The organism is Geomonas agri (genome assembly GCF_020179605.1).
In the GTDB taxonomy this organism is placed as follows: domain Bacteria; phylum Desulfobacterota; class Desulfuromonadia; order Geobacterales; family Geobacteraceae; genus Geomonas; species Geomonas agri.
Window position 1 is genome coordinate 1,035,920 of the sequence record NZ_JAINZO010000001.1, and the last position, 57,671, is coordinate 1,093,590.

Sequence of the window (57,671 nt, forward strand, 5' to 3'; positions counted from 1 at the left end):
AACCCTGACGGCGGCGTCGCGGCATTTGCGCCCGGGCTGCCGAAGACGAGGAAACCATGAACATTTTGCTGGTAGCCGGTGCCAGACCCAATTTTATGAAGATCGCTCCCATCTACCGTGCCTCGCTCGCCTGCCGGTCTGTGCGCTGCAGCATCGTACACACCGGCCAACACTACGACCAGGAGATGTCCGGCACCTTTTTCCAGGAGCTGGAGATCCCGCAACCCGGCTACTCGCTCAACGCTGGTTCCGGCAGCCATGCCGCCCAGACCGCCACCGTAATGGTCGCCTTCGAAGAAGTCTGCCTGAAGGAGCGCCCCGACCTGGTCCTCGTGGTCGGCGACGTCAACTCGACTTTGGCCTGTTCCATCGTCGCCAAGAAGTGCGGCATCGAGGTGGCCCACGTGGAGGCAGGGCTGCGCAGCTTCGATCTCGCCATGCCCGAGGAGATCAACCGGATGGTGACCGACGCCATCTCGGACCACTTCTTCGTTACCGAGGAGAGCGCGGTCGACAACCTGCTCCGGGAGGGGAAGCCCGCGGAAAGGATCCACGCGGTGGGGCACGTGATGGTCGACAACCTGCTGCACCAGGTCGACTGCCTAGCGCGCCAGGACCAGTCTCAGCTAAGCGGCTACCCCCTTAAGGAAAAGGCGCGTCCCTACCTGTTTCTCACCCTGCACCGTCCCTCCAACGTTGACTGCCGCGAGACCTTCTCGGGGATCGCCCAGGCCCTGAACCAACTCTCCCTGAGCCGGACCATCTTCTTCCCGGTGCATCCGCGCACCGCCAAGATGATGCGGGAGCACGGTGTTCACCTTTCCGACAAGGTGGTCCTCCTGCCGCCGCTAGGGTACCGCGAGGCGCTGTTCCTCTGGAAAGATGCCGAGGCGGTGTTGACCGACAGCGGTGGCCTCCAGGAAGAAACCACCGCCCTGGGCGTTCCCTGCGTCACCATCAGGGAGAACACAGAGCGTCCCATCACGGTCGAGATCGGCAGCAACGTGCTGGCAGGGACCTCTCTGGAGGGGATATTGGCCGGCCTGGAACAGAGTCTCGCCAAGAAGAACACGGCACGAATCCCGCCGCTTTGGGACGGGCGGGCTTCAGAGCGGATCTGGAAAGTGCTGACCCAACGGGAGGAAACGTGATCATCCCTTGACATGCAATTATAGCGTCTATAGTATATGCGAAAGTTTGTATATAAAGAATAAGGAGAGCTGCGATGCCAATTTTCGAGTACGTTTGCAAAGAGTGCGGTACCCGTTTCGAGAAGTTGCACAAAGGGAGTACGACGGATGAGTGCAACTGCCCGGCCTGCGGTTCCGCCGCGGTGAACAAGGCTATGTCCACGTTCGCGGCGGGGAGCGCATCGGAAACGAAGTGCCACAGCGGCGGCTGAAGGTTCTAACCGGTCGCCCAGTTGGGCGCAGCATGAACATCGAGAAGAGGGAGCCCAGGCGGCTCCCTTTTTTTGTCCGTTTCCCCGCGCTAGAAACAGATCGCGCGGAGTCATGCTGTAAACGAAGGAATTAGCTTGACATGCGAAAAGTCGAATGTGTATTGTGCCGTTGCGATGCTTATCGCGGTGGGCCGCGCCCGGCGCGGAGACGATTGGGGAGGAGCATGTGGCCACGTTGAAACTGCCGGGATACGGCACCCTGGTTCCGATCGCCGTGCTCCTTGGCTGCGCCCCTTTCGTCCCGGAACCGCACCTGGTGGAGAAGATGAGGATGCTCCTGTCGGGCACCCTGGTGCGCCCTTTGGATATTTTCGACCTGTTCTGGCACGCCTGGCCCATCGTGCTGTTGGCCTGGCGGGTGATGACGGATTTTCGTGAAAGGGGGCGCGCCCGCATCGGGTCGTGATGCGGAATGAGGCCCTAGCCGCCGTGCTGCTATGCCGGACCTGCAGCCGATAGTTGGAGGAGTAGATGAAAAAGAAGATAGTGGTGATAGGCGCTAATGCCGCCGGTGCAAAGGCGGCAGCCAAGGCGCGGCGCATCGATCCCCGGGCCGACATCGTCGTGCTCGATCGCGGCAACTTCATATCGTACGGCGCCTGCGGCATCCCGTACTTTCTTTCCGACACTGTCAAGGAACTCAAGGAGTTGATGAGTACCCCGGTCGGGGTGGTGCGCGATCAGAACTTCTTCAGCAAGGTCAAGGGTGTTGCGGTGCGCACTAATTCCGAGGTGACCGGCATCGACCGGCAACGCAAGGTGATCCGCCTGCGCGAGGGGGAGGGCGCCGAGACCGAGCTTCCCTACGACAAGCTGGTGCTTGCCACCGGCAGTTCTCCCGTGGTTCCTCCCATCGACAATGTCTCCTTGGACAACGTCTTTACCGTCAAGTCCATCGAGGATGCCGAACTGCTGAAGGAAAGGGCCGTTCCCGGCGCCACCGCCTGCATCATCGGCGCGGGGCTGATCGGCCTGGAAACCGCGGAAGCGCTGCAGGGCAAGGGGATGCGGGTGACCCTGGTCGAGATGCGGGACCAACTCCTGCCCGGTGTGCTCGACCCCGAGGTTGCGGCGGTGGTGGAGAAGCAGGTGAAGCTGCAGGGCGTTACCGTGTTTACCGGCTGTGCTGTTACCGGTCTGGCCGGCGACGGTCAGGTACGGCAGGTGATCGCCGGGGGGCAGGAGATAGCTGCCGACCTGGTAGTGCTCGCACCCGGGGTGAAGCCGAACGTGGCCCTGGCCCGGGAGGCCGGGCTTGCCATCGGCGTAACCGGCGCCATCGCCGTTGACGAGCGGCAGGCGACGAGCGACCCCGACATCTACGCCTGCGGCGACTGCTGCGAAGCGACCCACCTGGTCACCGGCAACAAGGTGTTCGTCCCGTTGGGGAGCACCGCCAATAAGCAGGGGCGGGTTGCCGGGATCAACGCGGCCGGCGGGGCGGCAACTTTTGCCGGCGTCATCGGCACCAGCATCCTCAAGGTGTTCAACGTCAACGCCGGGAAGACGGGTCTCACCGAGAACGAGGCCCGCGCACAAGGCTTCGACGTGGAGACGGTGCTCTCACCGGCGCCGGACCGTGCCCATTTTTACCCGGGTGCCAAGCCGATCCTGCTCAAGTTGGTTGCCGAGCGCGGCACCGGTCGGTTCCTCGGGCTGCAGGCGGCGGGGGAGGGGGCCGTGGACAAGCGGCTCGATGCGGCCGCGGCTGCGATCACCTTCCGGGCTAGCGTGGAACAGCTGTCCCAACTGGACCTGGCCTACGCTCCCCCGTACAGCGCGGCTATGGACAACCTCATCGTCGCCGCCGACATCATGAAGAACAAGCTTGCCGGCCACGCCCGCGGCATTTCGGCGCGGGAGGTGAAAAGGAAGCTGGATGAGGGTGACGACTTCATCCTGCTGGATGTCCGCTCCCCCGCCGAGCATGGCGAAATCGGCATCGCCGGGGCGAAGCTGATCCCGCTGGGAGCTCTGCGCGAGCGGTTGGAAGAACTCCCCAGGGACAAGGAGATCGTCGCCTTCTGCAAGATCAGCCTCAGGGGGTACGAGGCCCAGAAGATCCTCGATGCTGCCGGCTTTGCCAACGTGAAGTTCATGGACGGCGGCATCATGGCCTGGCCATACCGCTTCCGGGACCAATGATCGACTAGCCCTGCCACCGTGACCACAACGGGGACCGCCTGACCGCGGTCCCTTTTCTTTTTGCTGCCGCTCCGGAAAGGCCGCATCTTTTTCGGTTTCCGGCCAGATCTCCATTTACTCCCCCTCTCCCTCCGAGAGAGGGTCGGGGTGAGAGCGGGGGTGAGGCTGTTGCGGAATATTCTTCAGACACAGCGAATATTCTCCACCGTCTGTGCCCGCTCGGGGAGTTCTCCCGGCGGAGAACATCGCGAAACCAGCCGGTTAGCTTGGAACGTCGCAACGGGCACGCAACTTGATACTGGCTCCTTGTTTTCAGCAGCGCATCTTCTTCGATCGGTACCACGAGTGACACGCTACCTTCTCTTCATCTTGGCCATCCTGCTCTGCGGCGCACCGCTTCCAGTACTGGCCGCAGGTCCCCTCCCGGTCGACGGCGTGGTGACCTCGGGTATCGGTTGGCGGCTCGATCCCTTCGGGAGCGGCAAGCTCGCCTTTCACCGCGGCGTCGACATCGCCGTCCCGACCGGCACTCCGGTACGGGCCACGCGGCCAGGGAAGGTGACTTTCGCCGGCGACCGCCGCGGCTACGGCGCGACGGTGATCGTGGAACACGACAACGGGGACCGCACCCTGTATGGGCACAACTCCCGGGTGAACGTACATTCTGGAGAACTGGTCGAGGCGGGGGCGGTGCTGGCCTTCTCCGGCAACAGCGGCAGGTCTACCGGGCCGCACGTCCACTACGAGCAGATCCCCGGCGGCCGGCCGGTGGCGGTGGAGAGCGGGGATGTACCCGAGGTCGCGGCGGCCGAGCAGTCACAGCCTCACGGCATGAGCGCGGAGACGCGCCGGATGCTGGAACAGAGGCTCGACGAGTCTTTGGGATCCCTGCTGCAAAACATCAGGTCCACTATAAACGGCAGCTAAACGGTGTTATTGGCACACCCCTGTTAAACCTCCTCCGGGGTGTGCCTTTTTTTCGCCTGGCTGCACAGCATACAAGAAAGGCCCGCTCCCTCTTTGGGGGCGGGCCTTTTCTTTCAAGACCAGCGATTGCGCTTAACCTTTTCGCGCTGCAGCTTATCGGCGGGGAGGGGCCGTGGCCGCTCCGCCGGATGGCCGATGCCGATGATGCACTCCACCTTGACCTGTTCCGGGAGCCCCAGCAGTTCCTGCACGTGCCGCTCGGCGCTCTTCTGCGCGTCGTGTTTGCGCTCGCGGATCTGCGCCCAGCAGCTCCCCAGCCCCAGCGAGAGCGCCGTGCACTGGATCAGGATGGCGGCGATGGAGCAGTCTTCGACCCAGACGTCGGACTTGGTGCTGTCGGCACAGACGGCGATTGCAAGCGGGGCACGCGCCACGAACTCGGAACCGTGCTGCTTGGCCGCCGCCAGTTGCTGGAGCAGTGCGGGGTCGTCCACGACGATGAATTCCCACGGGTTGAGGCTGCGCGAGGCGGGTGCTCTCAGGGCTGCTTCGATCAGTGTCTCGACGGCCTCGGCGGATACCGGCTCATCGGTGAATTTTCGTATGCTCCGGCGTTTGCGTAATAGTTCTATCATGGCTTTCCCTTCTGAGTGAGGTGGTCGGTTTGGTTGTAACAGAAGGGCAAATCTACTCTAAATCCCTTTCCCAGTCAAACCCGCCCTGGTGACTGCTGCACACCGCCTGATACCTCATCTTTACCTGTTTTTAATCGTTTTTACCGTTTTGACTGATTGACAGCACGAAAGGAGGGGAATATAAAGGAATGAACGGTCATTCCGCAAAAGGGGAAGAAGATGGAAAAAGCAGAAAAGTGTGACAAGTCGGACAAGTGTGCCGAAAAGCGTGAAGCTATCATCCAGGCTGCCTTGGAGTTGGTGGCCGAGCAGGGCTTCCACGGCGCCCCGATGGCGATGATTGCCGAGAAGGCAGGCGTTGGCGCCGGGACCATCTACCGCTACTTCGAGAACAAGGACGACCTGATCCGCTGGATCTATAAGAACGTGGAAGAGAGGTTCGTCGAGGTGATGATGCAGGGGTACCCCGAGCAGGGACCGGTGCGCGAGCGCCTGGTGCACATCGGGACAGCGCTGGTGCGCCACCTGATCAGCGAGCCGCTGCAGCTACGTTTCGTCGAGCAGTTCCACAACTCCCCCTACGGCGTGGATCACCGGCGCGAGAAGATATTCGGCCAGGGAAGAAAGGACGTCATCAGCGAACTATTCCACGAGGCGGTGGAGCAGCAGATCTTTAAGCCGCTGGAGCTGGCCATCCTGTTCTCGCTCTTTTTCGGTCCTTTGGTCGATATCTGTCGCGACCACATCCTGGGCTTCATCAAGCTCGATGATGCGCTGATCGAGCAGGTGGTTGGCGCCTGCTGGGACGCGCTGCGTCGCTAGTGTTGACTGATTGTTCATTCCTTATGTAGCGAGAGGTTTTTCCGATGCTCATGAAACTTTGTCTGATCCTGTGCGCCCTGACCTGGGGCGGCATCGTCTTACTAGTTACCTTTAAACGCAAATAACCGGGCGGGCAGCGAAGCGCCGCTTGCATTCTTTTTAACGGCAGCAACCAACCAAACGAGGTGTTTTCATGCAGATCAAGTACCGGGCACATTTGTTATCCGTCGTTGTAGTTCTGAGCGGCTCCCTGCTTCTCGCCGGGTGCGGCAAGAAACAGCAGCAGGCCGGCCCGCCCATGGGGCCTCCCGAGGTGGGCGTCATCGAGGTTAAGCCGCAGCGCGTTGCCCTGACCACCGAGCTCCCGGGACGCACGTCTCCCTTCCTGATTGCCGAGGTCCGTCCCCAGGTGAGCGGCATCATCCTGAAGCGGGTCTTCACCGAGGGAAGCGACGTCAAGGCAGGCCAGGTGCTGTACCAGATCGACCCCGCGACCTACCAGGCCGCCTACGCTAGTGCCAAGGCCAGCGAGGCGCGTGCCGAAGCCAACGTTCTTCCCGCCAAGCTGAAGGAGGAGCGCTTCCGCGAACTGGTCAAGATCAACGCGGTCAGCAAGCAGGACTACGACGCCGCCTACGCCGCGCTGAAGCAGGCCGAGGCCGACGTCGCTTCCGCGAAGGCCGCCGTCGAGACGGCGCGGATCAACCTGGCTTACACCAAGGTAGTCGCCCCCATCTCCGGTCGCATCGGACGCTCCACCGTCACCGACGGCGCGCTGGTAACGGCGAGCCAGGCCACCGCCCTGGCGACCATTCAGCAGCTCTCCACCATGTATGTCGACGTGACCCAGTCCAGCTCCGACATGCTGAAGCTGAACCGTAGCCTCGCCACCGGTCTCTTGAAGCGGGACCAGGCCGGCCAGGCCCGCGTCAAGCTTCTGCTCGAGGACGGCACCCCGTACCCGGTGACCGGCTCGCTCAAGTTCTCCGACGTGACCGTGGACCAGAGCACTGGCTCCATCATCGTGCGCGCCGTGTTCCCGAACCCGAAGCAGACCCTGCTCCCCGGCATGTTTGTGCGCGCCGTCCTTGAGGAGGGGATCAACGAGGCGGCGATCCTGATCCCGCAGCGTGGCGTGACCCGCAACGCGGCAGGCCAGGCCATCGTCATGGTGGCTGGCCCCGATAGCAAGGTCGAGCCGAGGCCGATCCAGGTTGCGCGCACCGTGGGTGATGCCTGGCTGGTCAGCTCCGGTTTGAAGCCGGGGGAGAAGGTGATCCTGGAGGGGCTGCAGAAGGCGCGTCCCGGCACCCAGGTGAAGGTGGTGCCGTTCCAGTCCCCCGAAGGTCAGGGCGGCCCCGGCGGTGCACCCGGCCAGGGGGGGCAGGGCGCGGCAGGGCAGGGCGGCCAAGGTGCCCCTGGCGCCAAACCGGCAGCACCGGGCGCCCCGGCAGCACCCGCAGCCCCGGCACAACCCCAGAAGAAGTAATCGGCGAACCTCCACAGGCGCACACAGCAGACGGCACGTAGAACGTAGAACGTCGCCTTTAGATTTAAGGAGCTTATTCCATGTCCAGGTTTTTCATAAACAGACCCATTTTCGCCTGGGTCATCGCCATCGGGGTCATGCTGGCCGGCCTCTTGGCCATGAAGTCGCTGCCGGTCTCCCAGTACCCGCCCATCGCTCCGCCGCAGATCTCGATCAACGCGATGTACCCCGGCGCCTCCGCGCAGACGGTGCAGGACACGGTCACCCAGGTGATCGAGCAGAAGATGAACGGTATCGACAACCTGCTCTACATGTCCTCCACCAGCGATTCCGCCGGCGCGGTCTCCATCAACCTGACCTTCAGGGCCGGGACCGACCCGAACATCGCCCAGGTCCAGGTGCAGAACAAGCTGCAGCTTGCCACGCCGCTTCTGCCGCAGGTGGTTCAGAAGCAGGGCATCCAGGTGGTCAAGTCCACCCGTAACTTCCTGATGATCGTCGGCATCGTCTCCGAGGACGGCAGCCTGAACCGCTACCAGCTGACCGACTACATGGTGTCCAACGTCCAGGACATCGTGAGCCGCATCGAGGGCGTGGGCGAGGTGACCGTGTTCGGTTCCCAGAACGCGATGCGCATCTGGATGAACCCCGACAAGCTGAACAACTACAAGCTGACCCCCAACGACGTCACCAACGCGCTGCAGGCGCAGAACGCGCAGGTTTCCGCCGGCCAGTTCGGCGGCATGCCGGCCATGCAGGGGCAGCAGCTGAACGCCACCATCACGGCCCGCACCCTCTTGCAGACCCCCGAGCAGTTCCAGGAGATCGTGCTGCGCACGAACCCCGACGGCTCCACGGTGAAGCTCAGGGACGTCGCCAAGATCGACATCGGCACCGAGAACTACGACACTCTCGCCCGCTACAAGGGGAAACCGGTTGCCGCCATGGCGCTCAGGCTCGCCGCGGGCGCCAACGCGCTCGACACCGCCGACCGCGTCAAGACCAAGATGATCGAGCTGGAGAAGTTCTTCCCGGCCGGCGCCAAGGTCGTCTACCCGTATGACACCACCCCGTTCGTCAAGATCTCGATGGAAGAGGTGGTCAAGACCCTGATGGAGGCGGTCTGCCTGGTCTTCATCATCATGTTCCTGTTCCTGCAGAACATCCGCGCCACCCTGATCCCGACCATCGCGGTCCCGGTCGTTCTTTTGGGTACCCTGGGCGTGCTCTTCGCGGCGGGCTTCTCCATCAATACCCTGACCATGTTCGCACTGGTCATCGTCATCGGCCTGCTGGTCGACGATGCCATCGTTGTCGTTGAGAACGTTGAAAGGATCATGACCGAGGAGGGGCTCTCGCCACACGACGCGACGGTGAAGTCCATGGGGCAGATCACCTCGGCCCTGTGGGGTATCGCCACCGTGCTTTCGGCCGTCTTCATTCCGATGGCGTTTTTCGGCGGCTCCACCGGCGTCATCTACCGCCAGTTCTCGATAACCATCGTTTCCGCCATGATCCTGTCGGTCATGACCGCACAGATCCTTACCCCGGCGCTCTGCGCCACGCTCCTCAAACCAGTGGTGAAGGGCCATGAGGCCTGCGAGTCCGGGTGGTACTGCGGCTTTTTCCGCTGGTTCAACAGGATGTTCGACAAGGCGCGTCACAAGTACGAGTCCATCGTCGGCAACTCCTTCGGCAAACCGCTGCGCTACCTCGTCTTCTACGGCTGCCTGGTTGGCGCGATGGTCTTCTTCTTCCTGCGCCTCCCCACCGCGTTCCTCCCCGACGAGGACCAGGGCTTCATCGTCTGCCAGATCCAGCTTCCGGCCGGCGCAACCCAGGAGCGCACCATCAAGATGCTCGAGAAGGTCGAGAAGCACTTCCTGGAGAACGAGAAGAAATCGGTCGACTCGCTCATAACCGTGGCGGGCTTCAGCTTCGCCGGCCGCGGCCAGAACATGGGCCTCGCTTTCGTGAAACTGAAAGACTGGAAGCTGCGTCCCACCCCGGACCTCAAGGCTCCGGCGGTCGCCGGCCGTGCCATGGGCGCTTTCTCCAAGTTCCGTGACGGCATGGCCTTCGCCTTCTCGCCCCCGGCGGTGGTTGAGCTCGGCCAGGCCAACGGCTTTGACTTCCAGCTGCAGGACCGCGGCGGCCTCGGCCACCAGGCGCTCATGGACGCCAGGAACCAGCTCCTGGGCATGGCCATGCAGAACAAGAAGCTCATGGCGGTGCGCCCCAACGGACAGGACGACACCCCGCAGTTCAAGCTGAATATCGACGATGTGCGCGCCGGTGCACTCGGCGTGTCGCTCGCCGACATCAACAACACCCTGGGCACCGCCTGGGGCTCATCCTACGTAAACGACTTCCTGCAAAACGGCAGGGTCAAGAAGGTGTACCTGCAGGCCGATGCGACCTACCGCATGGTTCCGGAAGACATCAACAAGTGGTACGTGAGAAACGACAAGGGCGAGATGGTTCCCTTCTCCGCCTTCGCCACCGCCAAGTGGGAGCACGCCTCCCCGCGCCTGGAGCGCTACAACGGCATCCCGAGCGTAGAGATCATGGGCAACGCAGCCAAGGGGATTTCCACCGGCGAGGCGATGGCCGAGATGGAGGCCATGGCCGCCAAGCTGCCGCCGGGGATCGCCTACGAGTGGACTGGTCTCTCCTACGAGGAGAAGAATGCCGGCAAGCAGGCCCCGGCCCTCTACGCCATCTCGCTGCTGGTCGTCTTCCTTGCCGTCGCGGCCCTGTACGAGAGCTGGAGCATCCCGTTCGTCAACCTGCTCATGCTGCCGCTGGGCCTGGTCGGTGCGGTCACCGCGGTAACGCTCAGGGTGCTCCCCAACGACATCTACCTGCAGATCGGTCTTCTGACCACGGTGGGCTTGTCGACTAAGAACGCGATCCTGATCATCCAGTTCATCAAGGACCAACTGCATCAAGGGCACGAACTGGTCGAGGCGACGCTCACCGCCGTCAAGATCAGGCTCCGTCCGGTTATCATGACCTCGCTGGCCTTTTTCTTCGGCACCCTGCCGCTCGCTCTCACCAAGGGGGCGGGTGCGGGCGCCCAGAACGCCATCGGCACCGCGGTGACCGGCGGCCTGTTGTCGGCCACCTTCATCGACCTTATCTTCATCCCGTTCTTCTTCGTCATGGTGACGAAGATGTTCTCCAAGAAGCACGGATCGGCCAAGAAAGCCGCTGCCGCTGCGGAGGTGCACTAGCATGACACGCACGATAGCCAGACCGCTCGCCCTGGCCGCCTTCCTGTTCCTGGGAGGGTGCGCCTCGATGGCACCCAAATACACCCAGCCGGCGCCCCCGGTCCCCACTTCCTGGCCTGCTGGCCCCGCCTATAAGGCCGAACCGGCGGCACAGAAGCCGCTGGCTGAGATCCCCTGGCAGGAGTTCTTCGTCGAGCCGCAGATGCAGAAGCTGATCACGCTCGCCCTGGACAACAACCGCGACCTCAAGGTGGCGGTATTGAACATGGACCGCTACCGTGCCATGTACCAGATCAGGCGCGCCGACCTCCTTCCCACGGTCACCGGCGACGGCGGATTTTCCGTAAAGAAAACTGCTGATGACCTGGCTCAGAACGGCAACGGCGGTGTCGGACACTCCTACAACGTCTCGGTCGGCATCAGTTCCTACGAGCTCGACCTGTTCGGCAGGATCAGGAGCCTGAAAGACCAGGCCCTAGAGCAGTACCTGGCCACCGAGCAGGCAAGGCGCAGCGTGCAGATCACCCTGGTCTCCCAGGTAGCCAACGCGTACCTGACCCTGGGGTCCGACCTGGAGCGCCTGCAACTTGCCAAGGACACCCTGGCCAACCAGCAGGAGTCCTACCGGCTCAGTAAGAGCCGTTTCGAGGCGGGCGTTTCTTCCGCACTGGACCTGCAACAGGCGCAGACCAGCGTCGACTCCGCCCGGGTGGACATCGCCCGCTATACCACTTTGGTGGCCCAGGATCTGAACGCCCTGGTCCTGGTGGTCGGTTCCGACGTCCCGCAGGATCTCCTGCCCAAGTCGCTGACCGAGGCTCTGACCGCGGTCAAGGACGTGGCGCCGGGGCTTCCCTCGGACGTGCTCCTCTCCCGTCCGGACATCCTGCAGGCCGAGTACAACCTGAAAGGGGCCAATGCCAATATCGGTGCGGCGCGCGCCGCCTTCTTCCCGCGCATTGCCCTGACCACCAGCGTGGGCTTTGGCAGTGACCAGCTTTCCGGTCTGTTCAAGGGAGGCAACCTGGCCTGGAGCTTCGCGCCCAGCATCTCGGTGCCGATTTTCGAGGGGGGGCGCAACAAGGCCAACCTCGACGTGGCCCAGGTGGACCGCGACATAGCCGTGGCGCAGTATGAGAAAGCGATCCAGATCGCGTTCCGCGAGGTGGCGGACGCGCTGGCCCAGCGCGGCACCATCGACGAGCAGGTTGCGGCGCAGCAGTCCCTTACCGGCGCCACCGCCGAGACCTTCCGTCTCTCCCAGGCCCGCTACCAGACCGGTGTCGACAGCTACCTCAACGTTCTGGACGCGCAGCGTTCGCTTTACGCGGCCCAGCAGAACCTGATCAGCACCCGCCTCGCCCGACTGAACAACATGGTCACCCTGTACAAGGTACTGGGAGGCGGCAGCAAGTAAGGCAGAACACAGCCCCGGGCCGGTACCGGCCCGGGGCAGCAGTACCGCGCAGGGGGGCGAACCGTGTCGAACTCCCTGTGGCTGAAAGGAGCCTCGTTGTCCAGAACACGCATAACTCTCTATTGCATAATTGCCCTGGTCGGTTTACTCACAGCGTACTACCTTCTGGCACCGGAGCCTCATCCTGACTGGCCGATAAATCTGGTCCACTTTCTTTTCAAACACTAGATTGGGTTTATAGTTTTCTATGAGTACTTCTTGGGCCCTAGAGTCTGTGAGGTGCTCGCTGGAGCTTGTGAAGAATTCCTTGTGACTGAGGAGCGTATTCATGGCACAGAAGTCGGAAGACGACGACCCCCTGGAATCCCAGCCCTCCTGTCGGCCGGGGGGCTCTACGCGGCCGGTTCCCCTGGTGCCGGAAGCGCCGTTAATCACCCGTTCCCGTTTTTCTCCACTGCTTTTGTTCTGGCTGGCCCTTGTCCTGTGCGGCTGCTCGCTGCAACCTGCCTACCAGCGCCCAGCGCTGCCAGTCCCGCAGCACTATCCTGAAGCGGGGAGCGGCAACGGGACAGCCACATCCCTTCCCGGCTGGACCGCCTTCTTTGCTGATCACGAACTAAAGAACCTGATCTCGCAAGCCCTGGAACACAACCGGGACCTTGCCGTTGCCCGCCGCAAGATCGAAGAGGCTCGCGCCATCTACGGTATCCGCAGCGCCGACCTCCTCCCGGGCATCTCTGCCGGCGCCCAGGCGGAGCGTTCCCGCACCCCCGCTGATCTCTCCGTTACCGGGCACCCTATGACGGCCAATGTTTTTGACGCCGGCCTTTTCCTTGCCAGCTGGGAACTCGACTTCTGGGGGAGGGTCAGGAGCCTCAAAGACGCGGCTCTCGAGTCGTATCTCGCCAGCGTGGAGGCCAGGCGGGCGGTCCAGGTGAGCCTGGTGGCGCAGCTCGCCCAGGGCTATCTTGTGGAGCGGGAACTCTGCGAACGGGTCTCCCTGGCCCAGGCCACCATCACAAGCCGCGACGAATCCTTCCGCATAGCCAGGCGCCGCTTCGAGGTCGGCTCCGCGTCGAAACTGGACGCGGTGCAGGCGGAGACTCTGCTGAACCAGGCCAAGGCAGACCTTTCCGCGTTGATGCGGTTGCGCGCACTCAACCTGAACGCGCTGGCCCTCCTCGTGGGGGGGGACGTTACCCTCGTGCCGCTCTCCTTGAGCGCGGTAGAGCCGGACTTTTTAGCGCCGGTTCACCCCGGGCTCCCCTCCGAACTGCTCCTGAACCGTCCTGATGTGATGGCAGCCGAACACGACCTGAAGGCCGCCAACGCCGCCATAGGTGCGGCACGCGCCGCCTTTTTCCCCGCCATCGCCCTGACCGGCAGTTTCGGCACGGCAAGCAGCGAGCTTTCCGGGCTCTTTGCTGACGGAAGCGGCGCCTGGAGTTTTGTCCCGGCCATATCCCTTCCCGTCTTCCAGGGGGGGCGCAACGTGGCGAACCTGGAACTTGCCAGGGCCAGGGAGCGGGAGACAGTTGCCGGGTACGAGCGCGTGGTGCAGCGGGCTTTCCGCGAGGTGGCGGACGCGCTGGCGCAACGGCGCTGGTTGGCAGAGCAGGTGGAGGCGCAGCGAGCTACGCTCGCTGCGCAGACCGAGCGCACCCGGTTGGCCAGGCTCCGTTACGACACCGGGGCCGCCACCTACCTCGAGGTGCTCGATGCGGAAAGGGACCGGTTTGTCGCCCAGCAGGCACTGGTGCAGACCAGGCGAGCCCTGCTCTCGGCCGGGGTCGAGCTTTACGCAGCGCTGGGAGGAGGGGCTGCTGCGGACGGCGTATCTGAAGAAGGTGCAACCGGTTCGGGGGACGGGGGACTACGGAAAGGGGAGGCCAAGCCATGAAAGGCCTTGGTAACAGGAGGATCCTCATCGCGGCAGTGGTGGTGCTGTTGCTGCTCGCCCTGATCCTGTGGCAGCGGTTCGGTGGTCGTAACGCCGACGAGGGGATCGTCAGCGGCAACGGGCGTATCGAAGCGGTAGAGATCGACGTCGGTCCCAAAAGCCCTGGGCGCGTGCAGGAGATCTTGGTCCGCGAAGGGGATTACGTCAGAAGCGGCGAGACCGTGGCGCTCATGGACACCGAGGTACTCAAGGCGCAGCACCGGGAGGCCCAGGCCCAGCTCTTCAAGGCACAGAACGCGGTGCTTACCTCGAAGAGCGAGATGACCCAGCGCGCCAGCGAGAGGGTTGCTACCCAAGCGGTCGTGGCGCAGCGGGAGGCGGAACTGGCGCTGGCCGGTAAGAGGGTGACTCGCTCCTCCACGCTTGCAGCCGAAGGGGCCACCTCTCAGCAGGAGGCCGATGACGATCTCGCACGCCTGGCGAGTGCCAGGGCGTCGACGGCAGCGGCGCGCGCCCAGGAGGCTGCCGCCGAGGCGGCCGTGGCAACTGCGCGACAGAAAGTGCTGGGTGAGGTCTCCAACGTGGCGGCGGTGGGCGCCACCGTGCAGCGCATTGAGGCCGATCTGAAAGATGCCGCGCTCAAGTCGCCGCGCGACGGTCGGGTGCAGTACCGCGTGGCCCAGCCCGGGGAGGTGGTGGCTGCGGGTGGGCGAGTGCTGAGCCTGGTGGATTTGAGCGACGTCTACATGACCTTCTTCCTGCCGACGGCTGCGGCGGGGAGGGTGGCTCTTGGCACCGAGGTCCGCCTCGTGCTCGACGCCGCGCCCCGGTACGTCATTCCTGCACGTGTCTCCTTCATCTCCGACGTGGCCCAGTTCACCCCCAAAACGGTGGAAACCGCGAGCGAGCGGGAGAAGCTCATGTTCAGGGTGAGGGCCCAGCTCCCGGTGGAGCTCCTTAAAAAACACATTGCCCAGGTGAAGACCGGCCTGCCCGGCATGGCTTACGTTCGGCTGGACGAGAAACGCCCCTGGCCGGCCCACCTGCAGAAGGTGGTCCGGTGACCCCGCATGCTCCAGGAGATGGGTGCGGGACAAGCGGCTGCGCCGCTTGGTTGGACCGGGTAACGCTGCGCTACGGCAGGACTGTCGCCCTCGATGACGTCAGCCTTGCCCTGCCGGCAGGAGGTATGGTTGGGGCCATCGGTCCGGACGGGGTCGGCAAGTCCACCCTCTTTTCGCTGGTGGCCGGTTCGCGGCGGCTACAGGAAGGAAGGGTGGAGGTCCTCGGTGGCAGCATGTCCGACCCCGCCCATAGAAGACAGGTCTGCCCGCGTATCGCGTACATGCCCCAAGGGCTGGGGCGCAACCTCTACCCGACCCTGTCGGTCTTCGAGAACGTGGATTTCTTTGCCCGGCTCTTCGGCCACGGCCGCGCCGAGCGAGAACGCCGCATCGCTGAGCTGTTGGCCGCCACGGGCCTCGCCCCCTTTGCCGGCAGGCCTGCTGGCAAGCTCTCCGGGGGGATGAAGCAAAAGCTCGGGCTATGCTGCGCGCTGATTCACGACCCCGATCTGCTCATTCTGGATGAACCGACCACGGGCGTCGACCCTCTGTCGCGGCGCCAGTTTTGGGAACTGATCGGGCGCATCCGCAGCCGGCAAAGCGGCATGACGGTCCTGGTCGCCACCGCCTACATGGAGGAGGCTGCCCGGTTCGACTGGCTGGTGGCGCTGAACGCCGGGAAGGTGCTAGCGACCGGCACGCCCGGGCAGTTGCTGGAGCAGACCTTCAGCCGCACCCTGGAGGAGGCCTTCATCGCGCTCCTCCCTCCGGCGCAGCGCGCTGGGTACCGTCCGGTCGTCATTCCGGAAAGGGAAGGGGAACTCGCTGCCGAAACGGCCATAGAGGCGTCCGGCCTCACCATGCGCTTTGGGGATTTCACCGCGGTCGACCGGGTAAGCTTCCGAATCGGGAAGGGGGAGATCTTCGGATTCCTCGGCTCCAACGGCTGCGGCAAGACCACCACCATGAAGATGCTTACCGGGCTTCTGCCCGCCAGCGAAGGGGAGGCAAGCCTGTTCGGGCGCCCGGTCGACCCCGGCGACCTCGACACGCGGCGTCGGGTCGGCTACATGACCCAGTCCTTTTCCCTCTACACCGAACTTACCGTATGCCAGAACCTCGTGCTCCACGCACGCCTTTTCAGACTCCCTGAGTCGGCGATCGCTCCCCGCGTCGCCGAGATGGCGCGGCGTTTCGGGCTGGAGGAGGTAATGGATGTCCTGCCCGATGCGCTTCCGCTTGGCGTGCGCCAGCGGCTTTCCCTTGCCGTCGCCATGATCCACGGACCTGAACTGCTCATCCTCGACGAACCGACCTCCGGGGTGGACCCGGTGGCGCGGGACGGCTTTTGGCAGATCATGGTCGACCTGGCCCGCCGCGACCAAGTCACCATCTTCATTTCCACCCACTTCATGAACGAAGCGGAACGCTGCGACCGGATATCCCTCATGCACGCTGGTCGTGTGCTGGTGAGCGACGCCCCGGCACGGCTGGTACGGGAGAGAGGAGCCGCAACCCTGGAAGAGGCCTTCATCGGCTACTTGGAGGATGCCTGCGCGGAGCCCGCCGCGCAGGAGGGCGCCTTTGCCGCAGAAGGACCGCAAGAGACCTTTGCCGCGGGTAATTGCAGTGATGTCGGAACTGCGGCGGAGCGCAGCTTCAGCCTGCGCCGCCTTTTCAGTTATGCTCACCGCGAAGCGCTGGAACTTGCCCGCGACCCGGTCCGCCTCTGTCTTGCGCTGCTGGGCTGCGTCATCCTGATGTTCGTGATGGGTTACGGCATCACCATGGACGTCGAGGACCTGACCTTCGCCGTTTTGGATCGCGACCAGAGCGTCCTGAGCCGCGATTACACACTCAACCTGGCCGGCTCGCGCTATTTCAAGGAGCGTCCCCCGCTTGCCGACTATGCGGAGTTGGACCGCCGTATGCGCGCGAACGACATCTCTCTGGCCATCGAGATACCAGCCGGGTTCGGCCGCGATCTCGAGCACGGCAGGCCCGTCTCGGTCGGGGCCTGGATCGACGGCGCCATGCCCTCCCGCGCCGAGACCGTGCGCGGCTACGTCCAGGGGATGCACGCCCAGTGGCTCACCACCCTGGCACGGCAGCGCATGACTGCTCCGCCGGCGCTTGCAGCAGCCAGCATCCAGACCCGCTATCGCTACAATCCTGACGTAAAGAGCCTCCCCGCCATGGTCCCCGCCGTCATCCCGCTGCTACTCATGATGATCCCTGCCATCGTCACCGCCCTCTCTGTGGTGCGCGAGAAGGAACTCGGCTCTATCGTCAACCTCTACGTTACCCCAGTGACCAGGATCGAGTTTCTGCTTGGCAAGCAGCTCCCTTACCTGGTCCTCTCCATGGTGAGCTTTCTGCTTCTTACCCTCCAAGCGGTCTTCATCTTCCGGGTCCCCCTCAAGGGGAGCCTCGCCGCCCTCTGTCTTGGCGGCTTTCTGTACGTGGGTGCCGCTACCGGACTCGGCCTGGTCATCTCCACCTTCATGAAGAGCCAGATTGCCGCCCTTTTCGGCACGGCACTTTTGACCATCCTTCCCGCCGTCGAGTTTTGCGGCATGCTGGAGCCGGTCCGCTCGCTGGAAGGGGTAGGTGCCATAATCGGTCGAATCTATCCGACTACCTATTTTCTGCTGATCGCCCGGGGAACCTTCGGGAAGTGGCTCGGGTTCGAAGAACTGAAACTGTTCTTTCTTCCCCTTGCCCTGGCGGCCCCGCTGCTCCTTTTGCTGGGGGCGGCCATGCTTAAGAAGCAGGAATCCTGACCATGCGCGCCGCCAATATCGTCCACCTTGGTGTCAAGGAACTCTTCAGCCTGCTGCGGGACCCGGTCATGCTGATCCTGATCTGCTACGCCTTTTCGCTCGCCATTTATGCCGCTGCGACCGCCATGCCGGAGACGCTGCACAAGGCCCCCATCGCCATCGTGGACGAGGATCGCTCCCAGCTTTCCACCCGGATCGCCGATGCCTTCTATCCGCCTCAGTTCTCGCCGCCGTCGCGCATCACCCGTGAAGAGATGGACGCCAGGATGGATGCGGGGCTCGACACTTTTGCCCTTTCCATTCCCCCCGACTTCCAGCGTGACCTCTTGGCCGGACGCAGAGCCGAAATCCAGCTGAATATCGACGCCACCAGGATGAGCCAGGCCTTCACCGGCAACGGCCACATCCAGACCATCGTTTCCAACGAGATCGCCGGTTTCCTGCAGCGCTACCGCCCCGATGCGGGGCAGCAGGTCGATTTGGCCTTGAGGGCGCGCTTCAACCCGGAGTTGAACAAGTCCTGGTTCGGGGCCGTCATGAAGATCATCGACAACATCACCCTGCTTTCCATCATCCTGACCGGTGCGGCCCTCATCCGTGAACGGGAGCATGGCACAGTCGAGCATCTCCTGGTCATGCCCATCACCCCTTTTGAAATCATGATGGCCAAGGTCTGGGCCATGGCCCTGGTGGTGCTCTGCGCAACCACGGCCTCGCTCTACCTGGTGGTCGAGGGGGCGCTTCGGGTTCCGATCGAGGGCTCGGTGCCGCTGTTCCTCGCGGGGACCGCGCTGCACCTCTTCGCGACCACTTCCCTCGGTATCTTCCTTGGCACGGTGGCGCGCAGCATGCCCCAGTTCGGCCTTTTGACCATGCTGGTCCTGCTTCCCCTGCAAATTCTTTCCGGCGGCACCACGCCGCGCGAGAGCATGCCGGCGCCGGTGCGCGGCGTCATGCTCGCCGCCCCGAATACCCATTTCGTCATGCTCGCCCAAGCTATCTTGTACCGCGGCGCCGGGTTCGACGTGGTGTGGCCCCAGTTCGCAGCGCTCTTCCTGATAGGGAGCGTCCTCTTCGCCATCTCTCTTTCCCGCTTCCGCAAGACCATCGCGACCATGACCTGACGCGTGTGCATGTCGCAAAATTTGGTATAAATAAAGCTCGTTGCCAGAAATCCGGTTATCTGGAGGAGTATATGCACTTTCCCCGACAGGTCGCGCGCCTTGTCGTGCTGACCGCCGCCCTTCTGTTCCCGTCCTCTCACGTCCTTTGCGCCACAGTAGTACCCTTGTCCATCTCCTCCGGTACCACCACCAGCTCCTATTACGCCGCTGCCAGTGCCGTGGCCAAGATCTTCAACAAGAAGAGCGCGGTCTACGGGGTCAGGCTGGCAACTGTTGCCTCGGCCGGGTCGGTAGCCAACATCGACGCCGTCGCGGAGGGGAAGGCGGCCTTCGGCATCGCCGAGACGGAACTCTTAAAGAGGGCGATGCAGGGGGTACGTCCCTGGGAAGGTATGGCGAGGGGGGGGCTGCGGGCGGTGCTCGGGCTCTACCCGGCAACGGTCACCATCGTGGCGGCCGTGGACAGCGGCATCAAGCGCGTTGCTGACCTGAAGGGGAAAAGGCTCAATATCGGCGCTCCCGGCTCAATCGACAACACCTACGCCAGTGCGCTGCTGCAGATGTCGGGACTCAACCCCGGTGAAGTGATCAGCTCCCAGCACTCCACGGCGATCGCCCCGGAACTGCTGCAAAAAGGCGATATCGATGCCTACCTCTGCATTGTCGGCCATCCGAACCTGACGGTGCTGGAGGCAAGCGCCGGCAACCGCAAGGTACTCCTTGTCCCGCTGGACGAAACCCTGATCAAACAGGTGACCGCCAACAACCCGCTGCTCGCGCCGGTGGTCATCCCCATGCGCTTCTACCCCAACGTGCAGGCCACCGGCACCGTGCAGAGCCTGGGCGTCCGAACCGTCTTGTTCACCTCTGCCGACCAGTCCGACGAGTCGGTATATAACGTGGTGCGCGAGATCCTCGGCAACCTCGACCTGTTCCGGCGTCAGCACCCCATTCTCCAGGATCTGACCCCGGAGCAGGCAGCCCGGGTTACCGTCATCCCCCTGCACCCCGGGGCAGCACGTTATTTCAAAGAGTCCGGCCTGATTCCCTAGCACCGGCTCTGGGAGGTATCCATGAAACGTTTACTGGCATTGACCCTGCTGATTGTTTCCCTCATTGCCGCCCGGCCTGCCACCGCGGCGCCCCCGCAATCATATTTCTACCCGTTCGTGAACCCGTACGAGGCGACGGTGATGGAACTCCCTAAGGAGTTCGAGGTCCGGCTGCCGGACCAGGTCCCGGTGTACGAGTTCGTAGTCCGTCCCTTCCCGAATCGGGATATACCCGAAGTGTTCTGGTACGAGAAAGGGCTCGCCTGCTCGCTGGTGTACCAGGAGCGCAAGGCCCCGCTGGTCTTCCTGATCGCCGGTTCCGGCTCCCGATTTGACGTCCCCCGCATGCTCAAGCTGCAAAAGGTGCTGTACCAGACCGGTTTCCACGTTGTTTCCATCACCTCGCCCACCCACATGGACTTCGTGGTCAACGCGGCCAGCGGGCTTCCCGGCATTGCCACCGATGACGCCAAGGACCTGTACCGGGTGATGGACCTGGCCTACCAGAAGGTGCGCGATCGCATCCAGGTCTCCCAGTTCCTGCTTGCCGGCTACAGTCTTGGCGGCTTCAATGCCGCTTTCGTTGCCAAACTCGACGATAAGGAGCACCACTTCAACTTCAAACGCGTGCTCCTGGTCAACCCGCCGGTCTGCCTGTACGACTCGGTTTCGGCGCTGGACCGGCTGCTGGTACAAAACGTCCCGGGAGGGATGGACAACTTCGACACCTGGTTCCGCGGCGTCTTCAGCGAGACCATGCACTTGGCTGAATCGTGGGGGCCGGGCGGGTTGAGCGGCGAGTCGATGTACCGCACCTACAAACGGATGCAGCCCAGCGAAAGCAACCTGGCGGCCTTGATCGGCCTTACCGCGCGCATGAACGCGGCCGACATGATTTTCACTGCGGACGTAATGAACGGGGGCGGCTACATCGTGCCCAAAAACGTCCGTCTCACCTCGACCACCTCGCTTACCCGCTACGCAACTGTTGCCTACAAGACCAGCTTCGTGGATTATTTCGATCAGTGGCTGTTCCCGCATTACCAGAAGACGGAGCCTGGCCTGACCCGCGAGCAACTGCTGCGGCGGGAAACCCTGCGCTCGCTCGAGGGATACCTGAAAGGATCCGGCAAGTTCGGGCTCATCCACAACGAGGACGACATCATCCTGGTTTCCGGTGACATCGAGTACCTGGAACGTGTTTTCGGCGACCGGGCCTGGATCTTCCCCAGCGGCGGTCACATGGGCAACATGTTTCACCCCGACGTCGTCTCCGCCATCACCGGCTTTCTGAAAGGGAAGGAGGAGTGATCATGAAAAACTACAGCTATCACAAGCCTTGCTCGATGGCTCATACAACAGCGAAGCGGACCCCCGGTTTACTCGCCAAGAGAAGCCTCCTGGCGCCGCTGCTGGTTGTGCTGCTGCTCTCCGCCTGCAGCACCGCGCCCATAGTGACCGGTCCGGTTGAGCCGCCGCTTCGGCGCTACGAGGACCTGGTGAAGCCCGGGCAGCCCAACATGCTGGACGTGAAGGATTCCGTGGAGGGGTTCAACCGCGGCAGCTACCGGTTCAACTATTACTTCGACGAGTACTTCTATCGCCCCATCGTGCGCGGCTACGAGTTCATCACGCCCAATTACGTTGAGGACCGCGTTTCCGACGCCATCGACAACCTGGGTGAAATTACGAACTTGACTAATAATCTCATGCAGTTCAACCTAAAGGCCGCCGGAATCACGGTGAGCCGCTTTGTGGTCAACTCGACCATCGGCGTGGGAGGTCTGTGGGACCAGGCCAAGAAGATGGGGCTCAAACGCCAGACCGAAGATTTCGGTCTCACTTTGGGACATTACGGAGCCGGCAGCGGCAGCTATCTGATGCTCCCCGTGATGGGGGCCTCCAACGTGCGGGACACGACCGGGCTAGTCGCCGATCTGGCCACCTCCAACTATCTGGGGCCGGTCGCCTGGATCAACGACAGCACCTTTACCTATGCCTATTCCGGCATCTATGCCGTGGACAGGAGGCATCGCACCCCCTTCAGGTACCGCCAGACCGGCTCGCCGTTCGAATACGAGCTGATTAGGAGTCTGTACACTATGAAGCGCGATTTCGATATCAGTCAGACCAACGAGAAGAAGTAAATCCGGAGGCGGCAGTTGCTGAGGTTCCTACAGTCCATCTTCCGGCGCGGCACCAAGGGAGGCGCCGTGCCGGCCTCCCTGGTCAACAAGGCCATCGAGCGCGCCGTTGACGGCACCGATCCCTGGATCCGGGCCGTTTTCGCCTACAAGAAAAAACTCCGTCCCGCCGTTATGCACGCCATCGACCACGTCGTCACGCTTGTGGACGGCACTGGGCCGGTCCTGCCACTCGATCTGCAAAGCTACGACACCAATCCCAACCTGCGCACCTACTTCGTCACCGCCTCAGAAATGGCCGACTTCCTGGAGCGTGAGCCCAACCTGGTGCAGATGCGCGGCCAGAGCGCATCGCTGCAGCACGGCGCGACCGCACTTTTACTCATGGAAAAGCGGGAGCGGCTCACGCTGGGGGCATCGCTCTCGGGCGACGTGGTGCTGCGCGATGTACCTCAGGTAACGGTGAGCTTCGAGGCGCACCGGCTCATGGACCTGAACGACAGCGAGGAGGAAACCCGCTACCAGTTGAAGCGCCGGGCCTATGATCACCTGCTGCGTATCGCCCTGGGGCGGATCACCGAGATGAAGACCAAGCGGGGTACCCTGGAAAAGCACCGTACCCTTCTCAGTTCCAAGCTCTCCCTGTTGCAGCGCGGTGGCTTTGGCTTTGATCCTCGTTCGGGGGGGGAGACCGATGTAGCCGGGCTGGAGAAAAGGCTGGCCGATATCGAGGCGCAGTTGCTGGCAATGGGGAAGGACGACAAGATGCTGGAGGTTTACCTGGGGGTGGTGGCCGACGTCCTAGGGCGTGCCGAGGAGTACCTGTGGGTGGGTACCGAGACCCTGGTCGTGGACCGGATGGGGATCAAGCGCAAGGAAGCCGGGGCGGATGCCCGCGAAGTGACCTTTGACGTCTTGTGCGACGCCGAGGGAAGAAAGCTGGTCGCCTCCCTGGTGAACATACCGGCCTAAGGGCTTGGCTCCGCCAGGACAGGTCCCCAAAAACGGAAGGGGGCTGACTTCGCCAAGTGCCAGTCCTCTTTAAAGCCAACGATGGCAAACCAAGTCCCCCCGCGGTACCGCCGCAGGGGGCTCTTTTTTATGCCCGCTCTTGTTCCGGATCGAACACCACGCAGCGCAGCCCTAACCCTTCCAAAGCTGGCCCGCAGCAACCGTTGCAGGAAATGCAGACGGCCATGCCGTGGTCGCCCTCGTGCCATCTCTTGACCAGGTCCGGTTCGCCGATCACGGGGGCGGCTTAGCGCCGAATTGGGCCTCTTCCTGTCGCACCAACGTTGCCGAGCGCACGAAGCGGTCCTTCAGCAGCAGTTTGCCTATTTAAAAAGTTGTGCCATCCCTTGCTCCTTGCTCCTGTACTGGTCCTCAGGACGGAAAGCAGCTTCAACTCTGGCCTCTCTAACAGGACTTCTTGCCGAATAAGCCACTGGTGTCGTCGAATATTCTCTAATCCCAGTCTGCAGCTCTGCTGTTATCTTCAAATTTCAGTATGTTACAGGTTGGCATGGGCGATGCTATTAGTTAGGCATAAGCGCGCTGGAGCGCGAAAAAAACTCGATCAAGGAGGATGTAACAATGAAAAAACAACTTTTGGTCCTTATGGCGGTATCCCTTTTCGCGGCGGCAACACCGGTACTGGCTGAGGAGACCGCCAACCACGGCACCATGCACAAAGGCGGCGATGCGCAGTGCGAGAAAGAGTGCGCGATGCTTCTGAAGGATTGCAATAACCAGGTCGACAGCATCCAGGACAGGATCAGGAAACTGCAGGTCGCCATTAATGAGAAGGGCGCGAGCACCTACACTGTAGCAGAGCTGAAGATCCTCAAGAAGAAACTTCAGGAGGCAAACGACACGCTGCGCGTGTTGAACAAGCACTAGTCGCAGCGACAACACCCGGTCATCGGCTTGGTGCGATGGCGACAAGGAAAGGGCCCGCCCCCTAGGTGGCGGGCCCTTCTTTGTTTCAGGCGCGAGCGTTCCGCGATACTCGGATCACTTGATGGTGAAACCGCCGTCCTGGTTGGGAGCGATGGTGGCGTCCAGGTACTGGACCTGGTACCCCTTCTCCTTGAGGATGGTGTAGGCCATTTCGGCTCGGGTGCCGGTGTTGCAGTGCAGCACGACCTTCTTGTCCCTCGATATTTCTGCCAGGCGGTCGGCGATCTCGTCGGCCGGGATGTTGACTGCACCCTTTATCATCCCCGTTTTGGCAGCTTCGTCGGCGCCGCGCACGTCCAGCAGTTGCACCCCGGCCGGAATGCTGCGGGCGAAGGCCTGGAACTCATTGACCGGTATGGTGCCCGGCTTAAGTTTGGGAACGTAGACGACCTGGGTGGCCGGTTTCCCGGTGGCGGCCTGATAACCCGCACCTTTCCAGGCGTCGTACCCGCCCGTGAGGACGCGTGGCCCTGGGTAGCCGGCCTTGATCAACTTGGCCGCGACACGTTCGGCGGCGCCGTCGCCTGAGGCATCGTAAATCACGACCGGAGGCTTGAACTCACGTTTAGGGAAGTTGACCAGGACCTGGTCCAGGTCCCGTTCCGGCACATTGGTGGCTCCCGGGATGAAACCTTGTCCGGTTTGTGACTCCGGGCGCACATCGAGGAGCACGAGCGAGAGCCCTTTGTCCAGCCACCCCTCTTTGAGGGACTGCGCGCTCAGCACCGTGAAGTTGCGGTTGTTCCATTCGGGAATGCCGTCGTGGAAGATTTTTACGTTGGTATAACCGAGTTTTTCCGCCTCACGGGCGGAAGAGGGGCTGAGCGCTCACGTGACGCCGGCACAGAAGTAGACCAGCAGTTCCCCCTTGTCCTTGGGGAGCTTGTCCAGGTTCTTCTGGAAAGCGGGGTAGGGGATATTGATGGCGGTCGGGATTGTTCCCTCCTGGAACTTGGGCCCCGGCCGCGCGTCCACCAGGGTGTATTTCTCCTTCCCTGAGATCAGCTTTTCCATCTGCTCGACCTTGAGCTGTTTTTCAACAGGCACTTTCATGGCCGGCTTGATGGATATCTCGCTGATTTTCTTAATGCCGTTACTCCCCTCCACGTAGGCGACGCGCACCTCGTGTCCTTTCTTTATGGCCCGAAGCGACTTGTCCAGGTTTCCGGGGACGGCTGGGTTCACGATGCTAAGGGTGTCCTTGTCGAAGGCCACCACCTCGGCGCCGTCGTCGAACTTCAGTTGGATGGTCTGCGATTTCATGGCCACGTTGTCAAAAAAGGCGCGGAGTTGCCCTGGGGCAGGCTTGTGGCAGACCGCGCAGGACTTCACTTCCTTTACTTTTACCTTGGCCGGCGTTGCCTGGTCAGCTGCGAAGACCCCTGGAGTAGTGATAAGAGCGGTCGCTGACAGGATGGAAAGAGTACTGCACATTCCTCGAAGATACATCTCTTCTCCTCCTTTTAACTGAACTTAGATGCCTTTTGAACCGTATCGGCATTACTGTGCTGAGTTATAGCAGTTTGTTTACATCAAAGCAGTTGACACCTGACCACAGAAAACGTGAAGAGAGAGAAGGAAACCCTCTCATACCGACGTTTTCATACAGCCCACGGGCTATCTGCCAATGCTCTTATCCTTCTTGTCTTCTGACGCCATTGGGGTTATCTTCACTATTCCCCGGCGCGCCTGGCAGCCGGTTTCACCCCGCGCCCCCCTGGCACTGAGGCCAGCCGAAACAACCATAAAGGAAGGGCTCTTTTGTCCGCAACGAACCACGTTCCGCGCCTGCTGAAACTGGCAGGCCCCATGATACTTTCCACCTCCGCCATCACCCTGATGCAGATCGTGGACGCCATCGTCCTTTCCCGGCATTCGAGCGCCGCGGTGGCGGCCATCGGACCGGCCGGCCTGGCGGTAATCCTGTTCCAGGGCTTTCTCTTCGGCACCGCCGGCTACGCAGGGACCTTTGTGGCCCACAACCATGGGCGCGGCGACATCGCCGGAGTGCGCAAATCGGCCTGGCTCGGCATCCACACTGCGCTCGCCTCCGGCGTCCTGGCGCTGGCCGTTGCCTGGCCGATCGGCCAACTCTTTCGTTTGGCGGGGCATACTCCTGACGTCGCGGGCGACGAGATCAGCTACTTCACCATCTGCATGGCGGGTTCGTTGTTTCCCGTGCTCGGGTCCGCTCTGGCGGGCTGGCTTTCCGGCATCGGGCGCCCTGCCATCGTCACCGCGGTGACCTTCTGTTCCTTCGTCATCAACGCACTACTCGCCTGGGGGCTGGTGCTGGGGGAGTGGGGCATGCCGCGACTCGGGATAACCGGTGCCGCGCTGGCCACCGTCTCGGCCCAGGCCGTGGCCGCGTTACTCTACGCTGCCATCTTCGTCGTCGGCCATGGCTGCTCCGCCCGTAATGCCCGCCGCCCAGACCGCGTCGAACTCTTCCGTTTCCTGAAACTCGCCATGCCCATGGGACTGCGCATCAGCGGCGAGCTCCTGGCCTGGACCCTGTTCCTGGTTGTGCTCGGCCGGCTGGGAACCGCCGAACTGGCGGCCTCCAGCATCGCGTTCCGGATCAACGGTATGGCCTTCTTCCCCGCGCTCGGCCTCGGGCAGGCGGCGGGCATCCTTGTGGGACACGCTCGCGGGGCAGGGGAGGACGACGAGGTCCCGGCCATCGCCTCCCAGTCGCTGCTGGTGTGCGAAGTCTGGATGCTGGTGATGGCGGTTCTCTTCGCCACGTGCTCCGCTCCACTCATCTCCGTCTTCGCCGGTCATGGCCGGGAGTCTGTCCAGATCATCGAAACCGGTTCCGTCATCATGAAGTTCGTGGCCTTTTACTGCCTCTTCGATGCCGCCAACGTCATGACCGGCTGCGTGCTCTCCTCCGCCGGCGATACCAATTGGGTCGCCCGTACCTTCGTCTATTCCTCCGCTGGCTTCCTGCTTTGCCTGTGGCTGATTGACAGCTTCATGCCCAGCCTTATCGCCGAGTGGACCCTCGGCACTTGTTTCGTCCTGTTCACCGCCGTTGTCTGGTCGCTGCGCTTTCATTCTGGCGCCTGGAGAACGATCCGGGTGTTGCACGACTCACACTAAGGCTGCCCGGTGCCGTCAGACTATTCCCTACCTGGCTGCTGTAGAATCTCTCCTGTCCTTACTCCAATCGCCCTCTATCCCCGCTTTTTTGTTCCAGTACTGCGCCACCATTGACAGCGTGATGCGGTTCTTTGTTTCGTGTATTCAGTAATTTGCACTGTGTGACCTTTTCCTGTTGTCATAGGAGTGAACAAGGCAACACATAAACCTACTTATTGTGTGTGCAATTAATATAAATTTTGTTGACTGTTTTGGTTATATAAGATACAACCTCACACAAGCATGGATCTGGGGTTTTATACTTTTCCCCGATCCCAGCACTGAATCGCATCTGGAAAGGAAGCCGCAATGAACGCTGTGCCTGAAATTCCCGCCGACGCAACCGCCCAGGATATCTTGCGCCTCGGCCTTGAAGCCGCCCAAGGACCGGTGAAGCTCGCCTGCTCCTTCTCGCTGGAGGATGTCGCCATTATCGAACTGGCCAAGGAGGCCGGCCTGGAGATCGGCGTTTTCGCCCTCGATACCGGCCGGCTCAACGAGGAAACCTACGAGGTCGCCGACGCCATCACCGAGCGATACCGGATCCAGATTGACTGGTTTTTCCCCAAGCATGAAGCTGTAGAGAAGCTGGAGCGCGAGAAGGGGCTTTTCTCCTTCAGGGAGTCCCTGGAAAACCGCCACGAGTGCTGCCACATCCGTAAGGTGGAACCGCTGGGGCGCGCGCTGCAGGGCCTGGCCGGCTGGATCACCGGCATGCGCCGCGACCACAACGTCACCCGCACCGACCTGAAGGCCATCGAACTGGACCAGTTGAACGGCGGCATCCTCAAACTCAACCCACTGCTGGACTGGAGCGAGGCCCAGCTCCTGGAGTTCGTCAAGGAGCGCCGCCTGCCGCAGAACCGCCTCCTGAAGCAAGGCTACCGCTCCATCGGCTGCGCCCCTTGTACTAGGGCGGTTCAGCCCGGCGAGGACGCCCGCGCTGGCCGTTGGTGGTGGGAGAACCCTGAGCACAAGGAGTGTGGCCTGCACCGCAGGTAACAGGGTAGGGGACGACGCGCCCGGCGCTGATAAGCTCCGGCACACGAAGATCGATACGGGATAACGCCATGAAGAAAAATCTGACCCATCTGCAGCAACTCGAAGCCGAAAGCATCCACATCATCCGCGAGGTGGTGGCCGAGTTCGACAACCCGGTGATGCTCTACTCCATCGGCAAGGATTCCGCGGTGATGCTGCACTTGGCCCGCAAGGCCTTTTACCCGGCACCGCCGCCTTTCCCGCTGTTGCACGTCGACACCACCTGGAAATTCCGCGACATGATCGAGTTCCGCGGCCGCATGGCAAAGGAGTCCGGCATGGAACTGCTGGTGCATGTGAACGAGGACGGGGTGAAAAAGGGGGTCTCTCCCTTCACCCACGGCTCCGCGCTCTACACCGACGTGATGAAGACTGAGGGGCTTAAGCAGGCTCTCGACAAGTATAAGTTCGACGCGGCCTTTGGCGGTGCACGCCGCGACGAGGAGAAGTCCCGCGCCAAGGAGCGCATCTTCTCCTTCAGGAGCGCCAATCACCGCTGGGACCCGAAGAACCAGCGCCCCGAACTCTGGAGTTTGTACAATACCCGCGTCAAGCCGGGCGAGAGCATCCGCGTCTTCCCGCTCTCCAACTGGACCGAACTGGACATCTGGCAGTACATCCACCTGGAAGAGATACCCATAGTGCCGCTTTACTATGCGGCGGAGCGTCCCGTGGTTGAGCGTGACGGCATGCTGATCATGGTCGACGACGACCGGCTGGAATTGCAACCGGGCGAGAAGGTCGAGTACAAGTCGGTCCGCTTCCGCACTTTGGGCTGCTATCCGCTCACCGGCGCGGTCGAGTCAGAGGCCGACACGCTCCCCGAGATCATCCAGGAAATGCTGCTTACCCGCACCTCCGAGCGCCAGGGGCGCCTGATCGACCACGACCAGGCCGGTTCGATGGAGAAGAAGAAACAGGAAGGATACTTCTAATGGCACATCAATCAGAACTGATCGAGAAAGATATCCTTGCCTACCTGAAGAGCCAGGAGGAGAAGTCGTTGCTTCGCTTCATCACCTGCGGCAGCGTGGATGACGGCAAGAGCACCCTGATCGGGCGCCTGTTGTGGGATTCCAAGATGGTCTTCGAGGACCAGTTGGCTGCGCTCGAGGCGGACAGCAAGAAAGTGGGGACCCAGGGGGGCGCCATCGACTATGCGCTCCTTCTAGACGGGCTGCAGGCCGAGCGTGAGCAGGGCATCACCATCGACGTCGCCTACCGCTTCTTCTCCACCGCCCGCAGGAAGTTCATCGTGGCCGACACCCCGGGACACGAGCAGTACACCCGCAACATGGTGACCGGCGCCTCGACGGCCAAGGTGGCCGTGATCCTGGTCGACGCGCGCAAGGGGCTCTTGACCCAGACCCGCCGGCACAGCTTCCTGGTTTCCCTGGTTGGCATCAAGCACGTCGTCCTGGCCATCAACAAGATGGACCTGATCGACTACGACGAGGAGAAGTTCCGCGCCATCGAGGCGGACTACCGCGAGTTCGCCGCGCCGCTAGGGTTCACCAGCATCACCGCGCTCCCGATTTCCGCGCTGAACGGCGACAACATCATCGACAAGAGCGGCGAGACCCCGTGGTACCAAGGACCGACCTTGATGCACTTCCTGGAGACGGTGCAGGTCGAGGACGACCGCGACGAGCAGCCGTTCCGCCTCCCGGTGCAGTGGGTGAACCGTCCCAACCTCGACTTCCGCGGTTTCTGCGGCACCGTCGCCTCCGGCACCGTCCGTCCCGGCGACGAGATCCGGGTCGCCTCCTCGGGCCAGACCAGCAAGGTCGCCCGCATCGTCACCTTCAACGGCGACCTGGATGAGGCGGTGGCGGGGCAGGCGGTGACGCTCACCCTGGAGGACGAGATCGACATCAGCCGCGGGGACATGCTGACCCGTCCCGAGGCGCCGCCGCTCTACACCAGGCATCCTGAGGCACACTTGGTCTGGATGCACGACGAGCCGCTGCAGCCTGGCCAGCTTTACCTGGTGAAGACGGCAACCGGCGTGACGCCGGGCCGGGTGACCGCAGTGCAATACGCGGTGGACGTGAACACGTTGGAGCAGAAGCTGGTGAGCACCCTGGGGCTGAACGAGATCGGCCTGGCGCGCATCGAGCTGGACCGCCCGGTGTCCTTCGACCCGTACGGCACCAACCGTGACACCGGCAGTTTCATCCTCATCGACCGTTTCACCAACGCGACCGTGGCGGCGGGGATGGTGCTGAACGCTCCCGACGAGTCGCAGCGGGCGCACCTCTCGGCGGGCGAGAGTAACCCATGGGCTCCGCGGCATATCACCCTCGACGCGGTGGCCGCGACCAACCTGAACCTGGTCGATTTGACCGAAGAGAAGGGGCTTTTTATCCTCGATCTCGCCCAGAGCATCCATGATTATCTGGGCAAGGGAAACCGCATCCTGATCAGGCTGCGCGATCTGTCACAACTGGAGCCGGTGGCGCAGCTGGCCTACGACCATGAGCTTGCCTTTGAATTTGACCGAAGCGGTGACGGTGTGAGCATCCTGCTCTTCAAGCGCGGAACGACGCCGGCAAAAGGGTACGGTGACGACGGCACCGGCATCTAGCCAGAACAAACCAAAGGCCAAGGGGCGGCTGCTCCTTGGCCTTTTTTGTTGTAGCAAGTGAACCCTTCCGAGACCGACCAGGTGCTAAAGCTTGGTGAGATAGGCGTCCCTGGTCAGCCAGAGCTCTTCCATCCGGTACATGTGCCAGTGATCGTGCATGAGGATGTGCCTAGTGAGGATGTAAAGCGAGTACGCCTCGTATTCCGGGTGCGTCCCGGTCCTGCACCACGTTGTTTCGTCCAGTCCTTTCAGCAGTTCCAACTGCTTCACCCTGCAGGTGGTGAACTGGTCCAGAGCCGTCGTTATTTCCAACCGCGACGGAGTGTCAGGTTCCTCTTCCCCTTGTCCTGGAAGGTATGGGATGAATTGGGGATGCTCCTCCTTCAAAAAACGGTCGATCCTCTGTAGCAGCATGGGCTGTACCTCGGCGAGGTGGTTGACGTGCTCGGCTATGGTCCAGAAGCCGTCACCCCTCCGTAGATCCAGTTTCTGCTCCGGAATGGTTGCCACGAACTGCGACAGGATGCTGGGCGTCCTTTTGAGGCCGTCGAGCAGATCGGGGATGTCGCGCATTGCTTCTCCTTTCACGCCGTGTCTTACGCCTACTGCTGGCGCATGTGTTTACTTCATTGAGTTTCCCTTTAAACGGTACTAGATACTGCCGCAATGAGCAACTTTGTTATGCAAGTGCCCACCGGGTCTGTGTTGGCTGCCATCAGCCCGAGGCCCGCACGATGGAAGGTCCCGTCCCCTGCGAAGGGTGCCACCAGACCCTCTGAATCAGGCGTAAACCAAAAAGGATCGAATTGATCTTTTTATGTTGACTTGTACCGCCGCTGCGGTGTATGAGTAGATAACTTCTATTTCGGGAAAGGAGATCAGGCTATGTGGACCTCTAAGTTTGCTATTCGCCCTGTATCGCACTGCAAAGAAGGTTGCAGAATTTAGCCCGTCTCTAGCGAGGCGGGCGTCCCTTACCCAAAGAGCTCCGGCAGCGATGCCGGGGCTCTTTGTATTCGTGGTCCAGGTCATGCGATCCCGATCGCCAATAACGCGGCCAAAGTTACGCAGCTTACTGCGACCCAGAGCGTCACACCTTGCAGCATGGGACGCAATCCCACCCTCCTGAACACTTCCCGGCTTAGTCCCAGCCCCACCAAGAACAAAGAAATCTTGAGACAATGTGTGGCTAACGCCGCGACGTGGTCCCACTGTGGCCCGTATGCCGGTAGAGCGGTCCTGATAGTTGCCGCAAGAAGAAACCCGATGATGAACAGGGGGATGCTGATCCTCTCCCTCGATCCCCTCAACAGCGCAAAGCCAAGCACGACCGGCGTGATCCAGATGGCTCGGGCCAATTTGACGGTGGTGCCGACCTTCAGTGCCTGAACCCCATAGGCGGAAGCGGCACCGACGACGCTACTGGTATCGTGGATGGCGAGGCCGGCCCAGGTTCCGAAGACGCCCTGCGGGAGCCCGAGCAGGTGTCCGATGAGAGGGAAAACCAGCAACGCGATGGCATTGAGGGTGAAGACAGTGCCGAGCGCGACTGCCGTCTCGTCGTCTTTGGCATCAATCACCGGTGCCATCGCTGCTATGGCGCTGCCGCCGCAGATGGCGGTTCCGGCGGAAATGAGTATCGAGGTGTTACTGCCGGTGCCAAAGAGTTTCCCCAGCAGGTAGCCCACGGCGAGCGTACAGCTGATCCCGACGATGGTGTAGAGCAGGTTTGCCCTCCCTGTCTGCAGTACTTCACCTATCTCCAGTCCGAAGCCCAGCCCCACTACGGAAAGCTGCAGGGTGATCTTGCTCAACCGCGCCGTGCGCGTCAGCCATGGATTCCCGAACACCAGGGCATACGCTATCCCTAATGCGAGTGCGACTCCTGTGCCGCTCCCTGGTGCGGCGGCTGCTATCAGCATCAATCCCAAGACGACGATCCGAACTTCTACCCTCTGCATTGTCCCCTCCAATATGTGGAAATCATGGTTGGATCATATCGCTATTGCTATATAAATAAAAATGAGTAATATAATTTTTTTGGATCAAAATTATTTATGAAGTGGTGCGGTCATGGCTATTACGCTGAGGCAGTTGGAGATCTTCGAGAAAGTTGCGATGTGCGGGCAGGTGACGCAAGCGAGCAATCAACTGCTCTTGACGCAGTCTGCGGTCAGCATGGCGCTCGCGGAACTGGAGCGGTTGTCGGGGGCGCCGCTCTTCGAGCGTTCCGGGCGGCGGCTCTATTTAAACGATCGCGGTCGGCAGTTGCTCCCCGAGGCCCGGGAGGTGCTGGCAAGGGTGCACAGGATAGAGAGGTTCCTGGAGGAATCGATCGGGACCCCGACGGGAACGCTGGTAGTCGGTGCGAGCACTACCATCGGCAATTACCTCCTTCCTGCAATGGTCGGCGAGTTCTCGCGTCTCTACCCTGGCGCCAAGGCTCTTTTGCAGGTGGGCAACGCGCTCCAGGTAGAGCAGGGGGTCGAGGCGGGCGAGCTGGATCTCGGGTTAATCGAAGGGCTGCAGCACCTCCCGTCCCTCGAGGCCTCCCCTTGGCGGCGGGATGAATTGGTGTTGATCGTGGGGAAGGATCACCCTTGGGCATCGCTGGGGCGAGCGACGCCGGACATGCTGAAGGATGCGGCCTGGATCATGAGGGAAACGGGATCCGGCACCCGGGAGATTTTTGAAGCCGCCATGGAGAGGGCAGGGGTGAGCTACGCGGTGGCTCTTGAACTGGGGCACACGGAGGCGATCAAGAAGGCGGTGGAAGCTGGGTTAGGGGTAGGGTGCATCTCGCGCATGGCCGTGCAACGTGAGCTCGACCAGGGATGGCTGTACGAGGTGGCCAATCCGGTCGACCTGCAGCGAACCCTGTTGATCGTAACCAGGAAAAACGACTATCGCAGCGCCTTGTTCAAGGCTTTCCTGGATCTGCTGGAAAACAATAAAGAGCTTTAGACTAAGGATAGGGGTGAGCCGCCGCTCCTCGCCCTGGGACTTTCAGGGTAGGGAGAAATAGAAGGTGGCGCCCTTGCCCGGCTCTCCTTCGGCCCACACCTCGCCTCCGTGCCGCTTGATGATTCTCTCCACCGTTGCCAGCCCGATACCGAACCCGCCGCTTCGTTGCGACCCCGGCAGACGCCGGAACGGGACGAATATCTCCTTGGTCTGCGCCGCGTCGAAGCCGATACCGTTATCCCTGACGTAGAACGCCGGCACGCCTTCACGGATGGTACTTCCGAACTCGATGACAGTCTCCTTCCGTCCCGCCGTGTACTTCCACGCATTGCCGAGCAGGTTGGCGAGGACCACCCTGAGCAACTGGCTGTCCCCCTGTGCCGACAGGCCTGGCGCTATGGTGAAGGTCGCCAGTCGCTGCGGCTCGGACCGCGCCAGTTCGGCCGCGATCTCCTCTGCTCCGAGGCTCAGGTCCACCGTTTCCTGCTTCGGTTCCGCGTGCGCCATCTCCGCGAATTCGAGCAGGGCGTTGACCAGCTTGTTCATCTTCACGGTGCCCTCGTAGGCTTTCTGGAGGAAATCGCGGCAGTCGTCGCCGAGCATGTTGCCGCACGTCATGCTGACAGCCTGGCAGTAGCCGCTGATCAGGTTCAAGGGTTGACGCAGGTCATGGGCCACCGTGTAGTTGAAGGCGGTCAGGTCGCGGTTGGCGCTCTCCAACTCATCCGCCCGTGACGACAGGGCCCGGTTCAGGTCCGCGATCTTCTGCTCCAGGACTTTTCTCTCAGTGATATCGTCGATGATAGCGACCATGAAAGTGTCCTTGCCGTTTCGGTCCTGTACCATGGAGACCGTTAGGGAGGCCCAGACGACGGTGTTGTCGTGGACGTAGCGTTTTTCCAGCGAATAGCTGCGCTGTTTTCCTTCCAGCAGAAGTTCATGGTGGCTGCGGCACACCGGCAGGTCCTCGGGATGGGTGAAGTCGTAGATGGTGGCGGGTACGCTGCCGCTGTTGCACCCCGCGATGTCGCAGTACTTGTCGTTGATGCGCAGGAAGGTACCATCCATGGCAACGTGCCCGACCCCGACGGCGGCCTGGTCGAAGGTAGCCTGGAGTCGCTGCTCGCTTTTGCGCAGCAGCTCGTTCTGCTCGGTAAAGCGGTGCTTCAGCTCCCTTACCTTGACGATCCCGGTCACGGCGGTATGCAGCTTGGATAAATTGACCGGTTTGAAAATGTAGTTGCTGAAACCGAGCTCGATGGCGCGTACCAGGAAACTGGTGTCGCTGTAGGCGCTGACTGCTATCAGGTCGACTTCCTGGTCTATTTCCCGGATGTGGCCCGCCATGGTGAGACCGTCCATCGCCGGCAACCTGATGTCGGTGATCACGATCTGCGGCCGGTGTTCCTTAAACAGAGTCAACCCCTGTGCTCCATCACTTGCTATCAGAATGTTGATGTGGGGATGATCCTCGATAAGGAGGTTGCCGATCAGCTCCCGTGTCTCGGCCTCGTCTTCCACGTATAGGATGCTCGTTACCCGCTCTCTAGCTGTAGGCATGTCATACCTCGATGATGAATTCGGCGCCGCTGTCGGTGTTCTGTGCGGTCAGTTTGCCGCCCATGCTCTTCTCAATGATCGCCTTGGACATGAACAGGCCGATCCCTGTTCCCTTGCCGGGCTCCTTGGTGGTGAAATAGGGGTCGAAGATCTTGTCGATGACTCCGGCCGGAATGCCTCCCGCGTTGTCCGAAACCGTAACCACGCTTTTGTCGTCGTGCTTGCTTATCCTGATGACCACCTTAGGATTGGCGACAGAATGTTCACGCAGCGCGTCACGTGCATTGACCAGGATGTTGATCACCACCTGCGCGTACTCGTTGCGGTAACCATCAGCCATGACGGCTTCCTCGGGACGGTGCACCTCCACAGCGATCCCCTGCAGTGTTTCCCTCACCATCGACAGCGCGTTGTTGATCACCTCGCCGACGTCGAATGGCAGTTTGGTCTTGTCCGGGTTCAGGTACGCAGAAAAGTCCTCGATCGTCTTGGACATGTGTTCGATGAGCTCCGTGCCACGGCCCACGCTTTTGCGCACGATCTCCACGGACAGGGTGCCACGTTGGTAGCTCCTTGCCAGGTTCTGCAGTATCAGCCCGAGCACGTTCAGGGGCTGGCGCCACTGGTGCGAGATGTTGACCAGCATTTCCCCCATCGCCGCCAGCCGATTTTGCTGCATGAGCATCTGATCCCTGACTCTCAGTTCCTCGACCGCCCGTAGCCGCTCCTCAGTTTGGCTTTTCAGTTCCTGCAGGGCATGCCTTAGTTCCTCGGTTCGTTCCCGCACCCGCACTTCGAGGCTGTTTCTGGCCTTACGCACCTCCTCCTCGGCCTTCTTGCGTTCGGTGATGTCAAGGGCGAAACCGACCCCTTCCTCGGGTGCTTCAGGCAGGGTGGCGGCGCCTATGATGATGGGAACCCTGGTGCCGTCGCTGCGCAGGAACTCCTTCTCGTATGGCGTGTCGAGGCCGGTGGCACGCAGTTCGTCAAGGGCGTACTGGTCCAGAGCATCGAACTCGGGTGGGGTAAGCTCGCTCCACTTTATCGTCCCCGCTTCCAGTTCGGCCCGGCTCCGCCCCAGCATGTTGAGAAAGGCGTCGTTGGCGTCGAGGATGTCCCCGTGCATGTTCCAGTAGATGAGGCCGATCATGCCGGAGTCGAAGATCCTTCGCAGCCGCGCTTCGGCCTTCTTGGGATCGGTGATGTCGAGGGTGGTGCCGATCACCCGGGTCGGCCTCCCTGCTGCATCGAAAAACACCTGTCCCCTCGCCATAAGCCAGCGTTCCTTGCCATCCTCGATGCCGATGGCGCGGCATTCGGCCCGGTAAAAGCCGCCGCTGTCCGGCTGCAGGGCCTTCTTAAGCGCTTCCTGCGCCTGTGCACGGTCTTCCGGGTGGACCGCGGATATCAACAGTTCGTAGGACGCCGCCGCATCAGGCGACAGCCCGAAGTTCCTCTTGGCTTGGTCGGACCAGGTCAGCTTGCCGGTTTGTGGTTCGAACTCGAAGGTGCCCATGCCGGTGGTGGTGATGGCCATCTGCAAGGTGGCCTCGTTGTAGCGCAGTTTCTCCTCACTTCGCGCCAGTTCCTCGGATCGCCTGGCAAGCTCCTGGCTCTTTTCCTGTTCCATCCGCGCCAGTTGCACGTAGTCGGCGAGGAGTCCAAACAGCATGACAAACGCCCCGATGACGATGATGTTGCGGCCAAGATAGAAGGGGAGGTTGAACCAGTTTGCCCCCAGTGCGTTCATGGCAACCGACGAGGTGGCGGCCAGTTGTGACAAAGCCGTAAAGGCGAAGAGGCGGTCTCCGGTATCGAGGTAGGTCGCAGTGGCTACCACTGCGCTGGCGAAGAGCATCGTCGCCAGGAACAGCAGAAGGGCGACCTCCCCCTCCGTGAAGCTTCCTGCCACCACCATGACAGGGAGGACGCGATCGAGTTTCACCACGGCAACCGCGGCCAAGGTGACCGCTCCGACCGCTGCTGCCGCAATCATCCAGGCGGAACGTCTGCCGCGGGGGACAGAGCTGAAGGGGGCAATTATGACGCAAGCGGCAAGGGTAGCCATCTGCAGGTTCATCAGCCAGGGGGAAGTGTTCGGCAGCGCCTCGATGATGCCTCGGTTGCCTGGCAGCGTTGGGAATACCAAGAGACGGAAAATGGAATAGATGGAGTGAGCTAGGTAGGCGATCCCTATCCAGAAAGGGGCGGGATACCTGAGCACCTGGTGTCGCCCCAAGGCGAGAAACGCGACACAGAAGGAACAAAGGGCAACGAAGGTATGTACCGTGGGCAGATACCACTGCACCACTTCAGATCTGGTCGGCGGAGCAAAGAAATACACCAGGACGTTGAGTAAGCCGAGAGAGGCGGCTACAACGACTATCACAGCGTAGAGTGGCCGGTCCGGCCGATTTATCAAAAAACTGCTCTGGGTCACAGATAGGCCATCCATTTATTGAGGTTGAAGTGATTACTGATGGAAATTCATTGCAGGTCGTAGCATTAGAATTCGGTAATTATATACAGACGGAGAAGGGTGGCAACATGCATAAAGACAGGAGTGACGGCTGCGTAGCGGTGGAGAGGATATATGTGAGGATGCTTGCGGGGCGGGGGGCGAGACGACTTCATGCAGGAGGAGTGGGTGAGGGGGGACAGCAAAGAGCGGGACCGCCTCGAATGAAGCGTCCCGCTTGACCAAGCATTACCATCTACCTTTGTAGGCCGATACCTCTGCCGGCGAACCTTCGGTAGGATCCCGCTCGGCGGTGTGTTGGGCCCACCGTTCGTGGGAAGGGGATGCCAACGCAACGTCGGGACCTTCCGCAGGATCGCGTCCCGGGGTGAAATCCTCGTGACTACCCTGGCTGAGGCTGGCAGAGGTTTCCTCTTTGGAACTCCTACCGGCATTTTCCGCCATTGGTTGGCCTCCTATCGACCCCTGGTGCTGCCGGTCAAGTTCCGCAACCGGGTCGGCGTGTCTGAATGTCTGATGCCCATGTTTTCTCATGATGGACCTCCGCGCTGGGCCTCCTGTCAACATACCTTGGGAGCAGGTCATCTCATTGCCATTCCTTATTTTACGCTGGTTACGGTTATGCCTGGGCGAATACTTCATCCCGGCAGGCTAGCGGCTGCGCCCACCTGGTATGCGGTTCAGCCGGGGACTGGCTCGTCAGGTGCCTGTCTCCCTGTTTTTTGTGGAGCGAGAGGTGACGTAGGGGGGAAGGGAGGTGTGCAAAGAAAAGCGGGAATCCGGGTGGGGGGAAAAGAAAAACGGGGTCCGGCAATGTGCCGAACCCCGTTTCTTGATTGATGGTGGAGCTGATCAGGATCGAACTGACGACCTCTTGAATGCCATTCAAGCGCTCTCCCAACTGAGCTACAGCCCCATTATCTCTCGCGGTTATAAGGAAGAAAAAAGAGGTTAGGCTAACGCCCAACCTCTTGATCTTTTGGTGCCGAAGACTGGAATCGAACCAGCACACCCTTGCGAGTACTAGAACCTGAATCTAGCGCGTCTACCAATTCCGCCACTCCGGCTTGCGAGAGACCTACTTATAGCAAAGGAGGCCTCTCCGTGCAAGAAAAAAATGCCTGAATGATTATCTTTTTTCGCCTAGGCGGATAAATCATTAAAAAAACGAGGGAAGCAAAAAGGGGGCTCGCGCCCCCTTTCGTCGTGCCGTTATCTGCAGTTCTGCCGCTACTCCCTGACGAAGGTGTCCATGTCGGATTCGTCGACCATGGCCATGATCCTGGCGTACTCGGCCTCGATGGTCAGGAAGTGGTTGTGGGTCTCGTTGGCGTTCCACAGAAAGATTTCCTTGATGCCCGGGTCGCTGATCCTGCCCGCCGTCTCGCGCAGGGCGTTCTCCAGGTGGGTCTCCTTGTCCATCGCGTACTCCAGAGCCTTCTGCTCGGTGAAGTCGGAGTCGATGGCCTTCTGGATCGAGGTGATCCAAAGCGCCTCGTTTTGCGGCGGGGCGGTGATGAACTCCTCGAAGGAACCGAGGTCGTTGCCGTGGTAGGCCTTGAAGAACTGTGCAGCATGCTCCTTCTCTTCACGAGCCAACTGCTCGAACAGTCGCTTGGCTTCCGCATCCTTCATATGCTGTGCGCCGATCTGGTAGAAGTTCATCGCGTTCTTCTCGGTTTGAATGGCCTGTTTCAGTGCTTCTTGCATGTCTTTCATTCACACCTCCTGTACCCTTGAATATCATTAAAGTCGTTGGTGTAAACATTATATGGGGTGTTATTAGGTTGTCAACTGGACCACTTCGTCTGCGCAATGTCAGCGGTGAAGGTGAGTAGGGTGTGTACAAGGAAAATGAGTGGTGTGTAATAGATGATGGCAAAAGATCAAACGCGGGAATGTATCGATGTGTGACTGGTGTGACCGAAATGCTTGGACTATGACAGTGGTTGTCAGGAAGGGGAGCAGAAACAAAAAAGCGTCCCGGCTCTAAAGCTGGAACGCTGTCTGTTTGTGTGGTGCCGAAGACGAGACTCGAACTCGTACAGGCTATCGCCCGCCACCCCCTCAAGATGGTGTGTCTACCAATTCCACCACTTCGGCAAGAAGAACTCAGTTTGTATCATCAGCTGAGTCTGAAGTCAAGAATTAAGAGAGCGGAATGACAGTTTTTTACTGCCATTAACAGTTCAAGGGGGAGGGGATGTCACCTCCCCAAGAGCCGGAATAAAAAAGCGTCCTGGCTCATGGAGCAGGACGCTTTCGATGTTTAGCTGGTGCCGAAGACGAGACTCGAACTCGTACAGGCTATCGCCCGCCACCCCCTCAAGATGGTGTGTCTACCAATTCCACCACTTCGGCAAGAAGAATCCAGTTTGTATCATCTGGCGGCAGAGATGTCAACCGCAAATTTCTAATTAACTACTTTGCCGGAGCAGCGGGGGCTGCAGGTGCGGCCGGAGCTGCGGGCGCAGCCGGAGCGGCGGGTGCAGCAGCGTTGCCGGGAGCTGCGGGTTTGATCGGTTGCTGCAACGGCATGCCGCCCATCGGGGCCGGCTTGACCTTGGGTGCCTTGGACATGATGGAGGAACCGCCTCCTTTGCCCGACACGAAAGCCAGGGAGAGGGAGGTCAGCATGAAGATGACCGCTGCATACGTGGTCAGTTTGCTCATGAAGGTGTTGCCGCCGCCCGCGCCGAACACGGACTGGCTGCCGCTGGCGCCGAATGAGGCACCCATCTCGGCGCCTTTGCCTGACTGAAGCAGGACGACAACGATGAGAGCGAAACAGACTATGACGTGCAGGGTTACCAGTAAATAAGTCATTTAAAACCTAACCTCCGAGATTGTTCACGAGACTGCCAAAGAGACTGTTTAGCATATTTGCGAAAAATAACCAAGTTTTTATTCGCCGAAACGGACGATGGAAGCGAAAGAGGCTCCCTTGAGACTGGCGCCGCCGACCAGGGCGCCGTCTATGTCAGCGCAGGACATGAGCCCTTTGACGTTCTCCGGCTTGACAGAACCGCCATACAGTATCCTCACCTTGTCGGCTGCAGTCTTGCCGAACATCTTGGCGACCACGCCGCGCACGAAGGCGTGTGCTTCCTGCGCCTGATCGTCGGTGGCGACCTTGCCGGTACCGATGGCCCAGACCGGTTCGTAGGCGATGATCACCGGTGCGAATTGAGTCTCGTTGAGTCCTTCCAGGCCGCCCTGCACCTGGCGCTCCAGCACCTTGAAGGTGTCGCCGGCTTCACGAGCCTCGAGCGTTTCGCCGATGCAGAAGATGGGGACCAGGGCACCCTTGAGCGCCGCCTTGATCTTCTTGTTGACGGTCTGGTCGGTTTCGCCGAAGTACTGCCTGCGCTCGGAATGGCCGATGATGACGTGGCTGGCACCTGCGTCGAGCAGCATGCGCGGCGACACCTCGCCGGTGAAGGCGCCTTCCTCCTCCCAGAAGACATCCTGGGCGGCGAGGCTGATGTTGGTGCCGGCGAGCGCCGCGGGCAGCGACGGCAGCACGGTGAATACCGGCGCGACTACTACCTCGACGCTGTTCACGCCGGCGACCAGCGGTGCCAGTTCCTCGATCAGGGCCAGTGCCTCACCCTTTGTCTTATATAGTTTCCAGTTGCCTGCTATGACCGGCTTGCGCATTGGTTCCTCCAACAATGGTAGTGACTGCAATCTCAGATGGCGGCCCGACCGGTCAGACTGGTCGGACCAGTCGGACTCTGTCGCCTACTTGTGTCCCTTGTCTTCCAGCACCTTGATGCCCGGCAGTTTCTTACCTTCCAGGAGTTCCAGGAAAGCGCCGCCGCCGGTGGAGATGTAGCTGATCTTCGCGTACTCGCCGGCACGGTGCACCGCGACGTCGGTATCGCCGCCGCCGACGATGGTCAGGGCGTAGGAGTTGGCCACTGCGGAGACCATGGCGAAGGTGCCGCGCGAGAAGGCGTCCATCTCGAAAACGCCCATCGGGCCGTTCCAGACGATGGTCTTCGCGTTCTGCAGCGCTTCGGTGAAGAGAGCCACGGTGGCGGGGCCGATGTCGAGCGCCATCCACCCCTCCGGGATTTCCTGGATCGGGCAAACTTTGGTCTCGGCGGCTGGGTTGAACTGGTCGGCGACCACGCAGTCTACCGGGAGGTAGAACTTGACGCCCATGGCGCGCGCTTTCTCGTAGGTCTTCATGGCGGTCTCGATCAGGTTGTCCTCGACCAGCGACTTGCCGACGTTGTAGCCCATCCCTTTCAAGAAGGTGAAGGCCATGCCGCCGCCGATGATGATCTTATCCACCTTGTCGCACAGGTTCTCGAGAACCTCGATCTTGCCGGAGACCTTGGCGCCGCCCAGGATGGAGACCAGCGGGCGGATCGGGTTCTTCATCGCCTTCTCGAAGTAGTTCATCTCGTTTTTCATCAGGAAGCCGGCAGCCACCACCGGGAAAAAGTCGGTGATCGCCTCGACGGAGGCATGGGCGCGGTGCGAGACCGCGAAGGCGTCGTTCACGTACACCTCGCAGTCGTTGGCCAGCGCCTTGGCGAAGTCGACGTCGTTTTTCTCCTCGCCGGCGTAGAAGCGCACATTCTCCAGCATGACCACGTCGCCCGGCTGCATGGCGTTGATCATGGCGCGCACGTCATCACCGATGCAATCAGAAGCAAGTTTCACCTCTTTGCCCAGCAGCCTTGAGAGGCGCTTGGCGGCGGGGGCCATGGAGTACTTCTCCTTGCGCTCACCCTTGGGGCGGCCCAGGTGCGAGGCAAGCACGATCTTGGCCTTCTGGTCGAGCGCGTAGTTCAAGGTCGGCAGCACGGCGCGGATCCTGGTGTCCTCGGTGATGTTCTGGTTGTCGTCCAAAGGAACGTTGAAGTCGACACGCATGAACAGCTTCTTCCCGGTAAGGTTTTCGATCTCATCGATGTAACGAATTGACATGACTCCTCCTAGACGCAAAAAAATAAACGAGGGGGGAGAATAGCTCCCCCCCCGCAATGTGTATTCAATTTCGCAACTTCTTACAACATGATTTTCATCAGCCCCACAACCCTGCTGGAGAAGCCCATCTCGTTGTCGTACCAGGAGAGGACCTTTACCATGTTGCCGTCGATGACCTTGGTGCAGGATGCATCGACGATCGAGGAGAGGGTGTTGCCGTTGAAGTCACAGGAAACCAGCGGCTCTTCGCAGAACCCGAGGATACCCTTGAGCGGCCCCTCGGCGGCAGCCTTGAGCGCGGCATTGACCTGCTGCGCGTCGGTCGGCTTGGTAAGGGTTGCCACCAAGTCAACGACGGAAACGTTCGGGGTCGGTACGCGGATGGCCATGCCGTCCAGTTTCCCCTTGAGAGCCGGCAGCACCAGGGATACCGCCTTGGCTGCGCCGGTGGTGGTCGGGATCATGGAGAGGGCGGCGGCGCGGGCGCGGCGCAGGTCCTTGTGCGGCAGGTCCAGGATGTTTTGGTCGTTGGTGTAGGAGTGGACGGTGGTGACCAGGCCTTTTTCGATCCCGAAGCTGTCCTGGAGCACCTTGGCGACCGGGGCCAGGCAGTTGGTGGTGCAGGATGCGTTGGAGACGATGTGGTGCTTGTTCTTGTCGTACTCTTTGTCGTTGACGCCGAGGACCACGGTGAGGTCCGGATCGGTGGCGGGTGCGGAGATGATGACTTTCTTGGCACCGGCGGTCAGGTGCTGAGCTGCCTTGTCGCGTGCGGTGAACAGGCCGGTCGACTCGAGCACGATGTCGACCTTGAGGTCTTTCCAGGGGAGCTCCGCCGGGTTTCTCACCGCCAGAACTTTGATGGCTTTGCCGTTAACGATGAGCTGGTCGCCGTCTACGGAAACTTCACCAGGAAACTTCCCATGAACCGAATCATACTTTAACAGGTGCGCCAGCGTTTTAGCATCAGTGAGGTCATTGATTGCAACAAATTCGAAATCTTGCGACTGTGCAGCAGCTCTGAGTACACAACGTCCTATACGGCCGAATCCATTAACAGCTACTCTTAAAGCCATGTCCCCCTCCTGTTAATTAAGTATTCCTTCACAATTGGGGATACTAACAGCCGAACCGGTGCCCGTCAAGATTTTATTCAAGCTTTTTCGGGTACGGTCGATACCGACAATGGGTGTGAGTCGACATGCTATCAGCAGGGATTCGCATGATTGAAACAGGAACTTTTGTGGGTGAATAAATCCACATAATAATTGACTTTCAGTTGAAGTATAAATTATGCTGGCGTGGCCCATGATGCGCATTTCTTTCCTCCACGCCGTTGCTGGAAATAGACCATAGATGAAAATGACACTGGAAAAACGCATCTTACTGTTTTCCTTCCTGATCCTCTTCCTCACCATCTTCATTGGTTCCGGTATGGACATAATGGCGTTGCGCAAGGACCAGGTGAACGCACTCAGCCTGCGTTCCAAGGGACTTGCCGTCGCTCTCAAATCCAACATCGAGAAGGTCATCAACCTCGGTCTGGAATTGAAGGACATGACCGGTGTGTCGGATAAGTGCCGCGAGATCATCGAGGGGAACCCGGACATCGCCTACTGCGTGGTGACCGAACTCAACGGCAAGGTGCTCTTCGCCAGCGATCCCCGCTTCTTGTCCCTGCCCATTCAGGAATCGCAGAAGGAGGAAGCGCGGCTTGGAGAAGAGCCGGTCTATAAGCGCCGCCTCACCATGACAGTGGGCGGCTCGACCAACTCCTATTACGACAACGCCGTCATGGTGATGAGCCCGTACGGCAAGCCGCTGGCGCAGGCCCACGTCGGCTTCAGCGACCAGGTCGTCTTCGACAAGATGAAGGGTATGGTGCTGAAGACCCTGTTCCTGCTGGGTATCTCCCTGGTCACCTCCTTCACCCTGATTATGCTCTTCATGAAGAGATACGTGATGCAGCCCATCTCCATGCTGCTCAAGGGCGTAAAGCAGATCTCCGAGGGGGCGTTCGACACCCACATCGGCGAGGTTCAGGTCTACGAGTTCAACGAACTGGCCCGCAACGTCAACATCATGTCCCAGTTCCTGAAAAACAGGGACGCAGAAATCAAGAAGAACTACCAGGACATGGAGCGCACCTTCGACGAGTTGCAGGCCTCCTACCGCAAGCTGGAGAAGCTATCCACCGATCTCGAGCGCTCCGAAGAGTTATACAAGTCGCTCATGGAGGACGCCAGCGACGCCATCGTGGTCATTGGCTCTGACGAGTGCATCCGCATGGTCAACAAGATGGCGGAGGAGTTCTTCGGCTACGACGCCAAGGAACTGGTGGGGCTGCCGCTCACCAAGATGCTCCTGCTGTTGAACATCAGCAACATCCCCAAGGTGCACCGGATCTTCCGCGAGGCGGCCGAAGGGGCGCATATAGCCGAAGAGATGCAACTCTCCCGCAAAGAAGGGGGCGCCATGGTCGCCATGCTGCACGCCTCCAGCATCAAGAGCGGCTCCGAGACCCTGGTGCAGGCGATCTTCCGCGATGTTACTCGCGAACGCGAGATCATCCTCAACCTGGAGAAGAGCTCCGCCGACCTTGCCCGCCTGAACCGGATGAAGGACTCCTTCCTGGGGCTCGCCTCGCACGAACTGAAGACCCCGCTCACCGTGATCATGGGCTACTCCGAGCTGATCACCACCGACCTCGCCGACAAGGTGGACAATACCGTGCTGGAGATGGTGGTCAACATCGCCAACGCCGCGGCGCGCCTGGACAACATCATCAAGGACATGGTGGATGTGTCCATGATCGACGAGAAGCGACTGCAGCTCAAGGTCGAGGATATTCAGCTGAACCGCCTCATCGAGGCGAGCGTGAACGAGTTGCGCTTCTTCTTCTCCATGAGGAAGCAGGAGGTGGTGCTGAACCTGGACGAGTCGCTTCCCACCATCCGCGGCGACGCTCTGCGCCTCATGCAGCTTCTCTCCAATATCCTGGGCAACGCCATCAAGTTCACCCCCGACGGCGGGCGCATCACGGTCAGCACCTCGGCCAAGTACCTGCTGCGCGGGCCGGCCGGCAGCGACGAGAGCGCGCCTGGGCGGGAACACCACCTGTTCCTGGAGATCACCGTTACCGACACCGGTATCGGCATCGATCGCGAGGACCAGTTGCGCGTCTTCGACAAGTTCTACGAGGTCGGTAACATCCAGGAGCATTCCAGCGGTAAGGTCGCCTTCAAGGCCAAGGGGGCAGGGCTCGGCCTCTCCATCGCCAAGGGGATCGTCGACATGCACGGAGGCGAGATCTGGGTCGAGTCCACCGGCTACAATCCGGACCGTTTCCCCGGCTCCTCCTTCCATATCCTGCTCCCCGTTTCTCCGGGTCTGAACGAGGGAAGCACGGACTACAGCAGGCTTTTGCGTTAATCAAATCTCAGCAACTTCATCTTGAATCTACCTGCCAATTCCTGTATAAAAATAAGGTTTTTCTGCCGTTCATGAATCCCCGTTGCCGGGGTGATTCACGCTTAGTTTGGAGGGATGCATGAGGCTCAGCCTCTTGGCAAGTGGCAGCAAGGGGAATTCCCTGTTTCTGGAAACCGATTCCTGCCGTTTGCTGATCGATGCCGGCCTCTCCGGTCGGGAGACCACCAACCGGCTCGCCTCCATCGGCGTCGACGCCGCCACGCTGGACGGCATCCTGGTTACCCACGAGCACACCGACCATATTCGCAGCGTCGGCACGCTGGCCCGACGCCTGAAGATCCCGGTGCTCGGTTCGAGCCGGATGCTGCAGGCGGCGCACCACGTGATCGGCAAAACTGAATGCATCGAGTTCGAGGCGGGCGCATCCTTCACCTTCAAGGGGATTTCCATCGATCCCTTCCCGGTGACGCACGATGCCTGCGATCCGGTCGGTTTCCGGATCGAGAGCGGCGAGGGGTGCATCGGTTTTGCCACCGATCTCGGCATCGCCACCCGGTTGACCCAGGAAAAACTGAAGGGGTGCCGAGCGCTGGTGCTGGAATTCAACCACGACGAGCAGATGCTGCAGGACGGACCTTATCCCTGGCACCTCAAGCAGCGCATCCGCTCCCGCCACGGACACCTCTCCAATGCGGAGGGGGCGAACCTTCTGGAGGAACTTCTGCACGGCGACCTGCAGGGGGTCTTTCTCTCCCATCTCTCCGAGGTGAACAACGACCCGGCGCTGGCACTAGCCGCTGCGCGCGGGCTTTTGAGCCGCCAGAACATGTGCGGGCCTGACCTCTTCCTGGGGTGCCAGCACCAGGTGAGCGGCGTATTCTCTGCGTGATTCTCGCACCCCCCTTCGCCTGGCGGAGGGGGATGCACCTGTTTTTGCCATAAAAAAATCAGATAATTCAGCAAGGGGGAAGAATTCGTGATCGAACGTTACAGCCGTCCTGAAATGACCCGCATCTGGGAGCCCGAAAACCGCTACGCCAAGTGGCTCGAGATAGAGATCTACGCCTGCGAGGCCCACTCCGAGATGGGGCGCATCCCGAAAGACGCGGTTTCCCGCATCAGGGCCAAGGCGAGCTTCGACGTGGCACGCATCGACGAGATCGAGCGCACCGTCAAGCACGACGTCATCGCGTTCCTCACCTCGGTTGCCGACTACATCGGCGACGACTCCCGCTTCGTTCACCTGGGCCTTACTTCCTCCGACATCCTCGACACCTCTTTTGCCATGCTCTTGAAAGAAGCGGGTGAGCTGATCATCTCCGACATCAAGCGCCTCATGGCCGTAATCAAGACCCGCGCTTACGAGCACAAGATGACCCCGCAGATGGGTCGCTCGCACGGCATCCACGCCGAGCCGGTCACCTTTGGCCTCAAGATGGCACTCTGGTACGACGAAATGGCCCGTAACCTGAAGCGCATGGAAGCGGCCCTGGAGACCATCTCCTACGGCAAGATCTCCGGCGCCGTCGGTACCTTCGCCAACATCGACCCGCAGGTCGAGGAGTACGTCTGCAAGAAAGCGGGCCTGAAGCCGGCTCCCTGTTCCACGCAGGTGCTGCAGCGCGACCGCCACGCCGAATACTTCACCACCCTGGCCATCATCGCCTCCTCGATAGAGAAGTTCGCCGTCGAGATCAGGCACCTGCAGAGGACCGAGGTGCTCGAGGCCGAGGAATTCTTCAGCAAGGGGCAAAAGGGCTCTTCCGCCATGCCGCACAAGAGGAACCCGGTCCTTTCCGAGAACCTGACCGGCCTGGCTCGCCTGATGCGCGGCTACGCCCTGTCCGCCATCGAGAACGTGCCCCTTTGGCACGAGCGCGACATCTCCCACTCCTCCGTTGAGCGCATCATCGGACCGGACGCAACCGTCACCCTGGACTTCATGCTTAACCGCGCCATCGGCCTGATCGAAAACCTGGTGGTTTACCCTGAAAACATGATGCGCAACCTGAACCAGATGCGCGGCCTGATCTTCTCCCAGCGCGTGCTGCTGAAGCTGGCCGAGGCGGGCGCCTCCCGCGAGAAGGCCTACGCCCTGGTGCAGAGAAACGCCATGAAGGTGTGGGAAGAGGGCAAGGACTTCCAGACCGAGCTCTTAAACGACGAGGAAGTAACCTCGTTCCTCCCGGCCGAGGAAATCAAGGAAGCGTTCGACCTCGGTTACCACATGAAGCACGTCGACACCATTTTCACGAGGGTCTTTGGTGGATAGCCTCCTCTACTACCTGACACCGGACGAGATGGATCCGTTCTATCTCTTCTGGGCCAAGCAGGCGGTGATTTCCGTCGCTATCATCGCCTTCTTTTACCTCCTCTCCAGGCTCTTGCAGGTGCTGATTGCCAAGATCGGCACCCGCCTGTGCGCCGCCACGGAGACGGACCTCGACGACAGGATCCTTGAGCGGGTCTCCGGTCCCGCCATGCTCCTGGTCAACTGCGCTGGCCTGTACCTGGCTATCAAGCGCCTGCCGCTGCACGACAAGGTTGGCATCGCCGCGGCCGGGCTTCTGTTCGTGGTGAACATAACCATCCTCACCGTCATCGCCTACCGGGTGTTGGACGAACTCCTCAAGGCGTACGGGGCGCGGGTGGCCGGGGCCGAGGTGAGCCGCCAGATCATGCCGCTGGTGGAGAAGCTGTGCACCATCTTCCTGGTGGTCACCGCGCTCATCATCACCCTCAAGCACTTCAACTACGACATCCTGTCGCTGGTCACCGCACTGGGCGTTGGCTCTCTGGCCATCGGCCTCGCCGCCAAGGACACCCTGGCCAACATGGTCTCCGGTTTCACGTTGATGATTGACCGTCCCTTCCGCATCGGGGACCGCATCCAGCTGGGTACCCAGGTGGGCGACGTCATCGACATTGGTCTCAGGAGCACGAAGATCAAGGGGGCCGACAACACCTTCCTGATCATCCCGAACTCGGAGCTGTGCAACTCGACCCTGGTTAACATGGCCTTCCCGGACGTCAGGGTGAAGGGGCGGGTCAACATCGGCATCGGCTATGAATGCGACGTTGAGCGCGCCAAGAACCTCATGGTGCAGACTGCGCTCTCGGCGCCCGACGTGCTCAAGGAGCCCAAGCCCGACGCCTACTTCATGAACTTCGGCGACAGCGCGCTGAACCTCTCGCTCTTCTTCTGGGTTGCCGACTACACCCACACCGTCTCGGCTACCGACCAGATCAACAGCGCCCTGCTGCAGTGCTTCCAGGACAACGGCATCACCATCCCGTACCCGACGCGTACGGTTATCCATGAAAAGGACACCAACAATGCCCCACAGGATTGAGATCACCCTTAAGGACGAGGTTCGCGACCCGCGCGGTGAGCGCATCAAGCGCGAGATCGCGCACTTCCTCCACCTTGACGTGGCCGATGTGCGTACCATCGACGTCTACACCGTCGACGCGGCACTCTCCGCCGAGGAACTGACCCAGGTTGCTGCCGGTCCCTTTAGCGACCCGGTCATCCAGAACTACTCGATCGACAAGCCCGCCGCGGCAGGTTTCGATTACCTGGTAGAGGTCGGCTTCCGTGCCGGCGTCACCGACAACGTCGGCCGCACCGCCGGCGAGGCGATCGGCTATTTGCTGGGCCGCCCGCTGGCCGCAGGGGAGGGGGTGTACACCTCCGTGCAGTATCTGATCTCCGGGAAGCTCGCCCAGGCGGACGCCGAGAAGATTGCCACCGGGCTTTTGTGCAACACGCTGATCCAGCGCTATCAGATTCTCGACGCGGCCACCTTCAAGGCCCAAGGGGGCGTCGCTCCCTTCGTCCCTAAGGTGCAGGTCGAGGCCAAGGTAGAGGTCAACATTATCAACCTCGAGGTTTCCGACGAGGAACTGATGCGCATCAGCCGCGACGGCGTGCTGGCACTTACCCTGGACGAGATGAAGATTATCCAGGCGCACTACCGTGACCCGCAGGTGGTCGAGAAGCGCAAGAGCTTGGGCCTCGGCGCGGCTCCCACCGACGTCGAACTGGAAGCGCTGGCCCAGACCTGGTCCGAGCACTGCAAGCACAAGATCTTCTCCGCCGACGTCACCTACGAGGACGGCACCGGCAAGACTGAAAAGATCAACTCGCTGTTCAAGAGCTACATCCAGAAGACCACTGCTGACGTGCGCGCAGCACAGGGCGACAAGGACTACTGCCTCTCCGTCTTCAAGGACAACGCAGGCGTCATCAAGTTCAACGACGACTGGTCCCTGGTGTTCAAGGTGGAGACCCACAACTCTCCGTCGGCTCTTGATCCCTACGGCGGGGCGCTGACCGGCATCGTCGGCGTCAACCGCGACCCGTTCGGCACGGGGAAGGGCGCCAAGCTCATATTCAACACCGACGTCTTCTGCTTCGCCGATCCGTTTTACGAGAAGGAGCTCCCCAAACGCCTGCTGCACCCGCGCCGCATTTACGAGGGCGTGGTCGAGGGTGTCGAGCACGGCGGCAACAAGAGCGGCATCCCGACCGTGAACGGCTCGCTGGTATTCGACGAGCGTTTCGCCGGCAAGCCGCTGGTATTCTGCGGCACCGCCGGTCTCATGCCCGCCACCATCAAGGGTGAGCCCTCGCACCAGAAGAAGATCACTCCGGGCGACCTCATCGTCATGACCGGCGGCCGCATCGGCAAGGACGGCATCCACGGCGCCACCTTCTCTTCCGAGGAGCTGAACGAGAACTCGCCGGTGTCCGCGGTGCAGATCGGCGACCCGATCACCCAGAAGCGGATGTTCGACTTCCTGATCCGCGCCCGCGACAAGGCGCTGTACCGCTTCATCACCGACAACGGGGCAGGGGGGCTTTCCTCCTCTATCGGCGAGATGTCCGAGGAGTGCGGCGGCTGCCAGCTCGACCTCTCCAAGGCTCCGCTCAAGTACCCGGGACTGGCTCCCTGGGAGATCCTGATCTCCGAGGCCCAGGAGAGGATGAGCCTCGCCGTGCCGCCCGAGAAGATTGATGAGTTCATGGAGATGGCCAAGCGCTACGGCGTGGAGGCGACCGTGCTCGGCACCTTCACCGATTCCGGCATCTTCCACATGCTCTACGGCGACAAGACCGTGGCGTACCTGCCGCTGTCCTTCATGCACGCCGGCCTGCCGCCGATGCAGATCCCTGCGCGCTGGGAGCAGCCGGTGCACGAGGAGCCGAAACTCGCTCCGGCCGCTGATTACACGACCGACGTCAAGGCACTCCTTTCCTCGCTCAATATCTGCTCCAAGGAGAGCGTCGTACGTCGCTACGACCACGAGGTCCAGGGCGGTTCGGTGGTGAAGCCGTTCACCGGCGTCGACAACGACGGCCCGTCCGATGCCGCGGTGGTTCGTCCCATCCTGGACTCCTTCGAAGGGGTCGTGGTCGGTCACGGCATCTGCCCGCGCTACAGCGACATCGATGCCTACGACATGGCGGCCAACGCCATCGACGAAGGTCTTAGGAACTACGTCGCGGTAGGCGGCTCGCTCGATCTCGTCGCCGGTCTTGACAACTTTTGCTGGTGCGACCCGGTCCTGTCCGAAAGGACCCCGGACGGTCCGTACAAGATGGCCCAGCTGGTGCGCGCCAACAAGGCGCTCTACGACTACTGCACCGTCTTCTCCATGCCGCTCATCTCCGGCAAGGACTCGATGAAGAACGACTTCTACGACGGCACCACCAAGATCTCCATCCCGCCGACCCTTCTCTTCTCGGTCATCGGCAAGATGGAGGACGCGCGTCTCGCCGTCACCATGGACGTGAAGCACGCCGGCGACCAGGTGTACCTCCTGGGTGCCACCGCCAACGAGCTGGGCGCTTCCGAGTACCTGGCACAGCAGGGCTTCGTAGGCAACAACGTACCGAAAGTAGACGCGCAGGCGGCGCTCGCCACCTACCGCGCTTACGGTGCGGCGCTCAAGGCCGGGCTGGTTGCTTCCTGCCACGACCTCTCCGACGGCGGCCTCGCGGTTGCTGCGGCTGAATCCGCCTTCGCCGGCGGCTTCGGTATTGAGCTCGACTTGGCCCAGGTGGCATACAAGGGTGTCGCGGCGGACAAGAGTGACATCGTGCTGCTCTTCTCCGAGTCCGCCTCCCGCCTGCTGGTGACGGTACGTGCCGAGAAAGCAGCCGAGTTCGAGAAGGCCATGGCAGGCACTGCCTTCGCCAAGGTCGGCGCGGTGACCGCAGAGCCGACCCTGAAGGTGAAGGGTCTTGCTGGCAACGTGGTGGTTAACGCCGCTAACTCCGAGCTGAAAGCCGCCTGGCAGGAGCCGCTCAAGGACCTGTAGATAGCGAATCTTTTATATGCAGAAAAAAAGCGGGTTGTGCAATAATGAGAGCCGCTGTGCCCGCTACTAACCATCCGATAGAGGACTTTATTGATGACCAAGGCTAAAGCGCTTGTCATAACAGGCAACGGCACCAACTGCGAAACCGAGGCGGCCCACGCCTGCAAACTGGGCGGCTTCGACGAGGCGCGCATCGCCCATATAGCTGAGCTTCTCACCGGTGAGGTGAGGCTGGACGACTACCACTTCCTGAACCTGACCGGCGGCTTCCTCGACGGCGACGACCTCGGCAGCGCCAAGGCCCAGGCCAACCGCCTGCGCTACGCGACGGTTGAGGGCAAAGAAGAGCGCCTCGTGGACCAGATCACCCGCTTCATCGCGGACGGCAAACTAATCCTGGGCGTCTGCAATGGCTTCCAGCTCCTGGTGAAGATGGGAATGCTCCCGGCTCTTGGCGGCAACTACCTGAACCAGACCGCGACTCTTACCTACAACGCGAGCGGCCGCTTCCAGGACCGCTGGTGCTACTTGAAGGTCGATGCCGATTCCCCGTCCCTGTACACCCGCGGCATCGAGGGCGGCGTCTACCTCCCGGTTCGCCACGGCGAAGGGAAGTTCCTGGTGGACGACGCCAAGACCCTGGAGGCGATTGAGGGCAAGCACCTCTCCTGTCTCAAGTACTCCGATAAGAACTACACGGCGCCGACCATGGAATTCCCTGAGAACCCCAACGGTTCCGTGAACGCCATCGCTGGCATCTGCGACGAGACCGGCAGGATCATGGGGCTCATGCCGCATCCCGAGGCATTCGTGCACCGCACCCAGCACCCGCGCTGGACTCGTGAAGAGCTGCCGGAAGAGGGCGAAGGCCTGATCTTCTTCAAGAACGCAGCGAAATACGTCAAAGAGAACTTCTAGCACCACTTTTATAAGGAGCAGTCGTGGAAGAAATGATGATGCGCAGGCCCGAAGAAGAGTGCGGCATTTTCGGTGTATTCAACCACCCGGAGGCGTCGAACCTCACTTACCTCGGGCTCTACGCCTTGCAGCACAGGGGACAGGAAAGTTGCGGCATCGTCTCCTCGGACGGAAGCAGTCTGCACGCGCATAAAAGCATGGGACTCGTCGCCGACGTGTTCGGCAACCCCGAAATCTTCAAGACTCTGCCCGGTCGTTCCGCCATCGGCCACGTGCGTTACTCGACCACCGGCTCCTCGGTGATCAAAAACGTCCAGCCCATCAATGTGGACTACTCCCGCGGCTCCATCGCGATAGCCCACAACGGCAACATCGTCAACGCCCAAATCATCAAGGACGAGCTGGAGGCCTACGGTTCCATCTTCCAGACCACCATGGACACCGAGATCATCGTCCACCTGCTCGCCACTTCCAAGCAGAATTCGCTTCTTGACCGAATCACCGACGCACTGTCCCGCATCCAGGGCGCCTACTGCCTCCTATTCCTGACCGAGAGCCGCATGGTAGCGGTGCGCGATCCCAACGGCTTCCGTCCGCTCTGCCTCGGCCGCCAGGGGGGCGCTTACGTGGTCGCCTCCGAGAGCTGCGCCCTCGACCTGATCGATGCCGAGTTCATCCGTGAGATCGAGCCGGGCGAGGTGATCGTCATCGACAAGAACGGCCTGACCTCCTTCTTCCCGTTCAAGAAGGTACAGCCGACCCCGTGCATCTTCGAATTCGTCTACTTCGCGCGTCCCGACTCCCACATCTTCGGCAAAAACGTGTACCAGGTGCGCAAGGAGCAGGGGCGCCAGTTGGCCCGCGAGCACAAGGTCGATGCGGACATCGTCATCCCGATCCCGGATTCCGGTGTCCCCGCGGCGCTTGGCTACGCCGAGGAATCCGGCATTCCGTTCGAGCTGGGATTGATCCGCAACCACTACGTCGGCCGTACCTTCATCGAACCACAGCAGGCGATCCGCCACTTCGGCGTTAAGATCAAGCTGAACCCGGTGCGCGAGGTGCTGAAAGGCAAGCGTGTGGTGGTTATTGACGACTCCATCGTGCGCGGCACCACCTCCAGGAAGATCGTCAAGATGATCAGGAACGCAGGCGCCGCCGAGGTGCACGTGCGCATCTCCTCGCCGCCGACCAGCTATCCCTGCTACTACGGCATCGATACCCCGAACCGCAAGGAGCTGATCTCCTCGTCGCACTCGATCGACGAGATCCGCCGTTATATTACCGCCGATTCGCTCGGCTACCTCTCCGAAGAAGGTCTCATGTCTACCGTCGGCGCCGAGAATGCCGATTTCTGCACCGCCTGCTTTACCGGGGGATACCCGGTTAAATTCCCGCGTCTGATGGACCAGCAAGAGCCGCAGATGGGATTATTCGAAAAGGAGACTGCCGAGAAATGACCGAAAAGGAAAGACTGAAGAAGATCATCATTGAGCTGTCCTACGAGAAGAGGAACGTGACCTTGGCTTCCGGTCGTCAGAGCGATTTTTACTTTGACGGGAAGCAGACCACGCTGCACCCCGAGGGCGGCTACCTGACCGGCAAGCTTTTCTTCGAGGCCATCAAGGACGTCGAAGGTGTTGAAGGGGTAGGGGGGCTTACCCTGGGCGCAGACCCTATCGCCACCGCTACCTCCGTGGTCAGCTTCCTGGAGGGTAAACCGGTCCCGGGCTTCATCATCCGCAAGGAGCCCAAGGGGCACGGCACCGGCGCATGGCTGGAGGGGCGCAAGAACCTGAAGCCCGGCTCCAAGGTGGTCATCGTCGAGGACGTCGTGACCAGCGGCGGCTCCTCCCTTAAGGCGATCAAGCGCGCGGAGGAGGAAGGGCTGGTGGTCCTGGGTGTGGTCACCCTGGTGGACCGTGAGGAAGGCGGCCGCGAGAACATCGAGGCCGAAGGGTACTGGCTGAAGTCCATCTTCACCAAAGCCGAGATCCTCGCTTAGTAGTTGATCGATACTGTGCGTACCGAAGGCGGCAATTTGTTCATTGCCGCCTTTTTTTTCTTCTTGCTCCTCCCCCCGGAAGGGGGAGGTTGGGAGGGGGGCGCCGTACAAAAACTTTCCCCCTCCCTGACCCTCCCCCTCCGGGGGAGGGAATATGGACAGACCGATTCCTATGGAAGAGATACTCAGACGAAATCGTGAACTGCTGGCCCAGGTGGATGCCTGGTTTGCCCGCTGCATGGCGGCGTACCCCGAGCACATCGCCTGCCTGGGCGGCTGCTCGGGCTGCTGCCGTGGCACCTTTGACATCACCCTGCTGGACGCGTATTTCCTGAAGCGCGGCTTCGATGCACTGCCGGAAGCGGTCAAGGAGCAGGTGCTGGCGAAGTGCCGGGAGCGACTTGCCCTGATGCGGCAAGAGTGGCCGGAACTGGACCACCCCTTCGTGTTGAACTACCGCCCGGAGGAGGACTGGGAACTGCTCATGCCGGACGAGGACGAGACGCCCTGCGTCCTGCTCGGCGAGGACGGCCGCTGTCTGGTCTACGATCATCGCCCCATGACCTGCCGCCTGCACGGCATCCCGCTGGTGGACACCGAGGGAGAAGTGATGCACGACGAGTGGTGCACCATGAACTTCACCGAGGTGGACCCGCTGGAGCTGTCCGCTATTACCGCGCCTTTCGATGCCATCTTCCGCGAGGAGGTTGCACTGTTCAGGGACTTCACCGAGCGGCTGCTTGGGCAGAGGGTGAGCGAGCTGGATACCTTCATCGCACTGGCGCTGATGATCGACTTCGATGGGTTCGATTGGAAGAGCTGGGCGGAGGAGGGGGGCGAATAGTTATTCGCCCTCCTTGTCTAGATGGCATTCACGCTCCTCCCCCTGGAGGGGGGAGGTTGGGAGGGGGGCGCCGTTAAACCTTACCCCTCCCTGTCCCTCCCCCTCCGGGGGCGGGGACGCTATAGCCACGACATTGCTGTTTTCGGGGCAAACCATTATTCGCCCCTACAGGACGTGTACATTTAACTGCTTGAAAAGGAACTGCTGATGGCCCTGCCTTCCACCATATACCGCGCTTCCGTGCAACTCTCTGATCTGGACCGCCAGGTCTACGCCGACATTCAGACCACCATTGCCCAACATCCCTCAGAGACTTCGGAGAGGCTGTTGGCCAGGTTGTTGGCCTTGTCGCTTTGCTACGAGGAGGATCTCGCCTTCACCAAGGGGGTCGGCTCGGGGGACGAGCCGGATCTCTGGAGCAAGGGACCGGACGGACGGGTTCAGCTTTGGGTCGAGGTGGGGCAACCGGATCCGGAACGGTTGGCGAAGTCCTGCCGCCACGTCGAGCGCGCCTTCCTGTTCACCTTCGGCGCCAACGTCAGCCGCTGGCTGACACAGCATCAGACAAAACTTGCACAGGTTAAGAACCTGACGGTGATCTGCATCGACTTCGACTTTCTGCGGCAGCTTTGTGATAAGCTGGAGCGGGTGATCAACTGGTCGATTACTGTCACAGAGGGAAACATCTACTTGACCTATGACGGTCAGACCATCGAAACGAGCCTGGAACACATCTGCGGCCCCCATCGCTAGCCTTTGGATGGGGAGATGGAGGAAGACACCATGGCTACTTCCAGACACCTTCTCATTCCACTGTTCTTGTTGCTCGTCATTCACTCCGCTTCAATTCGCGCCTTTGCCGGATCCTGCCCACCAACCCCCTGGGACGAGATCGGACCGTTCTACCGCCCCAACACGCCGGTACGTGACACTATTGGCAAAGGTTACCGCCTGAGCGGCACGGTCCGCTCCTCCGCCGATTGCTCCCCCATTACCAACGCCCGCATCGAGTTCTGGCAGGCCGGCCCCGACGGCCGCTACGACGATGCCTATCGCGCTACTGTTTACTCCGACAGGAAAGGGCGCTATCGCCTGCAGACCTTTCCGGCCGTGCCCTACGCCAACCGCCCGTCGCACATTCACATCCTCGTGGACGTAAAGGGGTTCGAGGGGCTGGTGACGCAGCACTATCCCAAGCGTGGGGCTAAGGGGGCACAACTGGACCTCGTGCTGGTGCCGGAAGGGAAAGATGTGGGGAAATCAGGCG

At 61.1% G+C, this 57,671-nt stretch carries 45 protein-coding genes and 4 tRNA genes (1 of these 49 cut by a window edge); 34 read left to right on the forward strand and 15 right to left on the reverse strand.

Annotation, left to right across the window (positions count from 1 at the left end; genetic code table 11):
* Positions 1–56 precede the first annotated feature (56 nt).
* The 5 genes from wecB to K7R21_RS04500 all read left to right on the forward strand — a co-directional run bounded on the left by wecB (position 57) and on the right by K7R21_RS04500 (position 4,534).
* A complete protein-coding gene (wecB, locus tag K7R21_RS04480) occupies positions 57–1,151 on the forward strand; it encodes a non-hydrolyzing UDP-N-acetylglucosamine 2-epimerase (RefSeq protein WP_224982085.1) in 1,095 nt (364 codons plus the stop codon).
* 74 nt (positions 1,152–1,225) lie between these two features.
* The gene (locus K7R21_RS04485) at positions 1,226–1,402 is read left to right on the forward strand and encodes an FmdB family zinc ribbon protein (RefSeq protein ID WP_224982086.1); all 177 of its coding nucleotides are present in this window, start codon (positions 1,226–1,228) and stop codon (positions 1,400–1,402) included.
* A gap of 226 nt (positions 1,403–1,628) precedes the next feature.
* On the forward strand, positions 1,629–1,868 hold the full coding sequence (locus tag K7R21_RS04490) for an RND transporter (protein WP_224982087.1): 240 nt from the start codon (positions 1,629–1,631) through the stop codon (positions 1,866–1,868).
* A 65-nt stretch (positions 1,869–1,933) separates the two neighbouring features.
* The gene (locus K7R21_RS04495) at positions 1,934–3,607 is read left to right on the forward strand and encodes an FAD-dependent oxidoreductase (protein WP_224982088.1); all 1,674 of its coding nucleotides are present in this window, start codon (positions 1,934–1,936) and stop codon (positions 3,605–3,607) included.
* A gap of 345 nt (positions 3,608–3,952) precedes the next feature.
* Entirely contained in the window at positions 3,953–4,534 is a 582-nt protein-coding gene (locus K7R21_RS04500; protein WP_404813625.1) for a M23 family metallopeptidase, read from the forward strand.
* 113 nt (positions 4,535–4,647) lie between these two features.
* On the opposite strand, the gene K7R21_RS04505 is transcribed toward K7R21_RS04500, so the two are convergent.
* Positions 4,648–5,169 (reverse strand): nitroreductase family protein, encoded by a 522-nt coding sequence (locus K7R21_RS04505; RefSeq protein WP_224982089.1) that lies wholly within the window; start codon positions 5,167–5,169, stop codon positions 4,648–4,650.
* A gap of 219 nt (positions 5,170–5,388) precedes the next feature.
* On the opposite strand from K7R21_RS04505, the gene K7R21_RS04510 reads away from it, so the two are divergent.
* The 13 genes from K7R21_RS04510 to K7R21_RS04570 all read left to right on the forward strand — a co-directional run bounded on the left by K7R21_RS04510 (position 5,389) and on the right by K7R21_RS04570 (position 24,099).
* A complete protein-coding gene (locus tag K7R21_RS04510) occupies positions 5,389–5,991 on the forward strand; it encodes a TetR/AcrR family transcriptional regulator (protein WP_224982090.1) in 603 nt (200 codons plus the stop codon).
* A gap of 193 nt (positions 5,992–6,184) precedes the next feature.
* Entirely contained in the window at positions 6,185–7,480 is a 1,296-nt protein-coding gene (locus K7R21_RS04515; RefSeq protein WP_224982091.1) for an efflux RND transporter periplasmic adaptor subunit, read from the forward strand.
* Between the two features lie 80 nt (positions 7,481–7,560).
* A complete protein-coding gene (locus tag K7R21_RS04520) occupies positions 7,561–10,716 on the forward strand; it encodes an efflux RND transporter permease subunit (protein ID WP_224982092.1) in 3,156 nt (1,051 codons plus the stop codon).
* Position 10,717: 1 nt separating this feature from the next.
* Positions 10,718–12,133, forward strand: coding sequence for an AdeC/AdeK/OprM family multidrug efflux complex outer membrane factor (adeC, locus tag K7R21_RS04525; protein ID WP_224982093.1), 1,416 nt, complete (start codon positions 10,718–10,720; stop codon positions 12,131–12,133).
* Positions 12,134–12,461: 328 nt separating this feature from the next.
* The gene (locus K7R21_RS04530; RefSeq protein ID WP_224982094.1) at positions 12,462–14,033 is read left to right on the forward strand and encodes an efflux transporter outer membrane subunit; all 1,572 of its coding nucleotides are present in this window, start codon (positions 12,462–12,464) and stop codon (positions 14,031–14,033) included.
* Complete coding sequence (locus tag K7R21_RS04535; RefSeq protein WP_224982095.1) at positions 14,030–15,097, forward strand: HlyD family secretion protein; 1,068 nt, start codon at positions 14,030–14,032, stop codon at positions 15,095–15,097. Before K7R21_RS04530 ends, K7R21_RS04535 begins: the two co-directional genes overlap by 4 nt.
* Positions 15,094–17,880 (forward strand): ribosome-associated ATPase/putative transporter RbbA, encoded by a 2,787-nt coding sequence (rbbA, locus tag K7R21_RS04540; protein ID WP_318248322.1) that lies wholly within the window; start codon positions 15,094–15,096, stop codon positions 17,878–17,880. Before K7R21_RS04535 ends, rbbA begins: the two co-directional genes overlap by 4 nt.
* A gap of 2 nt (positions 17,881–17,882) precedes the next feature.
* A complete protein-coding gene (locus K7R21_RS04545) occupies positions 17,883–19,004 on the forward strand; it encodes an ABC transporter permease (protein ID WP_224982096.1) in 1,122 nt (373 codons plus the stop codon).
* 71 nt (positions 19,005–19,075) lie between these two features.
* Positions 19,076–20,056, forward strand: a complete 981-nt coding sequence (locus tag K7R21_RS04550; protein ID WP_224982097.1) for a TAXI family TRAP transporter solute-binding subunit — start codon at positions 19,076–19,078, stop codon at positions 20,054–20,056.
* A 21-nt stretch (positions 20,057–20,077) separates the two neighbouring features.
* Complete coding sequence (locus K7R21_RS04555) at positions 20,078–21,367, forward strand: alpha/beta hydrolase family protein (RefSeq protein ID WP_224982098.1); 1,290 nt, start codon at positions 20,078–20,080, stop codon at positions 21,365–21,367.
* A gap of 2 nt (positions 21,368–21,369) precedes the next feature.
* On the forward strand, positions 21,370–22,203 hold the full coding sequence (locus K7R21_RS04560; RefSeq protein ID WP_224982099.1) for an MlaA family lipoprotein: 834 nt from the start codon (positions 21,370–21,372) through the stop codon (positions 22,201–22,203).
* A 15-nt stretch (positions 22,204–22,218) separates the two neighbouring features.
* Positions 22,219–23,172 (forward strand): hypothetical protein, encoded by a 954-nt coding sequence (locus K7R21_RS04565; protein WP_224982100.1) that lies wholly within the window; start codon positions 22,219–22,221, stop codon positions 23,170–23,172.
* A 621-nt stretch (positions 23,173–23,793) separates the two neighbouring features.
* On the forward strand, positions 23,794–24,099 hold the full coding sequence (locus K7R21_RS04570) for a hypothetical protein (protein ID WP_224982101.1): 306 nt from the start codon (positions 23,794–23,796) through the stop codon (positions 24,097–24,099).
* Positions 24,100–24,213: 114 nt separating this feature from the next.
* Here the strand turns inward: K7R21_RS04570 and K7R21_RS20805 are convergent, their stop codons facing one another.
* On the reverse strand, positions 24,214–25,593 hold the full coding sequence (locus tag K7R21_RS20805; protein WP_318248345.1) for a rhodanese-like domain-containing protein: 1,380 nt from the start codon (positions 25,591–25,593) through the stop codon (positions 24,214–24,216).
* 327 nt (positions 25,594–25,920) lie between these two features.
* Between K7R21_RS20805 and K7R21_RS04585 the strand changes: the two genes are divergently transcribed.
* From K7R21_RS04585 to cysN, 4 genes are all read left to right on the forward strand, one after another.
* Complete coding sequence (locus tag K7R21_RS04585) at positions 25,921–27,264, forward strand: MATE family efflux transporter (RefSeq protein ID WP_224982104.1); 1,344 nt, start codon at positions 25,921–25,923, stop codon at positions 27,262–27,264.
* Positions 27,265–27,612: 348 nt separating this feature from the next.
* A complete protein-coding gene (locus K7R21_RS04590; RefSeq protein WP_224982105.1) occupies positions 27,613–28,305 on the forward strand; it encodes a phosphoadenylyl-sulfate reductase in 693 nt (230 codons plus the stop codon).
* A 68-nt stretch (positions 28,306–28,373) separates the two neighbouring features.
* A complete protein-coding gene (gene cysD, locus K7R21_RS04595) occupies positions 28,374–29,279 on the forward strand; it encodes a sulfate adenylyltransferase subunit CysD (RefSeq protein ID WP_224982106.1) in 906 nt (301 codons plus the stop codon).
* Complete coding sequence (cysN, locus tag K7R21_RS04600; RefSeq protein ID WP_224982107.1) at positions 29,279–30,931, forward strand: sulfate adenylyltransferase subunit CysN; 1,653 nt, start codon at positions 29,279–29,281, stop codon at positions 30,929–30,931. The genes cysD and cysN overlap by 1 nt, the downstream gene beginning before the upstream one ends.
* Before the next feature lie 84 nt (positions 30,932–31,015).
* On the opposite strand, the gene K7R21_RS04605 is transcribed toward cysN, so the two are convergent.
* Both K7R21_RS04605 and K7R21_RS04610 read right to left on the reverse strand, forming a co-directional pair.
* Entirely contained in the window at positions 31,016–31,504 is a 489-nt protein-coding gene (locus K7R21_RS04605; RefSeq protein ID WP_224982108.1) for a DinB family protein, read from the reverse strand.
* Positions 31,505–31,959: 455 nt separating this feature from the next.
* A complete protein-coding gene (locus tag K7R21_RS04610; RefSeq protein ID WP_224982109.1) occupies positions 31,960–32,892 on the reverse strand; it encodes a YeiH family protein in 933 nt (310 codons plus the stop codon).
* Between the two features lie 112 nt (positions 32,893–33,004).
* On the opposite strand from K7R21_RS04610, the gene K7R21_RS04615 reads away from it, so the two are divergent.
* Positions 33,005–33,895: a LysR family transcriptional regulator gene (locus tag K7R21_RS04615; RefSeq protein WP_224982110.1), complete on the forward strand. Its 891-nt coding sequence runs from the start codon at positions 33,005–33,007 to the stop codon at positions 33,893–33,895.
* Positions 33,896–33,937: 42 nt separating this feature from the next.
* Here the strand turns inward: K7R21_RS04615 and K7R21_RS04620 are convergent, their stop codons facing one another.
* The 11 genes from K7R21_RS04620 to gap all read right to left on the reverse strand — a co-directional run bounded on the left by K7R21_RS04620 (position 33,938) and on the right by gap (position 43,954).
* Positions 33,938–35,455, reverse strand: a complete 1,518-nt coding sequence (locus K7R21_RS04620) for a sensor histidine kinase (protein WP_224982111.1) — start codon at positions 35,453–35,455, stop codon at positions 33,938–33,940.
* Between the two features lies 1 nt (position 35,456).
* Positions 35,457–37,844: a PAS domain-containing sensor histidine kinase gene (locus K7R21_RS20810; protein WP_224982112.1), complete on the reverse strand. Its 2,388-nt coding sequence runs from the start codon at positions 37,842–37,844 to the stop codon at positions 35,457–35,459.
* 930 nt (positions 37,845–38,774) lie between these two features.
* Positions 38,775–38,850: transfer RNA gene (locus K7R21_RS04630), tRNA-Ala, on the reverse strand.
* A 64-nt stretch (positions 38,851–38,914) separates the two neighbouring features.
* Positions 38,915–39,001, reverse strand: a tRNA-Leu gene (locus K7R21_RS04635).
* Positions 39,002–39,164: 163 nt separating this feature from the next.
* Positions 39,165–39,653 carry a ferritin-like domain-containing protein gene (locus K7R21_RS04640; RefSeq protein ID WP_224982113.1) on the reverse strand — a complete coding sequence of 163 codons (489 nt, stop codon included), beginning with the start codon at positions 39,651–39,653 and terminating at the stop codon, positions 39,165–39,167.
* Positions 39,654–39,950: 297 nt separating this feature from the next.
* Positions 39,951–40,037, reverse strand: a tRNA-Leu gene (locus tag K7R21_RS04645).
* Between the two features lie 171 nt (positions 40,038–40,208).
* Positions 40,209–40,295: transfer RNA gene (locus K7R21_RS04650), tRNA-Leu, on the reverse strand.
* A 60-nt stretch (positions 40,296–40,355) separates the two neighbouring features.
* Complete coding sequence (secG, locus tag K7R21_RS04655; protein WP_224982114.1) at positions 40,356–40,760, reverse strand: preprotein translocase subunit SecG; 405 nt, start codon at positions 40,758–40,760, stop codon at positions 40,356–40,358.
* Between the two features lie 78 nt (positions 40,761–40,838).
* Positions 40,839–41,594 carry a triose-phosphate isomerase gene (tpiA, locus tag K7R21_RS04660; RefSeq protein WP_224982115.1) on the reverse strand — a complete coding sequence of 252 codons (756 nt, stop codon included), beginning with the start codon at positions 41,592–41,594 and terminating at the stop codon, positions 40,839–40,841.
* A gap of 84 nt (positions 41,595–41,678) precedes the next feature.
* Complete coding sequence (locus tag K7R21_RS04665) at positions 41,679–42,878, reverse strand: phosphoglycerate kinase (RefSeq protein ID WP_224982116.1); 1,200 nt, start codon at positions 42,876–42,878, stop codon at positions 41,679–41,681.
* Between the two features lie 80 nt (positions 42,879–42,958).
* The gene (gene gap, locus K7R21_RS04670; RefSeq protein WP_224982117.1) at positions 42,959–43,954 is read right to left on the reverse strand and encodes a type I glyceraldehyde-3-phosphate dehydrogenase; all 996 of its coding nucleotides are present in this window, start codon (positions 43,952–43,954) and stop codon (positions 42,959–42,961) included.
* Between the two features lie 280 nt (positions 43,955–44,234).
* Here gap and K7R21_RS04675 point away from each other — a divergent pair, with 280 nt between their 5' ends.
* From K7R21_RS04675 to K7R21_RS04725, 11 genes are all read left to right on the forward strand, one after another.
* Positions 44,235–46,310 carry an ATP-binding protein gene (locus K7R21_RS04675; protein ID WP_224982118.1) on the forward strand — a complete coding sequence of 692 codons (2,076 nt, stop codon included), beginning with the start codon at positions 44,235–44,237 and terminating at the stop codon, positions 46,308–46,310.
* Positions 46,311–46,428: 118 nt separating this feature from the next.
* Complete coding sequence (locus K7R21_RS04680) at positions 46,429–47,199, forward strand: MBL fold metallo-hydrolase (RefSeq protein ID WP_224982119.1); 771 nt, start codon at positions 46,429–46,431, stop codon at positions 47,197–47,199.
* 87 nt (positions 47,200–47,286) lie between these two features.
* Complete coding sequence (gene purB / locus K7R21_RS04685; protein WP_224982120.1) at positions 47,287–48,582, forward strand: adenylosuccinate lyase; 1,296 nt, start codon at positions 47,287–47,289, stop codon at positions 48,580–48,582.
* Positions 48,575–49,663, forward strand: coding sequence for a mechanosensitive ion channel family protein (locus K7R21_RS04690; RefSeq protein ID WP_224982121.1), 1,089 nt, complete (start codon positions 48,575–48,577; stop codon positions 49,661–49,663). Before purB ends, K7R21_RS04690 begins: the two co-directional genes overlap by 8 nt.
* On the forward strand, positions 49,647–52,637 hold the full coding sequence (gene purL / locus K7R21_RS04695; RefSeq protein WP_224982122.1) for a phosphoribosylformylglycinamidine synthase subunit PurL: 2,991 nt from the start codon (positions 49,647–49,649) through the stop codon (positions 52,635–52,637). The genes K7R21_RS04690 and purL overlap by 17 nt, the downstream gene beginning before the upstream one ends.
* Positions 52,638–52,730: 93 nt before the next feature.
* A complete protein-coding gene (locus K7R21_RS04700) occupies positions 52,731–53,555 on the forward strand; it encodes a phosphoribosylformylglycinamidine synthase subunit PurQ (RefSeq protein WP_224982123.1) in 825 nt (274 codons plus the stop codon).
* Between the two features lie 32 nt (positions 53,556–53,587).
* Complete coding sequence (gene purF, locus K7R21_RS04705; RefSeq protein ID WP_224983414.1) at positions 53,588–55,015, forward strand: amidophosphoribosyltransferase; 1,428 nt, start codon at positions 53,588–53,590, stop codon at positions 55,013–55,015.
* Positions 55,012–55,560: an orotate phosphoribosyltransferase gene (gene pyrE, locus K7R21_RS04710; protein ID WP_183346315.1), complete on the forward strand. Its 549-nt coding sequence runs from the start codon at positions 55,012–55,014 to the stop codon at positions 55,558–55,560. Before purF ends, pyrE begins: the two co-directional genes overlap by 4 nt.
* Before the next feature lie 172 nt (positions 55,561–55,732).
* Positions 55,733–56,404: a YkgJ family cysteine cluster protein gene (locus K7R21_RS04715; protein WP_224983415.1), complete on the forward strand. Its 672-nt coding sequence runs from the start codon at positions 55,733–55,735 to the stop codon at positions 56,402–56,404.
* 207 nt (positions 56,405–56,611) lie between these two features.
* On the forward strand, positions 56,612–57,157 hold the full coding sequence (locus tag K7R21_RS04720; RefSeq protein ID WP_224982124.1) for a YaeQ family protein: 546 nt from the start codon (positions 56,612–56,614) through the stop codon (positions 57,155–57,157).
* 30 nt (positions 57,158–57,187) lie between these two features.
* Positions 57,188–57,671, forward strand: partial view of a peptidase associated/transthyretin-like domain-containing protein gene (locus K7R21_RS04725; RefSeq protein WP_224982125.1) — the 5' portion only. 44 nt of this gene lie beyond the right edge of the window; only the first 484 of its 528 coding nucleotides appear in the window; it begins with the start codon at positions 57,188–57,190; its stop codon lies off the right edge, out of view.

Bases quoted from the DNA above. Each gene is read 5' to 3' on its own strand.
- K7R21_RS04610 (WP_224982109.1), bottom strand. From the start codon at position 32,892: ATGCAGAGGGTAGAAGTTCGGATCGTCGTCTTGGGATTGATGCTGATA.
- K7R21_RS04700 (WP_224982123.1), top strand. From the start codon at position 52,731: ATGACCAAGGCTAAAGCGCTTGTCATAACAGGCAACGGCACCAACTGC.
- tpiA (WP_224982115.1), bottom strand. From the start codon at position 41,594: ATGCGCAAGCCGGTCATAGCAGGCAACTGGAAACTATATAAGACAAAG.
- K7R21_RS04570 (WP_224982101.1), top strand. From the start codon at position 23,794: ATGAAAAAACAACTTTTGGTCCTTATGGCGGTATCCCTTTTCGCGGCG.
- secG (WP_224982114.1), bottom strand. From the start codon at position 40,760: ATGACTTATTTACTGGTAACCCTGCACGTCATAGTCTGTTTCGCTCTC.
- K7R21_RS04510 (WP_224982090.1), top strand. From the start codon at position 5,389: ATGGAAAAAGCAGAAAAGTGTGACAAGTCGGACAAGTGTGCCGAAAAG.
- K7R21_RS04590 (WP_224982105.1), top strand. From the start codon at position 27,613: ATGAACGCTGTGCCTGAAATTCCCGCCGACGCAACCGCCCAGGATATC.
- K7R21_RS04545 (WP_224982096.1), top strand. From the start codon at position 17,883: ATGCGCGCCGCCAATATCGTCCACCTTGGTGTCAAGGAACTCTTCAGC.
- K7R21_RS04620 (WP_224982111.1), bottom strand. From the start codon at position 35,455: ATGCCTACAGCTAGAGAGCGGGTAACGAGCATCCTATACGTGGAAGAC.
- K7R21_RS04520 (WP_224982092.1), top strand. From the start codon at position 7,561: ATGTCCAGGTTTTTCATAAACAGACCCATTTTCGCCTGGGTCATCGCC.
- K7R21_RS04605 (WP_224982108.1), bottom strand. From the start codon at position 31,504: ATGCGCGACATCCCCGATCTGCTCGACGGCCTCAAAAGGACGCCCAGC.
- K7R21_RS04535 (WP_224982095.1), top strand. From the start codon at position 14,030: ATGAAAGGCCTTGGTAACAGGAGGATCCTCATCGCGGCAGTGGTGGTG.
- K7R21_RS04530 (WP_224982094.1), top strand. From the start codon at position 12,462: ATGGCACAGAAGTCGGAAGACGACGACCCCCTGGAATCCCAGCCCTCC.
- purF (WP_224983414.1), top strand. From the start codon at position 53,588: ATGATGATGCGCAGGCCCGAAGAAGAGTGCGGCATTTTCGGTGTATTC.
- K7R21_RS04680 (WP_224982119.1), top strand. From the start codon at position 46,429: ATGAGGCTCAGCCTCTTGGCAAGTGGCAGCAAGGGGAATTCCCTGTTT.
- K7R21_RS04665 (WP_224982116.1), bottom strand. From the start codon at position 42,878: ATGTCAATTCGTTACATCGATGAGATCGAAAACCTTACCGGGAAGAAG.
- K7R21_RS04515 (WP_224982091.1), top strand. From the start codon at position 6,185: ATGCAGATCAAGTACCGGGCACATTTGTTATCCGTCGTTGTAGTTCTG.
- K7R21_RS04560 (WP_224982099.1), top strand. From the start codon at position 21,370: ATGAAAAACTACAGCTATCACAAGCCTTGCTCGATGGCTCATACAACA.
- pyrE (WP_183346315.1), top strand. From the start codon at position 55,012: ATGACCGAAAAGGAAAGACTGAAGAAGATCATCATTGAGCTGTCCTAC.
- K7R21_RS04675 (WP_224982118.1), top strand. From the start codon at position 44,235: ATGAAAATGACACTGGAAAAACGCATCTTACTGTTTTCCTTCCTGATC.
- K7R21_RS04485 (WP_224982086.1), top strand. From the start codon at position 1,226: ATGCCAATTTTCGAGTACGTTTGCAAAGAGTGCGGTACCCGTTTCGAG.
- K7R21_RS04640 (WP_224982113.1), bottom strand. From the start codon at position 39,653: ATGAAAGACATGCAAGAAGCACTGAAACAGGCCATTCAAACCGAGAAG.
- cysN (WP_224982107.1), top strand. From the start codon at position 29,279: ATGGCACATCAATCAGAACTGATCGAGAAAGATATCCTTGCCTACCTG.
- adeC (WP_224982093.1), top strand. From the start codon at position 10,718: ATGACACGCACGATAGCCAGACCGCTCGCCCTGGCCGCCTTCCTGTTC.
- wecB (WP_224982085.1), top strand. From the start codon at position 57: ATGAACATTTTGCTGGTAGCCGGTGCCAGACCCAATTTTATGAAGATC.
- K7R21_RS04715 (WP_224983415.1), top strand. From the start codon at position 55,733: ATGGAAGAGATACTCAGACGAAATCGTGAACTGCTGGCCCAGGTGGAT.
- K7R21_RS04615 (WP_224982110.1), top strand. From the start codon at position 33,005: ATGGCTATTACGCTGAGGCAGTTGGAGATCTTCGAGAAAGTTGCGATG.
- K7R21_RS04495 (WP_224982088.1), top strand. From the start codon at position 1,934: ATGAAAAAGAAGATAGTGGTGATAGGCGCTAATGCCGCCGGTGCAAAG.
- K7R21_RS04550 (WP_224982097.1), top strand. From the start codon at position 19,076: ATGCACTTTCCCCGACAGGTCGCGCGCCTTGTCGTGCTGACCGCCGCC.
- purL (WP_224982122.1), top strand. From the start codon at position 49,647: ATGCCCCACAGGATTGAGATCACCCTTAAGGACGAGGTTCGCGACCCG.
- K7R21_RS04505 (WP_224982089.1), bottom strand. From the start codon at position 5,169: ATGATAGAACTATTACGCAAACGCCGGAGCATACGAAAATTCACCGAT.
- gap (WP_224982117.1), bottom strand. From the start codon at position 43,954: ATGGCTTTAAGAGTAGCTGTTAATGGATTCGGCCGTATAGGACGTTGT.
- K7R21_RS04555 (WP_224982098.1), top strand. From the start codon at position 20,078: ATGAAACGTTTACTGGCATTGACCCTGCTGATTGTTTCCCTCATTGCC.
- cysD (WP_224982106.1), top strand. From the start codon at position 28,374: ATGAAGAAAAATCTGACCCATCTGCAGCAACTCGAAGCCGAAAGCATC.
- K7R21_RS04720 (WP_224982124.1), top strand. From the start codon at position 56,612: ATGGCCCTGCCTTCCACCATATACCGCGCTTCCGTGCAACTCTCTGAT.